Raw genomic sequence first — 57,671 nt, 5'->3', positions numbered from 1 at the left:
GTCGCCAGGGGGTTGGCCCGTATCGGCATTCAAATCGCCACCGGCAAATCGCAAAGCCGGGCCGGCATAGGGTCCGCCGGCGCGCAAAACCCGAACCCTGGGGCGAATATCGAAGCGCAATTCAGACCATTCCAGGCCCTGGTGAACGGCCCCGCCGGACGCCGCCCAATGGACGCATTGACCCAGAATTTCCGCGACATCTACCAGAGCCTGCAACTGGCGGCCGACGTCCCGTCGCAAACGGAACGCGTCAACATGAATCTGCAGCTGCAGATATCCACCCTTCGCGCCAATGTCTCGCGTCTGCCCAAGCAGCTCGCCCGAATGGTCACCGCGACCGCCGACGAGTTTGAGGGCAACGTCGCAGAAACCTCTCTAGCGAATTTGAACCAGATGCTCGACCAGACGGTCACGCGCGCCTGCCAGGAGGTGGTTGACGGCCGTTATCCTTTCGCCAGCGATGGCGCCGAGGATATTGCGATGGCGGATTTCGCGAAACTGTTCGCTCCAGGCGGACTGATGGATCGGTTCTTTGCACAAAATCTCGCATCGATGATCGACATGACCGGCCAGGACTGGAGCTGGAAGCAGGATGTCCGCTTCGGGCGCGACCTGTCGAAGTCGACCCTGAAAAACTTCCAGACGGCTGCGGAAATCCGCAACGCCTTCTTTCCATCGGGTGGTTCGGTGCCGTCGGTCAGTGTCACCTTCACACCGTTTTCACTGCATGGCGATGCCGATGCGGCGATACTCGACGTCGATGGTCAGATTGTCCAAAGCAACCAGGCGGGCAACGCGCCAAGTACGCTGACCTGGCCGAGCGGCATGGCTTCCGCGTCCGCGAGCCTGAGCCTCATGCCGGAAATGCCGGGCCGTGAGTCCGCGATCAAGTTCGACGGTCCGTGGGCGCTGAAACGTCTGCTGGACAAGGCCGCCATCAGCAGCACCGGCGGCAACACGGAAGCCCGCTTCGTGATCGGCGGGCGCGATGTCGCCTACACGATCCAGGTCAGTTCGGACCCCAACCCTCTCTTTCTTCCTGCGCTTTCGGGGTTCAGCTGTCCAAAGGCGTTTTGAGATGATCTTTTTGCTTTCCAGCATGGCCAGGCTGTCCATTGGCAGCAGGCGCACGCACGTTGATTTCGATACTCTAATGTTCGAGCCTGTGGCAAACTGGCGCGAGCGAGCGCTGACAGTGCGCCGCAGAGGACGCTTGAGAAGCGCTTGGTGGCAAATTGAATAGTGTCGCCCTTTCCTTTGAGAGCTTCGGCGTCAGCCACAGAGGCTGTGTCCGTGAGCTCAATGAAGACAGCTATCTGGTCGAGCCGGAAACTGGCCTGTGGGTGGTGGCCGACGGGATGGGTGGACATGATGCTGGAGAAATCGCTTCGGCCAGCATCATCGATCATCTCGCAACAATCGGCATTGCAAGCTCTGCACCGGATCTTCGCGCGCGCTTCGAGGACCGGCTCAGCCGGGCCAATGCCGAAATCCGCAGGATATCGGAATCCCGCGGCGTAACCATCGGCTCCACTGTCGCCGCCCTTCTGGCGATGGATGGGCGGTTTGCCTGCCTGTGGGCGGGCGACAGCCGCGTCTATCTGATCCGCAACGCCTCGATCTCGCAGATTTCGAAGGACCACACCGAAGTTCAGGAACTCCTCGACCGAGGCATGATCAGCGCAGCCGAAGCGCTTACCTGGCCGCGCCGCAATGTCATTACGCATGCGGTCGGTGTCAGCGACGACATCGTCGTCGACTTCCAGCAAGGCGAAATCCTGCCCGGAGACATTTTCGTGTTAAGCACCGATGGGCTGACAGCGCATGTCACCGACGCCGAGATCGAGGCGGCGGTGGTGTCCGCGACACCGCAGGCGGCATGCGAAGACCTGCTGCAAACGGTGCTGGCGCGCGGTGGAACAGACAATGTCACGATTGTGCTCGTCAAGATTGGGGACGGGCTCAAGGGGCAATCGCTCCGTCCGGATTTGTCGAGAGCGGAGGGTTGAGGCCGATGAGCGCCGACGACAAGACCCGAATATCGCCGAACTTCGCCAACACGGCCGTGGGCACGCAGCTTAGCGGCATCTATGAACTCGACGAGCGGATCGCTTTCGGCGGCATGGGCGAGGTCTACCGTGGCCACAACATCCAGACCGGCGACCACGTTGCGATCAAGATCGTCCTGCCCGAGTTCGCCCGCGATCAGACGATCCTGTCCTTGTTCCGCAAGGAAGCGTCGATCCTCAATCACCTGTCGCACGACGCTGTCGTGCGATATCACGTCTTCACGATAGATCCCGGGATCGGCCGTCCCTACCTCGCCATGGAATTCGTCGACGGCCAATCGCTGTTTGATGTCATGCGACGTGGCCCGATGCCGACGGAAGACGTGCGTAAGCTCTGCCATCGCCTCGCTTCCGGCTTGAGCGCCGTGCATCAGGCGGGCGCGATTCACCGCGATCTCTCCCCGGACAACATCATCCTGCCAGGAGGCCGGGTCGAACGCGCAAAGATCATCGATTTCGGCATCGCGCGGTCGGCGACCGTCGGCGGAGAGACCCTCATCGGCGGCAAGTTCGCCGGAAAGTACAACTACGTTTCTCCCGAACAACTCGGGCTGTACGGTGGCGATGTCAGCGAGCAGTCCGACATGTACAGCCTGGGGTTGGTGCTGGCCGCTGCTCTGCGCGGGAAGCCGATCGACATGGGCGGCTCCCAGTTCGAGATTGTGGAAAAACGCCGAACCGTCCCGGACCTGTCCGACATCGACGCCGATTTTCGCGGAATTGTCGAAGCCATGCTGCAGCCGGATCCACAAGACCGGCCGATCAGCATGGCGGACATCGCCAGGATGACACGTGACGACACGGATAGCGAGGGGACAGCGCCGCCAATGTCGACCATCCCCGCGAGCGGACGGGTTTACCGCGGGCGGGGGGACCCTGGCACCTGGCCCCAAGCTCCAAAGCCAGCCTCCGGCGGCTCCCGGTGATCGGGTCTTCGTCCCGCATGTCCGCCCGGCGCACCTGTCCGAACCGAGGCCTTCGGCAGTTGCCGGTCCTCCTCGGGCGGTTTTGCCAAACGTCCCCGGAAAGTCCGCCAAGACCCGATCCATCGCGATCGCGGCCTTGGCGACATTAGCTGTCACGGCCGGTGCAGGCATTTATCTGAGCGGCGTGATGACGCCTTCCACGCCGACCGCCGGCGAGACAAAGCTCTCGCCATCAAAGCCGGCCCCGACGGACAGTGTTGTAAATTCGCCAGGCGATGAGACGGCAAAGGCGGTTCCACCGCAGCAGCCACAACGAGAGGCCACTGCGCCGCCAGCTGAAGATCAGGCAGGTGCCGCGGCCGATCAAATGTCGGAGCCGACACAGCCCGCCGAAGGCGCCTCACCAACCGAGAAAATCCTGGAGCAGTCGGTAACCGAGACGCAGTCGCCAGCTGAAAATCAGGCAGATGCCAAGGCGAAGGCTGAAGCCGAGGCAAGAGCTCAAGCCGAAGCGATAGCGGAGGCGCGGGCGCGGGCTGAAGCCGAGGCCAGAACCGAGGCGGCGAAGAGCGAAGACGAGGAACGCCAGAAGGAAGCGGCCATGCGGACCGCTTCGGAAGAAAAGGCAAGGCTCAACGCCGAACGCAGGGCCGCCGCGGCGCAGGCGCAGAAAGTGGAGCCCACGCCTCAGCAGTCGGCCGGAAAAGCCTCGCCGCCGCCAGCGGTCCAGCCCGACGTCATGGAAAGCCAGAAGCCCGAGCAATTGGCGAGCCAGCCGGCAGCACCCAAGGCGGCAGTGCAGATGCCCGAACCGGCTGCAAGCCAGACGGATGACGCGAACCCAAAAGGGCAACAGGGCGAACCGGAGGCGGGCAAACAGCCGGACGAAGCCGCCGTCGCCTTGAACGTGCCGAAACCGGAAATACCGTCGGAAATTGCTGTCGACGACGCTGCACAACGGGTCTCGTGGGTGCGCGACTTCAACGGCGGCGACTGTTTCTATGCGGCGTTGACGTCGGCAACCGGCAAGGCTGCCGCGATCGAGGGATTTGGAACGGAGGTCCCGCCGTTCGAACGAATGATGTACGATTTCCAGGCAAGATTCCAAGTCGAACCAGACATCAGCCTCCGCCTCATTGAACCAGCCCAATGCGAAGTCACCAAGTTTCTGCGCTTTCTGGACCAGACAGCGGCCGACAAGCCGCAGCTTGTTCTCGATCAAACGACGGTGCCGAGCGGTTCGCCGATCGGCGGCACGCTGCTGACGCATGGCGGCCTGATTTCCAGCTTGCTGCTGATCGACCACAGGGGCATGGCATTCAACCTCGACGATCGTATCTCGGTGCAATCGGACAAGGCCACTTTCAACATTCCGATCGATCTCGGCGCGGCCGACAAGGCGGCCGGCAAGGTCTTGCCGCAGATCATAATGGTTATTACGGGTCCACGGGATATTCAGGCTGCGGCATTCCCCGCGCCGACACCAGCCGCGCAACTGTTGCCCAAGATTCTCGAAGAGATCGAGGCCAACGGATCTGAGTTCTCCGCGACTGCAAAGTACTTCCGGCTCGGCGGGTAGCATGGACGCCGATGGACCTCCGCCGCTCGCGTTTTTCCTTCGTGACCGCTGTCCCGCCCAAAAATCAGCATGACGGGCTTCGCGCGCCGCCTGCCCTGAGAGGCGGTATCAAACTTGCAGCTATGTTGGGCGCGACATTGCTGGCTCTCCTGTCGTCCCACGAAGCGCGCGCCGAATTCACCGTCTGCAATCAGACGCTCGACGTCGTCAATCTCGCCGTCGGCCAAAAGGTCGACAATGCGGACCAGACCGATGGCTGGTGGACCATCGGCGCAAATCAATGCGTGAACGTCATCCGCGAGGAACTCACGAACCGCTACATCTACATCTATGCGACGGACGTTTTTGGACATGCGACCCTAAGCGGCTCGACCGAAATGTGCATCGACCGGCGGCGCTTCTCGATACGCGGCATCGACGAATGCTGGCAGCGCGGCCATATCGCCGCACGGTTTCTGGAAGTCGATACGCTTGAACAGGTGCGGTGGACCTTTTTCCTGACCGGAAGCAACCCGTGACGCACAGTATCGACACAAGCTTCAGGTTGAAAAAGCAGGCGCGCGCCGCCCTGCGCAGACGCAGGCTCTGGCGCGGACTCCTTGCCGGTCTTGCCGTGGTTGTCCTGTCGTCGATCGCTGTCGGCTTCTATCTCACCGCGGATTATTGGTCATTTGGCGATGAAGACGAGGAGTTGCAGGCGGTCGAGGGAACCGACGACGTGCCGGCCGATGCCTCGGTCTATGTGCCGGCCATCATCGACCTCGCAGGGGACCCGATGTGGATCACCCTTTCGCCCGACGCCGGCGCCGCAATAAAAAGCCAAGTGATCGCGCGCCCGGCAGAACTCGATCAGGCCGGAGTTTCGCCCCAGATCGAGGTTCTTTCCGATGTGATGCTTAGCGCCAGCGAAAAGTTCATGACAACGATACCGTCCACGCAAGAAGATTTCGCATTCTTCCAGGCGCAGCGACAGACCGCGGCGGCGCCATCCAGCGATCTGCAAAACGATCTTCAGCCACCAGACGTTGCAAACGAGGCTCCGGTTGCTTCGGACCCGCAGGCGGATGCCGATGATTCCGAAGCAGGTTGGGGCGAAACAATCGATGCAGGCGAGGCAGCCCTTCCCGCGTTCCGGAAGACCCAGATCGAAAACAACACGAGCGTTGCAATTGTCACGAGCGAATATCAAAGATTCGAGGCTACCGAAGACACGTTCGTAAAGATTCTCAACGATCGCAGCCTGGACAGCGTTGCCCTGGATGCGCATTTCTCCGCCGAGGATGCCAAGCTGGCAGGCGAAGCCCTGAAGGCGCTTTTCAGTCGGGAAAGCCTTGCGCCAGGTTATGTCGTCGCCATGCGTGGTTTCAGGCCGGCGCGCGAGACGACAACCATGTCCCTCATGCAGGTTTCGATCTACGCCAAGAACGTATTTGTCGGTACGCTGACGCGCAATGCCGCTGGTGCGTTTGTGTCTGGTGTCGACCCCTGGGTCCGTGAAGATCTGTTCAACTACTCGGGCGCGCAGGCGGAGGGCACGCACAAAAGGCAATACCGGCTACTCGACGCAATCTACTCGACAGCGGCCCGCAACAAAGTTCCGACGGGCGTGATTGGAGAAGCGATCATGTATCTCTCGCGAGGACAGGATCTGGATGCGTTCGCCAGCGAAGACCAGCGTCTGGTCCTGATCTATTCGCAAAGGCCGCGCGGCAAGGAGGAGACGGCCGGACGAGTGCTATATGTAGGCGTCCAGGGTGCCGAAAAAAGCCTCGACTGTTTCGTCTTCCAGCAGACCGGCGGCCAGTTCGCATGCGTTGGCGGCGACGATCAGGTTCGATCGCTGATCGTCACCAACGGCATGGTCACTCCGGTCAACGGGGTCATGACGTCCACCTTCGGCCCACGCAAGCACCCAATCCTCGGAACTGTTCGCATCCACAAGGGCGTGGATTGGGCAGCACCTCTGGGTACGCCGATAGCGGCCGCCTTCGACGGCGAAATCGTCTTTCAGGGCGATGGAGCCGGTTACGGCAATCTGGTGAAGATTTCGCACGGAGACGGGCGCGAGACGCGCTATGCGCATATGCAGAAATTCGCAATCAAGGGCGGTGTCGGCGCGCAGGTGAAGGCAGGCGATATCATCGGTTACATCGGCACCACCGGCCTCTCGACTGGGCCGCACCTGCATTTCGAACTCTATCGCAATGGCGAGGCGATCAATCCCTTGGGCACGGTTACCGTAATTGCAACGGACGCTTCCGCTGTCGCGACGCTGACCGACCGTATCGTTCATGTCGAAAGTGGCGGCAGCGCCCGCGCCAAGAACCCGAATTCTTCGGCAACCGGCGCCGGTCAGTTCATAACGAAGACATGGATCAGGATGATGAACACCTACCGTCCCGAACTTGCGCGGACACTGTCGACCGCCGACCTGCTCGCTCTACGTTACGACGCCACCATATCGCGCGAGATGGTCAGCAATCTGGCGCGCGAAGGCGAAGCCTATCTTCGGGCGCGTGGCCACCAGATCACAGCCGGCCGACTCTATCTCTGTCACTTCCTGGGAATGGAAGGCGCCCATCAAGTACTGTCGTCGCCGGGTTCGGCGCAATTGAGCGCCGTGCTCGGGTCGGCTGTCATTCAAGCCAATCCGTTTCTCACCGGCAAGACCGCCAGCTACGTCGTGGGCTGGGCCGAAAGGAAAATGGGCCGGAAGCTGAGTTCTGCAACGACCGAGGCGAGCCAGCAGACAACGACGACGACACAAGTCCGCCAGACATCGCCGGAGTTCGAAAAGTACAAGCAGGCAATCACGGCTCTCATGAGCTCGATGCAGAATACGTAAGCCGTGCCTTGGTCGCAGCGGCCCTACTCAGTCCTTATTCGCATCTCCACCCGGCGGTTTACCGGATCGTATGGATTGGGGTTACGCGGGTTGGCTTCGCCCATGCCTGTCGCTTTGATGCGGGCAGGGTCGATGCCGTTAGAGGTCAGGAAGGTTGTTACCGATCGGGCTCTTCGTTCCGACAGTCCCTCGTTGTAGTGAGCCGGGCCGGATGCATCGGTGTAACCTTCAACGACGAAGTCGAGAGCGCTCAGTCGGCTGTCCTTCAGCGCCTTGGCGAACTCGTCGAGTTCAGCGCGCGCAGTCGCGTCGAGTTCCGCGGAATCGAGGCCGAAATTGATCAGCATATCGAGGCTGGTTTTTTCGGCCGGCGCTTCTTTCTTCTTGCTCTTGCACTCGTCTTCGGTTCCGACGCAAATTCCCCGCGACGCGCCGAATTCGTTCACCCCGGCAAAAAACTTCACGATGTCTTCTGATTTCTGAGTTGGGTCGGCGAAAGCGTGAGTTGGAAAAAGCGCGACCGTCAACACGAAGGCTAAACTGCCCAACTTCATAGCGGTACTCCTGTCTTGAGCATCCGATTTCGGCGGCTGCGGACTATACCAAATCCCGAAGCGATTGTCTGTCAATAAACGTCGAGCATATGAAGAGTATACGGCAGTTTCATCTTGCTATGGCCTGAGACTTGACCGGTGCCCCGTCCAGGGCTTCAGTGTCGATTGTTCCCTAAGTGAAAGCGTGGCGGCCATGGCCAATGAGCTTCGATTCAAAACGGCACGGGATCTTTTCATGGCCTGCCCCGCTGTCTCCAGGCACATGGTGGCACTTCCGACCGAACAGCCCTCAATCGAATTTTGCCGTGCCCTCCTTGCCGGGCGGGTGCCCGAGGAGGCGATCACGTTCTGTGCCTATCTGCTTCCCGAGCGGGCCTCGGTGTGGTGGGCCCATGAGTGCCTGCACCACTTGACCGATCTGCTCGACAGCAGGGATCAGGAGTTGCTCGCGCTTGTTCGTGATTGGGTCAGCGAACCAGACAGTCCTCATCATAGCGCGGCAGTGAGCAAGACCGCTGCAATGCCGCCGGCAACGCCGGCTGCCTGGATTGCCCTGGCTGCGGGATTGCGCGGCAACGGTTCGGCTATGGATGCATCAGCGGTGTCGGCCTCGCAGCCACTCCCCGCCGCCCACGCTGTGAGTGCGGGAGTTCTAGCCGGACTGGCACGTGTTGCACTGGCGGACCGCTTTTCGGTCCTTTGCGCGTTTGTCGAAATGGGCATCCAGATGGCAGAGATCGAGGCGCTGCACCAGTCAGCGGACGCATACTAGAGCGTGATCCGGATCCTAATCTCTTGCCGGGTCAACCTCCCCACCCGCCTCCTGAGTTTCCACCTCCCAAAGGACGAACGATCACGGGAGGCGCGGCGACAGGCTCTTCCTCAACCGGTTGAACCACCACTTTCTTGACGGCTGCCGGTTTGGCAGCGGGCTTGACGACCTTTCGCGGCGCAGGGGCTCTGCGAACGACCTTCGGCGCGGGCGTCGCCGCCAGCGGCGTCGGTCGCAATTCGGGTGGCCAGGAGGACGTACAGCCTACGAGCCCCGGCAGGGCGACGGACAGAGTTATTCCGATGATTGCCTGCTTCCAGTTCCTGCTCACCATCACCTCCCGCTTGATCAAAACACGTCCCGACGTGGATTAGCCTCTTCCCAGACTCGTCTGGCCGCATTGACCAGCTGATTGTCCAGCGAACCGGACGCAGGAACCTTCGATTTGAGTTCCTGGCGCAGTTGCTTCAACGCCGTCGTTTTCACCTTCGCGCCGAAATTCGCGAGGTTCTTCTGGGCTTCCGGCAGCTGATTGCGGGTGTCCAGTGCGGCCGCGAATGCCAAAAAACGGACGGCCGTGGCCTGGTCGGCCTTTTCGCCCTTTTCCATTTCGAGAACCGCGCGTTCGAATGCGCCATACTCATCGCCGCGCATGGCTGCCATCTCGAACAGTCTTTGCGCCTCCGCCGGGTTGCGCTCCACGCCCACGCCGTCGCGATACATGCGCGCCAGATTGCTTGGAGCGTAGGGCTGGCCGAGCTCGGTGGCCTTCTGAAACAGGTCCAATGCCGTTTTCGGATTTTTCTCGACGCCCGCACCGCTGAGATAGTTCCGGCCAAGTAGGTTCATCGAATACATGTCCTGTCGCTGGACGCCAGCCTTCAGGAAGGCAACGGCACGGGCCTGATCCGCGGTCACGCCGTTGCGGCCTTCCGTGAAAATTGCGCCGAGATCGTTCATGGCATATGTGTGCCCCATCGATGCCGCCTTGAGCAGCAGGTCCAGCCCCTTGGCCGTATCGCGCTGGACGCCGGTGCCATGGAACAAGGCGCGGCCCCACGACGTCATCCCGTAGGGATCGCCCTTGTCGGCCGCAGCCGCGTAGAAGGTGTTGGCCTGCTTGCGGTCGACCGCCACGCCCGTTCCCGTCGCGTAGAGGTAGCCGAGTTCGAACACGGCGCGCACGTGTCCCCTATCGGCAGCCTGCTGTATGGCTTTCCTGGCCTGGTCGACCTTGCCGGCTGCGAGCAGCGCGCGCCCCAGTTCGTAGCGGAAGCGGGCGACATCGGGATACGCCTTCACCGCAGCCTCGCAGAGCTTCACCGCGTCGGCGCCGATTTCATTTGGCAGCAGGCCGGGGACGACACCTTGAAGATCGAGAGGTTCGCCGGCAGCCGAGTCGCACGGATCGACGGTTGGCGACAGTTTCATCGTGGCGGGTTTGGATACTCCGCTGTCCGCCCGAATTTCGAAGGCGACCTCGACCGGTGCGCTGGCTCCGATCTGGGGTTCATAGCGCAGCACCTCGACTTCACCGACTATCAAGGTCGATTCTGGCGACAGGGCTCGATCCGGCAGAGAAAGAGTTCCCTTTCCGGGATAGTTCGAAACTTTCAAGCTGATCGCCGAATCATCGGTCGGGAGATCCAGGTTCAGCGCAACCGGGCCAACGCCGACCGGAACGTCGATCTCGCGGCTCTCGATCGCCTCGGCGGCACCGGTGACATGAATGCCGCGCTGCAGCACCTGCTGTTTCTGCTCGGCTTCGAGCGAGGCCATGATCTGTTCGCCCTGGGTTCCTTCGGCACTCTTGACCCGGAACACCAACATGCCCTTGGCTTCGCCGCCCCAGTTGTCGCGTGCGGCGTAGGCCAGCATATCCATCTCTTCCGGCTCGCCGATTCCCTTGAGGACATCCATTTGCAAACGCGGCAGATCCTTGCCCTGGATCAGTCCTCCCGCCTCGATGACCTTGCCGTCCAGCATCAGGCGTCCGAGCGTGGGCGGTCTATCGATGCTGACGGTGATTGTCCCGCCGTCGACGTCGACGGGCTCCGGGAGATCCAGACCGACGGGGCCGGCCCCCGACAACACGACCTTCTCCAGCACCGGCGGCAGCGATAGGCGGCTGCTGCGACGCATCAGAACGACTTCGTCGATCAGCGAAGAATTCTCCCAGGGAACCTGCAAACCCTTGGTCGCCTCAACGACATCCCGGCGCACGGCCGACATGACCGTGCGGATCTCCTGGTTCGGGGCGAGCGCGCGACGGGAAAACGCTAACGAAAAAGGACTGAGGTCGCCGGCGCCGTCATAGGCAACCGCGCCGGGTTCGGTGGCGAAGGCGATCAGCGTGTTCAGCGAGCTTCTTACTTGCGCAAGGCCGGTGCCGGTGGCGGTCAAAAGCTGGTCCCTGAGCCAATAGTCCTTGCGAGGGAACGGATTGTTGCGGCAGGCATCGAGGATGATCACCTGGATCTTCGATTTCGAACGCATCTGCTGCAGCACGTCATTCAGCTTGATTGCCTGGACTTCGACGTCCGCCGCATCTTTCAGCGAGGCATCGACAGGGATCAGGAAATTTTCTCCGCCAATCTGAAAGCCGTGACCGGAATAGTAGACGACAGCCACATCCGCGCCGTCCACGGCGGCAAGATAGTTGCGGAACTGGTCTTCAAACTGCAGCTTTGTAAGATCTCTCGCGACGAAAACGTCAAAACCAGCCGCTCGAAACGTGTTGGATACGTCCACCACATCTTTGGCCGGGTTCTTGAGGGCTGAGATTTCTTTGTAATCGGAGTTGCCGATTACAAAGGCGACCCGTCGTTCGACAGCAGAAACTTCGAAGGTCGTGAAGCTTGCGAGCATGAAGGCTGCAACGAATCCGCAACGTCGGAGCATGGCAAATCCCTTAACCGCCGATACCTGGCGACCACAAGAACACAGCTTGCAGTGCAAGGTCCGTTAGAGAGCATGCTATCTGCCGAGACAGAAAAGAGAGAAAAGCCGTCGCGACAGCGGGCATATTCCTCATGTAACCAAGTTCTAAATTACATCAGAGGCAGGGCGTCCGCAATGATCGTCAAACGGTTTCTCATCTGGCTATTCGGATCGACTGAGTCGGACGAAAAGCGCAGCGATCGCAACCCAGTCGCGGTGTTGGCCGGGGCCCACCCCGCCCCGATATCGAGGGACGGCGCATTCGCCAATGGCAGCTTTTGACCCCGGACGCGATCTTCCGGAGCCGAATTCTCGTCTTTAAGCCGACATTCGTCGTAATCAGCACTCCTCTCTCGAATATCGCCGCTCGGATTTCCTTCCATGCGGCGGATGCCAAGCCATACAGGATACCAAGCTTCAAAAGGAAAGAGTTGCGTGGCGACATCTTGAGCGGCGGGGCACCGATTTTGACGCTTCCGCCGCAACAAGCCTCACTTCTTTTGTCCGCGGCTGGGCCGATCCGGAGTGCTTGCGTAACGATGAATCTTCGCAATGTGGGCAAGCACTTCGGCCTTGCTCGGTCCGCGAACTATGACAGCCCAATCGGTCGAGGACGGACGGGTATCCATTCCAAATGAACGAGACATGATCTGATCTCCTGTGTTGGTTGCCGCCTCATTGGCGCGCTGCCTGAGATCGCAGCGCTGCGGGGAAGCAGGCGTTTAAACACCCGTCGTTTTTGTCATCCCGGCGTGCCGAGATCCGGTCACGACCGTCCCGGCGTAAAAAACCTCTCGATTTCCCACTGTCATTCCAACTGCGCGTCAAACGCTGCCCACCGAGAAATTCAGCGGTCCGGGACAAGCCCGGTCGTCGACACCCAAACTCAGGAGTGAATGACATGCACAACGACCCCATGGTTATGGAAAAACCTGCCGCGAAGAAGGAGCCGCGGGTGCCGAGGAACGGCGTCGACACGCCCACCCTGCTGGCCACCATTAATGCCGTTGCGGGGCAGCCCGATCTCGCCAAGTTCCAGTTTCGCGCCAAGAGCCGCTGGATCTCCGGCACGCACAGCCGCAGCACAATGGCCGACTTTTTCGGTGCTGGCACCGAACAGTCGCACGGGATGGCCTATCAGGCCGACAGCGACCACCCGGCTGTCCTGTGCGGCAGCGACAACGGCCCAACGCCGGTGGAATACCTCCTTCATGCGCTTGCTTCCTGCCTCACTGCGGGCATAGCCAATATCGCTGCCGTGCGGGGCGTGACGCTGCACGAGGTGGAATCGACCGTCGAAGGCGACATCGACCTTCGCGGCATCCTCGGCATCTCCGACACGGTCCGCAACGGCTACCAAGGCATACGTATTTCCTTCAGGATCAAGGGCGATGCCCCAGCCGAAAAGCTCGAGGAAATCGTGATGCAGTCGCGCGATCGCTCTGCGGTTTTCGACGTGCTGACCAAAGGCGTACCCGTCTCGGTCGCCGTCGGCGCCTAATCTCAGCCCGCAAGAGCAACATCGCCGGCTCTGTCCAGGAAGGATGGCGCCGGCGATCTGGTGCTCCCGCTCACAAAGCGGAGACCCCATGCAACGTACAGATGTAGCTGTTATCGGCGCCGGTCAGGCCGGCCTCGCCGTCAGCCGATGCCTAAGCGAGCGCGGTATCGGCCATGTCGTCCTGGAGCGCGGCCGGGTGGCCGAGCGCTGGCGCAGCGAACGATGGGATTCGCTCCGCCTGCTGACGCCCAATTGGATGACCCGTCTGCCGGGCGGCGGCTATCGCGGGCCTGATCCGGATGGCTTCATGACGATGCCCGAGACCGTCCGGTTTTTCGAGGAGTATGGGCGCTCGATCGGCGCGCCTGTCGAGAGCGGGGCGGAGGTGCGTTCCGCTGAAGCCATCGACGGAGGCTTTCGCCTCTTTACAAATCGCGCCCGCTGGACCGCACGGGCGATTGTTGTGGCGACCGGCTACAGCGACAGGCCATGCGTTCCACCAATCGCCAGGCATATTTCCCCATCCATCCGGCAGATCACGCCGTGGGACTATCGCAATCCCGGGCAACTGCCGCCGGGCGGCGTTCTTGTGGTTGGCGCCTCTGCGACAGGCATGCAACTCGCCGAGGAGATTCATCGCTCCGGGCGCCCGGTCACCTTGTCGGTCGGCGGTCATACCCGCCTGCCAAGGCTCTACCGGGGGCAAGATATATTATGGTGGCTTGATCGGCTTGGCACGCTCGACAGGCCTATTGGCGAACTGCCCGACCCTGCTGCGGCACGGAGACAATCCTCGCTGCAGCTCATCGGCACTCCCGAGCGCCGGTCGCTGGACCTCGCCCACCTTTGCGATCAGGACGTCCGCCTTGTCGGTCGAGCCGTTGCCGCTTACGATAGACGCGTCCGGTTCGACGGCAACCTGGGCGCCGCGACGGCCGCAGCAGAGTACAGGCTGAGGCGAGTGCTGGCTAACATAGACCGCGCGGCGGCTCTTCACGGAGACGGTCGCTCGGATGAACCCCAGTCCGTTCAAGCGCTGATCCTGAATGTCGATCCAGTCGAGATCGACCTGATCGACCAAGGCATCAGGACCGTCATATGGGCCACCGGCTATCACCGGGAGTATCCCTGGCTGAAAATGCCCGTCTTCGATGCGCAGGGAGAGATCCTGAACGACGGCGGCATCTGTCCTCTGCCAGGCCTCTACGTGCTCGGCCTCAACTTCATGCGGCGCCGCAACTCCAGCTTCATAGACGGCGTCGGCCGCGACGCGGAAGCGCTGGCAGATCATATCGCCGGTTTCGTCGGCGCACTGCCCAGGATTGCCGCCTAAGCTGAAGAATTTCAACGCTCGTGCGGCGAAAAAACGACGCTGCCTTCAACGTTGGCGCTCACGGCCGGCCGCGACAACGCCTCCATCGGACGCGGCATCAGCGTCCACAAACCGATGGAGAACGTAAATGAGCGAAATATTCTTGTCTGCCGCACTTCGGCGCTTCATCCGCGTGCGGCGAGACCGCCAACATCTTTATGAGCTGCCGGACTACATCCTGCGCGACATCGGCATCGACCGCTCGGAGATCAACTCGATCACCTTGTTTGCCGGTGCTGACAGCAGCCGCCGTTCGCGGTTTTGAGGCATGGATGGAGCTCGTCCAATGACGGTCGCATCGATTCTTTGCGTCTCGCGTCAGGCACGGCGTGCACCCCTCGTTGTTGCCTTGCACTGCTCGGGGGGCAGCGCTCGCCAATGGCGTAAATTCGCAGAACGGCTCGACGAAGGTTGCCGCTTCGTCGCACCCGATCTGATCGGGGCGCCGGGTGGCAGTTCGTGGGCCGGCAGCGGCACCTTCAGTCTGGCAGACGAAGCGGCCGGCACCATCGAAATGATCGATAACCATGAGGGGCCTGTGCATCTTGTCGGGCATTCCTATGGCGGTGGTTTGGCCCTTCACATAGCGGCGATGCGTCCGCATCGGCTGGCCAGCCTCGGTCTCTATGAGCCGTCGGCTTTTCATTTGCTGAATGGAATGGGATCCGAGGGGCGCGTCGCCTTCGAGGAAATCTCTGCGGTCGCCGGCGCCATAGCTGAAGGCCTAAACAACGGCAGCTATCGGGCCGCGGCAGCTTGTTTCGTCGACTACTGGAACGGCCCAGGCACCTTCGCCGCAATGAAGCCGGATCTCCAGGCAGAGCTGGTGCGGTTTCTTTCGAAGGCCAGCCTCGACTTCCACGCCCTTATCCATGAACCGACACACGTGGGCGAATATTCCCGGTTTGGTTTTCCCGTAGTGATACTGCGCGGCGAACACGCACCGGTTCCGACGCGCCTCATAGCCCAGGAACTCGTTTCCCGCATTCCGGCCGCGATTGGGGTGATCATTCCCGGCGCTGGACACATGGGCCCGATGACCCACGCGGACGTCGTAGCAGATCGCTTGGTTCGCGACATCCTGTTCCACGCCGTCAAGGGATCGCGAGCCGCGTGACCGCGGTACGCACCATCTCGGCATCGACATGTTCTGTGGAGATCTTGCGGCTCATGGCCCCCGCCGCGTTCGAGCTTGAGGAGGCCAACCGGGAGCAGGTCCTAGATGCGATCGCGGCTCTGCCGGACTACATCGCCATCGCCGTCGGAACGCGATCGGGCGGGATGCTTTCGGCTGGTTCCACGTTCCCGGAAAATTCCTCCCGCAACTGCATTTCGGCGTAAAGCTTACCCGCTTCGGCGAGAGTGGCCTCTGCGCCGGCGATTTTGCCGCGCCGCTGCGCCAACCCGAGGGCCCGCAAGGAGCGGGCCAGTTCGGGTCGCAATTCGGTGCGCCGGGCGAGACTGCAGGCCTGTTCAAGCCAGGCGATGGCCGACTTGGACGGCTTCAGTTCCGCAAGAGCGCGCAACACGATGATCTCGCTCCACGGATCGCCGCGTCCTCGCGCAAGCTCCAGCGCATGGCTTATATTGGCTGCCGCTTCCGGCTCGCCGCGGCGTGTGTGGATGCATGCCAGGACGGCCCGGGCATGACATTCGAACTGCGGCAGATCAAGCCGCTTTGCCTCGGTCACCGCTTTTTCCAGAGTAACGCCCGCTACACCAACGCGGCCGAGCAGGAATTCGGCATGCCCGAGCATCGTCAACAGCCATGGCCGGAGCAGGTTGGACCCGCTGGTCTGAGCTTCGGAAGAACACGCCTGCAGTGCAGCGACAAGCGCCGGCGTGGGCCCACGCAGGACACCCACCACGCCGGTGAAATATGCGGCCGCGCAGCTATCGATCGGACGCGCCACTTCGGCGGCAACCTTCTGCAGCTCGGCAAGAGAGCGCTCTGCACGCTCGAACCGACCCAGGCGAGCTTCCGCCTGCGCGCGATGCCCAAAAAACCAGACCGCGCGCGTGCCGAGCTGTCCGAAACGCTCGGAGCGCCAGGCTCCGGTGAAATTCTCTTCATGCGGAAGGAGGCGCTCCAGCGCCTGCCGCGCCTCACTGCGCAGCAGAAGCGCTTGCGAAGCGGCCAGATCCGACTCGCTGATGCAGCGCTGCACGCCATTGGCAAGCGCGTTGCGGTTGAGCGTCTGGGCCGGTTCCAGTGCCTCGTCGTAGCGGCCATGGGAGCTGTTGAGATAGCTCAGGTGAAGCAACACGTCAGAGATGAGTTGCGGATCGCCCAGCTCCATGGCCAAGTCGCGCGCTTCAAGCAGTCGCGGCAGCGCCTTCCGGTAAGCACCCAGGGCGCCATAGGCAGGTCGCATCCGCACCCGCAGGTCTATTGCCTGGGCGAGCGTCTCCACGCTACGGGGCAATGCGGCGACCGCCTTGAGCGCGTTTTCGAGAAATTGGACGGCAGCGGCATAGGCGGAGCGTTCCTCGGCCCGGCCAACCGCCTGCAGCAGGTAGCGCGCTGCCGGCTCCCATGCCTCGGCGCGAAGCGCATGCTCGGCCAGTTCCTCGACATGGTGGTTCAGCGATCCGGCATAAAGTCTCTCCATTGCAACCAATGCGGCCCGATGCAGCCTTTTCCGGTCCTCCGCTAACAGCGATTCGTAGGTCACCGTGAGCGTCAATGCGTGTTTGAAGGTATATTCCACGTGAGGATAGCTCTGCACCTCGAACAGGAATTCCAGAGCCTGCAGCCTGGCCAGGCACGCCTCAAGCTCCGTCTCCGTCAGCGGGGAAAGGGCCCACAGTAAAGGATAGGGAACATTCTTGCCGATCACCGATGCGAGCTGGAGGATTTGCTTTTCCGCCTCGCCGAGTTGCTGGATGCGCGCGGCGATAAGCGATTGAACCGTGGACGGGATGGTCACGGAATCTGCCGGCTTTTTGAGCTCGTAGCGGCCCGGTTGACCGGCGAGAACACCGTTGGCGACCAGGGCGCGAACCATCTCCTCCAGGAAAAGCGGCGTTCCTTCGGCCCGTTCGACAAGCGAGTTGCGCAGTTCTTCCAGGCCGGACTCGGAGCCCAGCAGTTCGGTAAGGAACTCCTCCACATCATCTCGCACGAACCGTTCCAGCCTGATCTGCTGGAAATAGCCGCGTTGAGCCCAGTCGTGCCGATATGATGACCTGTGCGTGGCAACCAGCATGATGCGATTGGCGCCGATAAAGTCGACAAGCCGGTTCAGGACGGCTTCGCTCTCGACATCGATCCAATGCAAATCCTCCACGAGGAGGGCCATGGGCGAGGCGCGGCTCATCGCGACGAGAAAAGCGTTCATCGCCTCCGACACCCGCGCGGTCCGCTCCCTTGCATCGAGATTCCGCCAATAATCATCCACGGGCAGATCCGCCAGGAAGGAAAGCGGCGCCGTGTGGCGGGGGTCCAGGCGCAGCTCGGCGTGCCTGCGGGCAAACCGGCGCTGGGCTTCGCCCAACGTGTTCTCGCTGCGAATGCCGCAAGCGGAAAGCAACAGCTTTTTCACCACCCCGAGCGCCACGGTCGAATCGAACTCTGATCCCCCGCTTTCAAGGACGGTGAAACCTGCAACCTCGTCGAGCGACAGGAATTCGTGCGCAAGCCTGGACTTACCCAATCCGGGATCGGCGACGATGCCGACGACTTGTCCATGTCCCTCCCTGACGCGCCGCCAGGTCGCAAGAAGTGTCTTAAGCTCAAGCCCGCGAGCCACGAGGCCGGTAAGGCCGCGGTTGGCTCTCAGGTGCCAGCGAGACAGAGCGTGGTTTTCGCCCAACAGCTCATAGGCGCGTTCGTCGCCGCCAAGTTGCGGGTGCTCCGACTGCGCGAGGCGGTGCATCTGCACGTATCCTCCCGCGGCCGCGCACGCCCGGGCTGTTGCAGCGATCGTCGGACGGCGCAAAGCACGCATCACCCAGTTGGCGGCGCGTGGCGCGGCTCCGGCTAGTTCCACCTTGCTGCTTTCGTTCGTCCATTGCTGTCGTACGATCACCTCGCCGGTATCTATCCCGGCCCTCAACCTGGCACCGCCCTGGGAAAGCTCCTCCACCGCGAGCTTGGCCGCGAGCGCGGCGCGGCAGGCAAGATAAGCGTGATCCTCGGTGGCGCGGGCGAGACCAAATGCTGCGGTGATCGTACCGTTGGCAGCAGAGGTGATGACGCCGCCGTGGGACTCTATGACCTGGATCACCTCATCCTCGACAGGCTGGAGCTCGCGGATCGCCGCTTCCGGATCGGCCGCTTCGAAGACGTGCATGGGACTGACCACTTCCGCCGCCAACACGGTTATGTTCTGCCGAGAGCGGTTGATGCCCAATGACGCCTGTGGGCCAGCCAATTGCTGCGTTTGCTCCGGGTCCGCGAGGAAACGACGCGTTTCGTCGAGAAAGGTCGCGAATGCCGGTTCGTGAGCGAGCAGCACGTGGTTGGCACTTTCCAAGGCTACGAAGCGCGCACCGGGGATTTTACCCGCTATCGCCTGCCCATGATCGAACGGAATGACCGCGTCCTCGGTGGCATGCATCACCAACGTTGGAACCCGGATCCGGGGCAACAGCTCTTCGACGTCGATGACGGCGCCCTCCTCGAAGATGCGATGAGCGATCTCGGGTGCAGCAGTGTTGCGCTGCAGCTCGTTGTACCAGTTCCTTTGCTCCGGCGTTCCTTCCGGGATGAAGAGGGAAGTGAACATCTGGCGGAAGACCGGGTCGTCCTGCCCCCAGCCTTCCCGCATCAGCGCTCCCATCGCCTCACGGCGCGCAATTTCCCGCTGATTGCCCCGTTTGCGCCAGCCCTTGGCAAATCCGCCATAGAGCACCATTCCCGCCACGCGTTCGGGATGCCGGACGGCGTAGGCGATCGAAACAGCGCATCCTTGGGAAATTCCGAGCAGGAAGACGCGTCGCAGACCGGCCGCGTCTATGATGCTCTCCAGGTCGGCAAGCATTGCGTCGAAAGAAAGATCGGCGGGGTACCGGTCCGACAGACCATTGCCGCGCTGGTCATAGCGCATCACCTGGTAATTTGTGGAAAGGCCCTCAATCCAGTGCTTCCAGACCGGACTGTCCCAGTCGAGCTCAAGATGGGACATCCAATGGGCAGCTCTGACCAAAGGCAGCCCCTGGCCACTCAAGGCATAGGCCAGCCCCACGCCGTCTGGAGTCGTGCACCTGCGAATCTCTTGCGAAAGAGCCCGCTTCGGCGAAGCGGCGAGCGGTGTTTCTGCCGCAAGCTCGCTCGGACTCATCGAATCTGGGCCGGGAGCGGCGACCGTTTCGTTTCTCGAAGTGCGGCTCTGGATCATGGCCGATTGCCGCGCTGCTTCGCCCAGCCGACGAATATCAGCACGAAGAGCTTCGTCCTCGGGCTCCAACCCGTGCAAGACATGAGCATACGGAAGCGCACGCGCAGGCTCATCCGCCAACCGATCGACGAGTACCCGCAGGATGCGCAGATGCGTCACGTGCAGCTCGTCGGCGATCGCAACCCGCCAAGCCTCGAATTCCGGACAGCGCGGCAGCGATAGGTCGCCAAGGACGCGTCCTCTGAAAGCCCCGGCGAGGCCCTCCAGTCTTGCCGTTTCGAAAGCTGCTATGTCGCGAATGTCGAGGCCCCGGAGCGGTGCGATGTCCAGCACGATTTTGTTGCTGTTCAGGCGCACAGCATTCCGGTCGGCTTCCAGGACGCCGCCGTCTTCGGCATCGACGATCTGCCTTATCTTCGAGAGGCTCCAGCGCAGCGCGCCGCGAGGATCGTCGGGTACCTCCCAGAACATCTCGCAAAGGCGCTCGCGCCGCTGCGGCCGTTCGACAAGCGCAAGATAGGCTAGAAGCGCGCGCGTCTTTTTCGAAGGCGGCAAGGCGACAACCTCGCCATGGCGAAGGACGGTCAGGTCTCCGAGAACGTGAATTTCGAGCGACACGCTGCTATCCCAATCTCGCACCAGATTGGCATTGGAATGTATCGATAGCGTGCCGCCACCCGAGCGTTTTCGTTTCTTCTAATGCATGTCGCCCAAAAGTGCGCAGCGGTTTTGGGACAACGACATGCATAAAAACAAAGACTTAAAGCGCGTCGGCTGAATCCGTTTCGACGCGACGCGCTTTAGGCCCAGCGCGGCCTGCCGTGCGGTCGCATCAGCACCCGGAAATTACCGCAAACGCGCGCCGGAGACTCCAGAGCAAGGTCAAGATACCGCCCGCTTTATGCCTTGGCCTGCACCCATTGGGGCAGCAGGCTTTCCGGATTTGCGCATGCGCCGGGTGTGTAGCTTGCGCCGACGAACGCCAGACGGGCGGCCAGCGAACCGTCCCGCCATGCCGCAAGCGTATCTGTGCAGCCGCCGACATGCTCTCCGCCGACGAAGACCTGCGGGATGGTGGGTGAACCGATCCGGGCTCTCAGGGCCTTGCGGACTTCACCATCCATGCCATTCTTCTGAAATTCCGGAGTATCGATATCGATGGATCGATAGGCTATGCCGGCAGCCTCGAAGAGCTTTCTCACCGTCCAGCAGAACTCGCACCAGGTTAGAGCAAACATGACGACCCGATGCTCCGGATCGTGGATCGCTTCGTCGACGAAGAATTGAGCCGACTGGCTGATACGGATTTCACCAGCCGGCGATGACGAAAGAGCGAACGAGGGCGGCCGGTCGAAGCGATAGCCGGGCGTCGAGCGAGAAATCGCTTCCTCGGCCGGCGACATCTCCTCGCGGATGTGGTCGAAGAGGATCGTGCTCAGATAGCGCTCCCCGGTATCAGGCAGCATGCACAGGACATTCTGGCCCTGGCCGGCGCGCCGAGCGATTTCCAGTGCGCCCGCCAGGGTTGCCCCGCCGGAGATGCCGCTCAGTATGCCCTCTTCCGTCGCAAGTCTGCGCGCGGCCTCTAGCGCACTGTCGCCGGAAACGGGCAGGATCTCGTCCACGAGATCGTCGGTCAATGCATTGCCGACGATCTGCGGGATGAAATCCGGGCTCCACCCCTGGATCGGGTGCGGCCGGAAGCGTGTATGCGTACGTGTCGGCAGTCCGCGTTCATCGAAGCTCTGGGAAATGCCGCTAGACAGCAACGCCGAATTGTCGGGTTCACAGACGATGATCCGCGTTTCCGGCCGCTCGCGTTTGAGCACCCTGGCCACACCGGCGAGCGTCCCGCCGGTCCCGGTGCCGGTGACCCAGTAGTCGAGCGGGCGATCGCGGAACGCGGTGAGGATTTCTCGTGCGGTCGTGCGGGCGTGGATATCGGCGTTGACGGGCGTCTCGAATTGCCGGCAGAGAAACCAGCCATGCGTTTCGGCAATCTCGATCGCCTTGGCGAGCATGCCGCTGCCGCGCTCGACGGCAGGCGTCAGCACGACTTTGGCACCGAAGAAACGCATCAGCTTGCGGCGCTCGAGGCTGGCATTTTCCGGCATGACGATGACGAGTGGATAGCCTTTCCTGGCGCAAACCATGGCGAGCCCTATGCCGGTATTGCCGCTGGTCGCCTCGATCACCGTCTGACCGGGCTGGAGTGCGCCGGAACGCTCCGCTTCCTCGATGACCGCGGCTGCAAGCCGGTCCTTGACCGAGCCGCCGGGATTGAACGCCTCGATCTTGGCGTAGAGCGAAGCGGCGCCATCGTTAATGCGGGAAAGGCGAACGACCGGGGTGTTGCCAATCGTATCGAGGATGCTGTCGTAGATGCCGCTCATCTTGGCTGGTGTCCTTAAAGAGTTCAATTGAGGACCTCGTCCGTTCGATCTCTTAACATGACAGGTGAGCGTGGTTCGCAGCGTTCGAACCAACGTGGAATTGAGCGGGTTCGACGTTTGAATCAGCGGCCAACGCCGGATCTTGAGGGCGGCGGCACGCTGAGGCCTGCACACTTGCTCCGGATGACGCCACCAATAGGGCTAGAACCGCGAGGTTGGCCCGCCCGCGACAAACGCCAGCGACCGGCATGCCAGCGTAGCCGGGTGGCATATCGCGCAATCGATGCCGAGCAGATCCCAGCGAGGCCGGCGACTTGAAGGAAAGGAGGAATTTGCAACTGATCGTCCGTAGGCCTTGTTGACGTCAGCGATCAGCCTCTCCCCGACTGCGAGCAATGAGAAGCCATGCCCAGCACAGACTGGCCTATGCTGACGTAGGCCCGGCGACCCGATCGTCTTCATGCATCGCGGGCTCATGGACCACCAGGCAATCAACGTCCCTCGCCGACCGGTCTGCGGCTAATTATGCCGGACACGCGCGGACACGGCGGCAGTGGCGGCGCGGATTTAGCCCGAACCTATGCCGCATTCGCCGAGGACGTCATCGTTCGCCGCAAATCTGCTGCCGCAGGTCTCTCTCCACTAAAATCTGCTCAAGCAGTGCTAGGCCGCAGCGCCGCGCGGCCGCGCCGAATCGTTCGTTCCCTCCGCATCCGGCGCTTGGCCATAGCTCATCTTCCGCATCTGCTCGATCACCCGCGCCATCTCCTCGTCGGAAAGGACCGGCGGCTCGCCAAGGGTGAGCGCCTGGACATACATGCGAGACAGGGTTTCGACCTCGGTCGCCAGCCACAACGCCGCTTCCAGCGTCTTGCCGAGCGAAATCTGCCCGTGCTGGCCGAGCAGGCAGGCGAGGCGGTCCTTGAGTGCAACCAAGGCATTGTCGGACAAGGCCTGTGTGCCAAAGGTTGCGTAGCCCGCGCAGCGGATGGTCGTACCGCCCGCAACGCCTGTCATATAGTGGAAGCTCGGGATTGTCTTATGATGGCAGGCCAGCGTCGTGGCGTAGAGCGAGTGGCAATGCAGAACAACGTTGATCTCCTGCCGCTCTCTCAAAATGTCACGGTGGAAGCGCCATTCCGAGGAGGGCCGTCGGCCGACATAGGTGCCGTCAAAGCCCATCTCGACAATGTCTTCGGGCGTCATCGTTTCATAGGATAGCGACGAGGGCGTGATCAGAAAGCCGTCGCCAAAGCGCACCGACAGGTTGCCGGCATTGCCCCGGTTTATGCCGCTGGAGTTCATCCGGCGGCAAACATCCACGATCTCGCGGCGCAGCGCGCTGTCATCGGTCATCGGTAGGTCCTTTTGCTGGTCTTGTCTTCGGAAGAATGTGTCTGTTTGCCAGTTCGCGCCATCGCCGTGCATAGGCCGCGAGCGCCTCACGATCGCCGGCAAAGGCGGCCGGCAGGCTGAGCGCGATCGGAGCCGGCGTGCCGCGAGCGTCATGTTCGCCAAGTAAGGCCGCGCCCGAAGCAGTGCCATAGGAGTCGAGGTTGTAGACCGTTTGGCAGTTTGGCCGCAGCGCGGCAATCAACGTGGCGTAGAGCGGGTCCCGCAGGAAGGTGCCATCCAATGCAACCAGCCCATTTTCGTTCAGCGCGTCGATACATTCCGTCGTCAACAGCGCGGCATACAGCACCGCGAGCGCCTTGCGCTCTGCGGGGGTCTCCGCAGGCGGCCCTTCAAACCGGCCACGCCCAGCGCTGCCGGGAAACAGGCCGTCATCGTCGCCGAACGACGGCAAAGCGAAGGTGCCCCGCTCAATCAACAAACTGACCAGCGCAGCGTCGGCCGCATTTCCTTCTTGCCCCTCCCCTGCCACATGACTGAACTCTCGTCCGCCCATGGTCAAAACGCCGCCGACCGGGCGTCCTGTCACGTCGCTGTTCAGCACCATTCCGCGATTTTCATCGAGTTGGTCGAGAGGTGTCGCCGCGCACATTCCGACAATCCAGGTTCCGGTAGAGATCACGCAGGCGTCGCGCATGCCTGCCGCCTGGTAGCGGTAAAGGTTCAGGCTGCTGTCGTGGCCGCCGGTCAGGACAGACAGCTTTTCCGGAATGCCGTGCCGGCGCGCCAGATCCTGCCGGATTGGCCCCAACGTCTCCCAGGCCGGATGGAATGGTGGCATGAGGCGCGTCCACCCCTGCCTCGCCACAATGGGCGACCACGCCTTGCGCACGTTGTTCCATAGATGTGATTGCGCCGAGAGGATCGTCGTTTCGGCCGATGGCACGCCTGATAGCCGCCAGGCCCAATATTGAGGCAAGCCCAGATACCAACGAGCCTGAGCGACGCGCTTCGGATCAACCTGCTGCATCCAGTACAGCTGGCGCGCCTGGTGGGCGGCCTTCAGCATGATCGAGCTGCCGCGATCGAAGAAATCGCCCGAAAGCGGCGCGTAGCCATCGCGAATTGCAGGCGGCAAGTCCTGCTCATAGTCAATCATCGGCAGAGCGGAAGTGTCGGCGGGATCTGCGTTCACCAGAACCCCCGCGGAGCCATGTCCGGTGCCGACCACCTTTTCCAGCGAATGGTGTCGGCACAAAGTGGCGAGCGAGCCGAACAGCCAGTCGCTAATGCCCTCGAGATCGTGCTGCCGCCAAGGTGGACCGGGCCGCACTTCGTTGCGGACAGAGAGGTTCTCCACGAGCATGCCGTCGAACGTCATCGCGGAGAGCTTTATGTTCGTCTTGCCGACATCGAGGACGGCGATCTTCGCGCCGCCCGCCTTCTGTCCGTCACACATTGTGTCAGATCAGACCGTATTGGCGAGCCTTGTTGCGCAGGAACGGCAAGCCATTGCCCATCACTTCGGCCTCGTCCTTCGCGACCGGCCGCCAGACCGAGAGACCGTAGGAGACTTCCGGCGGCATGTTGATGAAGCTTTCCATGGCAAGTCCGCCCTTGAAGCCGATCGCCGCCAGCGTCGCATAGATCTCGTCCCAGGGGCAGTTGCCGGTGCCTGGCGTGCCGCGATCGCTCTCAGACAGGTGGATATATTTCAGGTGGTCGCGGGCGGCCAGAATGCCATTGGCGGCCCCCTTCTCCTCGATATTCATATGGTAAGTGTCGAGATGAACAAAGACGTTGTCGGCCCCGACCTTCTCGACCATCCAGACGGCCTGCGCGCCGGTATTGATCAAATGGTTCTCGTAGCGGTTCACCGCCTCGATTCCGAGCTCTATGCCGCGCTTCTTGGCGTGCTTGGCGGCGACGGTCAGGACATGCGCGATGTTGTCGTATTCCTTTTCGGTCGGTGGCAGGCCGGTACGTTCGCCGATACCGCCGAAAATCACGCCGGAAAGCGCCAGCGCACCCATTTCCGCAGTCTTGTCGATGGCCACTTCGAGATGTTCAATGGCGGCATCCGGCCGCACCGAGGCCCAGGCGCGCTCCGGCAGGCCAAGCGAGCAAACGGCAGGAAGATTGTGCTTTTCGAGCAAGGCGCGTGTGTGCGCGGCATCGACCGCCGGCGCGTTCAGAAGCGCGATCTCGATAAAGTCCATCCCGTATTTGACCGAAGCCGCGATCGCCTTCTCCGCGCCGGCCCGGTCCCAGTTCATCGTCCACATCGAAGTGTGGACCCCAAAACCATGCATCTAACTCACCTTCTGTTTGTGTTTAGGAATTTGAGGCGTCCGGCAAGCCAGCGCAGGATCATCACAGTGATCATCAAAATGCCCCAGACCGCCGTCGCAAGATGCTGGTTTGCGCCCATCAGATTGAGTCCCGAGGACAGAAGTTGGAGCACGACCAGCGCAACAAAGACCGGGATCACCCGACCGAAGCCGCCGAACGGATTGACCCCGCCAAGAAAGCAGGCAAGCACGGTGATCAGCAGGTAGGACTCGCCGTGGCCAACACGCACCGAATTGAAGCGCGCCAGCATGATGATGCCGGCGACCGCGCACATCGCGCCGGACAATGTGTAGACGAGAACCTGAACCTTGCGCGTATTGATACCGGAATAGCGCGTGGCCTCGATGTTGGAGCCAATCATGTAGGTGTTGAAGCCTAGTTTCATGCGCGTCAGCAGGACATGCCAGATCAACACGCAAGCCATGAAAATGAGCAACGGCACCGGAATGCCAAAAATCGAACCGTAGCCGATGGGCGCCAGGAACCCGGGAATGCCGGACACGTCACCACCGCGGGTCAGGAATTCACCGAGACCGCGCAGGAAGATCATCATCGACAGCGATACCAGGATCGGGTGAGCCTTGGTGTAAGCGATGACGAGCCCCATGATCAGCCCGCTCAGTGCCCCGACCGCAATGGCAAGGACCGAGCCAAGGACAAAGGCGCCGATGCCCGCGTCGACGCCCCCCTGGCTTTGCAGTACCCAAGCCAGCGTCAGGCCGGCCATGTTGGCCGTGAAGGTGATGGCCAGATTCAGGCCGCCGGTCAGGATCGGCAGCAGCATGGCAAGTGTAAGGAGGCCGAGCTCCGGCAGCTGGAAGGCGACCGATCCGAAGGTGGCACGAGAAAAAAAGTTCGGCGCGGCAAAACCGAACACGACCATAACCGCCACAAACGCGGCAAGCGGACCTGCCAGTTCGGGGCCGAAGGCATTGCGGGCGCGTTCAATCAAAACCGTCATGAAGGCACCCGTCGGCTTTTCAGGAACGGCAGCAGGCGTTCGATGCTGGTGTTCGACAGGGTGATGGCGGCAAGAATGATGGCGCCGACGATCATCTTGAACGCGAAAGGCGACACACCCATCAAATTAAGTCCGTTCTGGGTGATCGAGACCAACAGAACGCCCAGAATGCAGCCGAGCACGCTGCCTTTGCCGCCACCGAGCCGCGCGCCGCCAAGGACTACGGCTGCCAGGACGTCGAGTTCGCGCCCATAAAGGGCGTTCGGCACCACTTCCTGCGCATAATGCGCTTGGACGAGACCGGCTATGCCCGCCATCAGGCCGAGCCAGCCGAAGGCGATAAATTGCATGGCACCGATATTGATGCCGAAACGGCGCGCGCCTTCCGGATTGTCGCCAAATGCGTAGAGCTGGCGACCAGTGGTGGTGCGCGTGATCAACGCCCAGGTAGCGAACACGCATATGGCCATAATAAGCACAGGCAGAGTGATCTCCGCCCAGGTGCCGTCAGCCATCTCGCGCTCGAACAGCACGACGCGGGTGGTGAGCCAGTCCGGCAGATTGTAAATCGACACGCCGCCTGTGAAGAACATCAGCAAGCCGAAGAAAATGTTGAAGGTCGAAATCGTCGCGACGATCGAGATGATCCTGAACCTGTGGATCAGGAAGGCGTTGATACAGCCCAACGCGACGCCCAATACGCCAGCGATGATGAGACCGACAATCCAATTCCCGCCGCCGATCCAGCCGAGCACGGTCGCCGTCAGATATTGCACAACGGAGGCAGCAACGGCGAAGGAGATGTCAATACCGCCGGCAATCAGCACGACGAGCAGGCCGACGGCGAAGATGATGTTGACCGAGCTGGTGTTCAGTAGGTCAAACGCGTTGCCAAGCGTGAAGAACCGATCCGTCGCAATCGAGAGGAAGACGCAGATGACGGCGATAACGGCGAGCAAGGCCAGTTCCGTTGCGTGGGAGCGGACAAACCTACGCATAGACCGCCTCCTCGATCGCCTGGAGGGTCGTAGCGCCAGGCGCATATTCGCCGACAATTCGCCCCTGAGCCATGTGCAGCACACGGTCGGCGTTGAAATAGACTTCAGGCACCTCGTCCGAGATCAGGATGATAGCCAGGCCGCTGTCCGCCAGCTTGGAAACGATGTCGAAAATGCCGGCGCGCGCGCCGACATCGACGCCGACCGTCGGTGCGTCGAGGATAAGCAGCTTCGGATCCGTCGCCAGCCATTTTGCAATCGCGACTCGTTGCTGATTTCCCCCCGACAGGGTCGAGACCGCGTCGTCCTGCTTTCCGATCCTGACGCCGAGATCCCTAATCCAGCGATTGACCAGAGATCGCCTGCGATCGCTCGAAATGAATCCGCCCGAAAGGATCTTGTCTAGCGAGGCGATGACCATGTTGTCGGCGATTGCCTGGGGCTGAATAAGACCGAGCGACAGCCGGTCTTCCGAAAGATAGGCGACGCCGGCGGCGATCGCGTCACGGTTGGAGCCGAAGCGAACGGGTTTGCCATCCAGGACGACAGAGCCCGATCTCGGCTTGCGCATGCCAAACAAGGTCAGCGCCAGCTCGGTGCGCCCTGCCCCAAGCAACCCGGTGATGCCGAGCGTCTCGCCGCGCCGGACCGTCAAGGACACATCCTCGAATTCGCCGGGCCGCGACAGCCCCTCAACCTCAAGCATGACAGGGCTCCTGCTCAAATCGCGGTTCTGGACGGAATAGTCGAAGGTCTTGCCAGTCATCAGCTCGGTGATGCGCGATTGGGTCAGACCTTTGGTTGGATAGACGCCGACCAGGGCGCCGTCGCGCAGCACGGTTACGCGGCTGGAGATTTCGAGAACCTCCGCCAGTCGATGACTAACGAACACAACGGCGACGCCCGACGCCGACAGATTGCGCACAATGTCCAGCAGATAGTCGGTTTCGGATTGGGTGAGCGACGCCGTCGGCTCGTCCATGAAGACGAGCTTCGCCTCGCCGACGAGGGCGCGCGCGATTGCTACGATCTGCCGCTGTGCGATGGGGAAATGGTGGAGTGCGCGATCGACATCGAGGGTAACACCAAGACGTTTCAAGGCGTTGGTCGCGACACGGCGCATTTCGGCATAGTTCACCAGCCGCGGCCAGCGGCCGATGACGGTCTGGAACGCGATGTTCTCGGCGACAGTCATCTCCGGAAACAGGGCGAGGTCCTGCCAGATGACCTGAATTCCGCCGGCCTGCGCCGTGACCGGCGACATATGGGAGTAGCTCTGGCCGTCGTAGTCGATCACGGCGCCCGCCTCGGGTTTGTACACGCCTGTAATGACCTTGATCAGCGTGCTCTTGCCGGAGCCGTTCTCGCCGGCGAGGCAATGCACTTCGCCCGGCAGCACCTCAAAGCTGACATTCTTAAGCGCCTTCACGCCGCCAAACGTCATGTTGATGTTGCGGAGCGACAGCAGCGGCCGTGAAGCGTCGCCATCGAGTGCCTGATCAGCCATCGAGTTGAAACCCTGGATCCAGTCGCGTTGACACATCCTCAGCCGGGCTGGATCGACGCCAGCCCGGCTGCCATTGCCTTGGGAGGCCTTACAGGCCCATCGCTGCGAGATCGTCGACAGTATCCTTGTTGATCGGGACCAGCTGATCGACGATGATGTTATGGTTTTCGACGTCGGGCTTGACTGTCCCTAGCCCTTCGATCGTATCGCCATCCTTGATCTCGTTGCCCTTCATCAGATGATCGGCCAGGGTGACGAAAACCTCGCCCGCCTGTTTCGGATTCCACATGAATCCGCCCGAAATCGCGTCGCTTTTGATAAGTTTCTGGCCCTGGCCTGGCGAGAATGGCCCGAGCACGAATATTTCGCCCACCTTCCGGCGCTCTTCGATTGCGCGGCCCGCGCCGATCGGGCCTTGGCTTCCGAAGGCGAGGAAGCCCTTCAAGCCGGGATTGGCGGAGATCAGGTCAAGCGCAGTGCTGCGGCTTTTGTCCACATCCTCGGCGACGCCATAGCGTTCGCCGACCTGCTTCATGTCCGGATGGTTCTTCTTCAGATATTCGATTGCCGCATCGGCCCAGGCATTGTGCAGCGGCACCGTCAGCGAGCCGACGAAGACTGCATACTCACCCTTGCCGCCCATCTTTTCCGCCAAGAGCTTGGCGTGAGCCTCGCCGAAGCCGGTCGCGGACGCGAGTTCGAAATCCCAGTCGGCGCCCTTCTGGCCAGGCGATTCATGCGTGATGACGATGACGCCGGCGTCCTTGGCCTTCCGCAGGACTGGTTCAAGGACTTTCGCATCATTCGGCACGACGCCGATGACCTTGACTCCCTGCGCGATCAGATCCTCGATGGCGCGAACTTGCAGTGCCGGATCGGCGCTGGTCGGGCCGACCATGAATGCGTCGACCCCGAGCTTCTGGCCGCGCTCCTTGATGCCCGCCTCCATTGCGTTGAACCATGGAATGCCGCCGATCTTGACGACGACGCCGACCTTGCCGGCCTGCTGTGCCATCGCAGCGAATGATCCGCCAAGCATAAGGGTTGCGGCAAGCGCCGCGATCATGAGCTTTTTCATCTGCACTCCTCCCATAACGTTCCTAGTGGGAACACACTCGAGCCGTAGAACGAAGGCGGCCCTTAGAAACCTCCCCGAAAAAGACGGGCACTTCCCCATCGATCGCCTGATTTCCGCTTGCACAATCGATGGTGCAAAAAGTATTATGCATCGAGAAGCTCTCGTCAAGCGAGATATTGCTCTATCGCATCGTGCTTCCGAAAATCGGAATCGACATTCGGAAGCACGATGCGCAGATTCAAAGTGTTAGAGCGTACTTTGTGCGTCCAAGTGGACGCACGTCGCTCTAATAGACGCCCCGGAGGGCCAGATGGATCAGCGGGTCAAGAAGAAGGCGACGATCTATGACCTGTCCGTGCTATCGGGCAGTTCTCCGTCGACCGTGAGCGCCGTGCTGAACGGCACTTGGCGCAAGCGCCGCATCAAGGAAAGTACGGCGCAAACAATTCTCGGGCTCGCCGAAGTTCACCAGTACACCACCAATCTGCAGGCGCGGGGCTTGCGACGCTCGCGATCGGGCCTGGTCGGGCTGATGCTGCCCGTCCACGACAATCGCTACTTCTCCTCCATGGCGCAGACGTTTGAGGGGCATGTGCGCAGCCGCGGCCAATGCCCGGTCGTGGTTAGCGCCAGCCGCGACCCGGAAGAAGAACGGCGAACCGCGGAGACGCTGATCTCCTATTCCATCGACCAGCTCTTCATCGTCGGCGCCACTGATCCGGACGGCGTGCACGAGGTCTGCGAGTCGGCGGGGCTGCGGCACATCAACATCGACCTGCCGGGAGCGAAGGCACATTCGGTCATCAGCGACAATTATGAGGGCGCGCGGATGCTGACGGAGGCAATCATCCGCCATTTCGACAATGATGATCCTCTGCGGCCGGACGAGCTGTTTCTGTTTGGCGGCCGCAACGACCACGCCAGCCGCGAACGCATCGCCGCCTTCCATGCGACCAAGAAGGCACTGCTGGGCGCCGACCCTGAGGACGGTGTGCAGTCCTCCGGGTATTCGCCTGACATAACTTTGCGTGCCTTCGAGGCGTTTTACCAACGCCATGGCAAGCTGCCGCGCGCGCTGTTCGTCAATTCGTCAATCAATATGGAAGGTCTGCTGCGTTTCATGGCGGGTCGGCCGGCGGAAATGTTTCGCGAACTCGTCGTCGGTTGCTACGACTATGACCCATTCGGCTCCTTCCTGCCTTTCCCCGTAATCATGGTGCGGCAGAATGTTGAGGCGATGATCACCAAGGCATTCGAGCTGATCGATGAACCGCCGACGGTACCGCAGGCCTTCCTGATTGCGCCAGAGTTGATCCAGCCCAGGTCTGCACTGAAAGGGCCGCTGGATACTCTGAAGGATATAGCTTGAGTGTGAACCGGCGCTATAGGGCGACCCGGCTCGGCCTAAGAGTTCACGGCTTATCGTGCCGATCGGCATTGCGAGTCCCATGCGCCCGACGCATTGCAGAACCATTTCTTCGAAAGTGCCCTCGCCCTCTTCTCTTGGCAGCTTGGTTCACAATGATCCCATTTTGGAGCCACGGTGCGCCGACCCTTACGAGAGTGTCGCCGCCCTGAAACGACCGTTCGGCCCGAAACACCTCAAATACTATTGGTTGCGGCCGAAAGCTGCTCATTCGGGCGGCATTCGATTTCCCTACGCGGCACTTCTGGCAATCCGTCCGCGCTGGCCATCAGGTCCAAATACCGCTGGGCCGACGCGGCCCACTGAAATCGGGTCGCCCTTGCGTGACCACGTGCGATCAATTTGGTTCTGAGGCCTTCTTCGTGGACCAGGCGCATGAAGCAATCGAACCACGCATTCTCATCGCAAGGCGATGCGTACAAAACCGCATCCCCGCCGATTTCGGGCAGACTGGCACGATCCGACATGACCACCGGACATCCTAGTGCCATGGCTTCGAGCGGCGGCAGTCCGAACCCCTCAACCAAGGAGGGGAACGCGAGACATAGAGAATCGCGCAGAAGTGCGCCGAGTTCCGCGTCCGACCTTCTTCCCAGCCAGATGACGTCCGGCGACGTCCTGTCGCCGATGCTGCCGAAGACACGGGGCGTTGATGCGCCGACGACAACAACCTGTAGCCCCGCCGCGGCGAGTCGGTCGTGCATGCCGATGATCAAACCGACATTTTTGTGCGGGATAGAACTGCCAAGCACGACGATCGTGCCAGGACCGGCGACTGCCAGGGTTTGTTGCGAGTGACACGGGGTCCATCGCAGCGCATGTTCGTGGCCGTTGCCTACTACCTCGACCTTTTCCGCCGGGCACACGCCATAACGCGTCAGTTCGCCTGCGGAGTATTGCGACACCGTTGCAATCCTAAGCGCGGTCCTGCCCAGGGCCGGGACCAAGGTACGGTAAAGAAGCCGAAACGGAAGTGAATAGCTCTGCGGGCACGTTCGCGTATTGACATCGTGAATGCACAGGACCTGCCGGCGTACGGTCAGGGGGCCCGTATTGCAGAGGCTGAGCAGGCCGCCGCGCAGATAGGCCGGAAGCACAGCTTGTTCCCACGCATGCCCACCGAAGCTGCCGACAGTCCGGACACAGATTGCGGCCAAGGGCAATTTGTCAAGCGTCCCCGGCGGAACCAGCAGCTCGACGGCCAAATCCCGAGCCAAGGGAGCCTGGCCCACGATCAGGGCATCCAGCGCCGAAACGATCTCGCGTGCGTAGCGCTGAACTCCGGTGGTCGGCTGCGCGAGAAAACGGCCGTTAATCGTCCAATGTCGTGTCATCACGAACCACGTCCGGGCGACAGGTTTCGGTCGCCAGCGCCATGCATCAGTTCCGCGACTTTGGATGACCAAGACGGCCGGGTCATCTTGGTCTTTGGGACATAACCGGACGTTTGCCCAAAAGGCTTTCCGGCAACTCTCATCCGAATGGCGTGGCAAATCCTGAGCGCTTACGCCGAATGTTTGAGGTTCCGCTTGGCGCGGCAATGGTAGACTCATTGGGCAGTGCGGCAGATCCTCAATCGTCGTGCTTGGATGGATGTCAGGCAGAGTTCAGCGAATGGAGTGAAGCCGCATGATATCTGGCGCAAGACAAGCAAGTTCGAGCTAATGCAGTGGCAGGCCAATCGATCGCGACCAAGTCCAGTTGGACGGGTGGTCGCCGCGACCAGGCGTCTGTGGACAACCCTGGCATGTTTGCTAGGCATGGCAGCCTCGGCCCCAGCAGACCTCCTCTGGGGGGTAAATGGCCACCCCTTCAACGCTTACCCCGGAATATCGATCGAACAGCAGCTCGACTACGTCCGCGACCTCGGCATGAAGTCGTATCGCGTCAACATTTCCAGCGCCGACAGCGCCACCAAACTTGCCGAACTGGTCAAGGCGGGCAAGGAGCGCGGAGTCCAGATCCTACCGGTCATCACGCCCGAACTGGACCTCGACAATGGAAGCGTCGATGACCTCTATGCGCAGGCCCATGATCTCGCAACGACACTCGTTTCCCGCTTCAAGAACGACATCCGCGTCTGGGAGCTTAGCAACGAGATGGAGAACTATGCGATCTTGATGCCCTGCGAGATGCAAGACAGCGGCATACAGTACAACTGCTCCTGGGGACCTGCCGGCGGCACCCTGACATCCGATTATTTCAGTCCGCGCTGGGCGAAGGTGAGCGCGGTGCTGCGCGGTCTATCGGATGCAACCATCGCGGTGGATCCGACCATCAGAAAAGCGATGGGGACGGCTGGCTGGGGTCACCGTGCAGCGTTCACCCGCATGCTCCATGACGGTATCCGATGGGATATTTCGGTCTGGCATCTTTACGAGGGTGACCCGGAGGAAGCGTTCAAATTCCTGGCGACATTAGGCCAACCCATCTGGCTGACAGAGTTCAACTACAATGGCGGCAGCCAACGAGGGGAAAAGCAGCAGGCCGAAGGTCTGGTCCAGACCATGACGCTCCTACGCAGATATCAGTCTCTATATGGATTGGAAGCTGCTCATATCTATGAACTGCTCGACGAGCCGTACTGGGCGCCAAGCTACGAGGCCTTCATGGGCCTCGTCCGCCTGAAAAAGCGCGACCATGGGCTGTGGACGCCGAGCGGGCGAAAGCCGGCGTATGATGCCGTAAGGAAGGTCATTGCGGACGGCAGCGCAGAACCCAGTTCGCCGCCGGTCCCGACAAAGGGCTCGCCGCCTCCGGATCAGACGTCGGTGCCCCCCGTTGCCGATGCCGGCACATTTCACCCCTGTTCGCTCGATGCGTTCGACAAGTCTGCCTTCAATCACGCCAATCAGGTTGCATATGCTTACTGTCTGGTCTTGCGTCGCATGCCGTCGCCGACCGAGCAGTGGCGCGAGGTCATCGCTATGAAGAAGGATCCATCCACATTTTCATTACTGACGAAGCTGTTGCTTTCGGTTGAATTCAGGACTGAGAATCAGCCGGTTGGGCTTGGAAATAGGCGGTACGTGACCCTTCTCTATCGGACGCTGCTGGGACGGGAGCCAGACAACACCGGGCTTTCCGCTTACGTGTCGAAACTGGACATGGACGAGGCGAATGGCCAACAGATCGTAGCGGAATTGATCCACTCGTATGAGTTTCGCTCCAGACATGCGGTTCTGTTTCCCAGCGAGCCTCAGAAGGCGGTTCAATGAACGTTTTCGGCCGACAGGTCGTCAGCGGAACTGGTTGGTCAGCTGTCGAGACGTGGGGCCGACAGATCGCTATGTTCAGCGTGTTTGTGGTGCTGGCTCGCCACCTTGGCGCGGCAGTTTATGCGACAGCTTCCTTCGTACTGGTGCGCCCCGACCTGCTCAACGCACGCAATTTTGTATTGAGGCTGAGGGCTCGATGAAGATCGTAATCCTGAGCCAGCCTTTTGATACGGTCACGCCCCCAATCCAGAACTCGATCGGTATTTGGACGTATGAAGTCGCGAGGCGGCTGGGTGCAGATTGCGACACGACCATAGTCGCCCGGCGCCTGCGCGGGATGCCGGCCCAGATGGAAATCGAAGGCATCCGTTTCGAGCTGCTCACATGCGCGCCGGCTCGCGTCTGGAGCATGGCATCCCGCCTCTGGAGCCGTGTCTGGCCGCGATCGCCGCTGGTCGCACAAAGTCTCTATGCCTTCGACTATCTCGCCCAGGCCATTCGGACGATACGCCGTCTCTCGCCCGACGTGGTCCACATCCAGAATTTTCCGCAATACGTGCCGGCCATTCGACGGGCGGCGCCGCAAGCAGCAATCGTGTTGCACATGCATTGTGACTGGCTTGCGGAACTTGACCGCAATGCGATGAAACAAGCGCTCGCCGCCACCGATCTCGCCGTCGGGTGCTCTGAGCATGTCGTGGCCGCGGCGCGCACGCGCTTTGCTGAAATGGACACAAACTTCGCAGTCCTGCCGAACGGAGTGCCCGCGAGCCAGGACGTCACTGCCGTCGCACGAATACCGGGAAAGGTTTTGTTCGTCGGCCGTGTGTCATCCGAAAAAGGCATCCACACGCTGATCGAAGCCTGGCAGAGCGTTGTTGCAGCCTGTCCTGAAGCCCGCCTCGAGATCGTCGGCCCGTCGGCAACTCTTCCTCGTGAGTTCCTGATTGACCTGAGCACGGACCGTGACGTCCGGGATCTCGCTCGCTTCTACCACGGCGGTAGCGCATACCTTGGTTCCTACGACGCCGCGCTACGTGCGATGATAGCGCCGGCGATCGCTCCCACCGTCTGTTTCGCCGGCACGCAGCCCTACAAGAAATTGGCCGAGCGATATGCCGAAGCATCGCTTGTCGTAAATCCCTCTCTCAGCGAGTCCTTCGGAATGAGCCTGATCGAGGCGCTGTCCAATGGCACTCCTGTCGTAGCCACGCGTGTAGGCGGCATGACGGAGATCATGGAAGCGACTGGCGGCGGCGTACTGGTTGAGAAGAACGACCCGAATGCACTGGCAACCCAGATCATCGGCCTTCTTGGAGATCCAGCGCGAGCGGCGAAACTCGGACGCCGGGGGGCCGAGCGGGTCGCCGACCTCTATGCGTGGGAAAAAATAGCCCAGTCGACCCGGAACCTTTATGACAAGGCCATCGCCACTCACCGTTCACGGCTCGGAAAGCGAAACCGCTCTTTCGCTCAGCGCCTGGCCTTGAACGAGGTGAACACCGAGCCCGTATCATCTCCCCATTCCCAGTTGACGGCGAGCCCGACCCGCAAAATTTGAAGGGCAGCATCGTCGGGATAGATGTCGGTGAGGCTTCGCTGCATCACCAGTTCGTCGTCGATCAGGATTGCAAACCGATTTCCGTCGAATGCAGCGCGCATGCGAAAGCATTTTCCCCAAACCACCTTGTCCGCCACATTGGTCCAAACCGCGTCATAAAGTTCCTCAAAGCCGAGCCGCTTGATGAATACCGAAATCGAAGCCCCCTGGTAGACATCGTCGAGCCAAGTCGTGACACAGACGTAGTTGTCGCTGTCTTGCCAGAAGAGCAGTCCTGCACGGCTGCGCTGATCTTGGCCTCGGCGCTCCCCAGGAGGCTCGATTGTAACCTCGAGATCGCTGAACCCCGGTAGATCCCAAGGCAGCGAATAGAATGTCCGACCCGGGTTCGGTCTGTCTACGCTCGCGCGCACACGGGCGCTGCCCAGCCCGTCGACGTCGATGACCCCGGTCCCCAGTGTTCTTGCCCATTGTCCACGGCCGAGCTCCGTCGTGCGGCGATCCAATTCACCGGCGGTGCCGGTAAAATCGTCGGCGTAGGACAGGCTTGCTCCGAGTTGGTTCCAAGATGCCTCCAGAGGCGCCATCAATGGGATGGGAACTTCGCAAGGATGAGCCTCGAAATTATGCCAACGCGGCTCACTGTCGGCGCTTGTCCATGCACCTACCCCGGTAGCATCCTCGGCTGAACCAGCCTCGGCAGGCAGGTCGAAAAGACGAGCCCCATCCAGAAAGCAGCTCACCTGACCGTCCCAGTCGAGAATCTGGACCGAATGGGTGGAACACTCGCGCAAGGCGTGTCCCGTATTGGTCGCGATCGTCGTCTCTTTGCCCGATTGCCTGCTGACCAAAGTGCATCCGAGCGTCGAGAGTTTCAGCAGCCAGAAATTGTCCTTGTCCCGAAACCGCCAGACGAGACCACACACATCCGAGACCGCGCTGATTTCCAGCAGCCCATGGATCAATCCTGAAGGGCAACCAGGATCGACGACGGATAGGTCGTCGCCAGCGTCCTGCAAAAATCGCCACCGGCCCCCGATTGCGGCGGTTTGCGCCGGCAAGCCTTCCGCCAGGGCATCGGCAGCGTGGGCGGTGCTAAACCTCGTGGAAAATTCAGGCAGCCGCCCGACATGAACCGCTTGGACGCGTGTGTCGACGCGAAACCCGATCTGGCCTAGCGCCGATTGGTGAACGCCCGCAAACAGCTTTTCGTCCTTGTTGAAAGGATCGATCGCAATCGGACGCATCATCGGAAAAGCAGCGAGCCCATGAGCTCTTTGGTCGGCAGCCGCATAATAGACAGCGCCCTGCTCCCGCAACGCCACGACATAGTAGACATGAAGGTTCTTCAGACGCCGAAACGCACTCAGGCATTGCTTTCCTACACGAGCCCACAGCTCGCCATTTTCGCCTTCGGCGGCGTGCACGACAAAGCCGCAACCCTCTTCCACGGGATTGGCCGGCGCCTCGCTGGGGAACCACCCGACAGCGAGGTTCTCGTTGATATTCGGACCCCGGTAGGTCAAGGGCGTGCTAAGCAACCACCACCAAAAACGGCGAAGTGTGGATCTCTTTCGCGGCGCACGCATCAACGAAACCAGACGGCCGGGCCATGGGTCGATGCCGGGCCCCCGCAGCCAACGGTAGACTCGCCTGGCGATGTCCTCAGGCAGTGGCGATCCCTGCGATGTGTTGTGGCCGTTGGTGATAGAGACCAACAACACCAGACCAGCCTCTCGTTGAAAGGGACCGTAGGAAATCCCTTGCCGGCCCCAGCCTGGCCTGACGAGTGGCTGGAAACGAAGTGCACCGTGATCGATCGCGATCTGGCGTTCGATGTCGCGTCCTCGCCTGACCCCTCCCTTTGTCGCCAAGGTCCCTATCACCGTGCCGCGGGTGCGATCGTCTTGAAAACTATCTGCGATGAGAATCTCCGGTCCGACAACGCCGGACTCGGCCTGTTCAGCAGGTGCTGCCCAGTCATGACGGTGCAACAATTAAGACCTCCTCACGTCGTCATTGGCTGCGCGAGAATCGTGCGAGACTTTCCAAGGCATCGATGACGTATCGCCGGGCTCGGCAGAAGTCGCGCACCGCCTCTCTTGTCCGTCTTGATCGCGCTTGCCGTGCCTTGCATGGGATCCCTGTGATGGCTCCACGAAGATAACTCTCAAGTGTCCATCGGTTGCGCGAAGACGTGTTCGACCTGCCATGCCCGATTGTCATAGGAGGCTGGCAACGATTTCAATGCGTAGCCTGCGGCAGTCAGGAATTCCGCGATCTTTCGGGCCTTGCGATCGAGCCCCTCGCGCGTTGCATCGTCGACCTCGTAAATCACCTTCGGACGGTGCCTACGCAGCGTTTGCGTCATGCCGCCCAGGACGTCGATTTCGGCGCCTTCCACGTCGATCTTGACCAGCGAGGGCGGCCTGAGACCTCGGCGGGCGATAGCATCGTCGATAGTGACTATGCCGACTTCCAGGCGGCCACTCATGTCCGGCGGCGCTCCCGCCGAGGCAAGCGCCGCGCCGCCGATGTGATCGGCAAGCAGAAGCTGGCCACGGCCGGTTGTCGCGCCCGCGGCTTCGGCGAACACCCGTATCGTGTCGAACCCGCTGAGCCGCGCACTTTCTGCGACAGCTTCGGCGTTGCGGGGGACTGGCTCGAACGCATAGACTTGACCGCGCGGCCCGACGCGACGCGCGGCGATGAGACAGAAGAACCCGATATTTGCGCCAATGTCGAAAAAAGCATCCCCCGGCGCGAGGTTGGCCACGATCGCCTGCTGGATGGGCGGCTCGTACGTGCCGCGAACAAAGTTCGGGTCGGCGCTCCGCGCAACCAGCTTGAGGCCGGCGGCCTCTCCTCTGGCTATGACGCGCGCATCGCAGAACATGCCGAGGAACTTGGCCGTCGATCTCACACGCTCTTCCCCACTCTGTGACGCCTCGGGACGCGGGCCAGCCGCTCCCAGCAAGGGTGGCAGATTGTGCGCCCGGGATCGAGCCCGACAACGGTGGCCGCCTGCTACTTCCTCAGGCTAATCGCTACTCCGATTGTCTCATTGCGGGGGTACCTGCCGGGCCTTTCGGTCAGATGGAACGGTGGCATCGTTGCGCCAGACATGGATCGCGTCGAGACGGCTCAGGCCGGACGCTTACGCGCAAGTGGCACCCCAAGAAGACGGCGTTCACGCGTTAAGCTCTTAGCGCGTGAACATCTCATGATCGCTCATCAACCGATTCAGAAAATCGCCCCCACCTATGTCCGCCAGGACAGGCCAGTCGTCTTGTCCCGCCGGCCGCTCCATCTGGGACCGGTGCGCCGCCAGCGCGTGACGTTTTACATCGATAACGTCGCCGACATAGGCATTGGAGTTGAACATCCTGACGCCGCGCAAGCCGGCAAGAGTCCGGACCGTTTGCCGCAATGCGGTGCGATTGAGCCCATGCGCGGCGTCGTGCAGACGAACCCACGGCCACTAACACCAATACCAGACGGGATATTCGAACACGGTCACGCGCCGGCCATACAGTTGAAGCGCGCCTCGCACGCCAAGATTTGTGGCGACGTGATCCGCAGGCGGCTCTTTTATGTGGGTGACGAACACGCTCTGTGGTTGCCAAGCCAAGAGCAACTGAGCCACCGCGTCTGCGATCTTGCCAACATGATGCTTTACCATGCCGTCGGGAACACGCAGAAACCTCACCCGATCGGCCGACCCGCCCAAACGGCAAACCGCCTCGATCGCTTCGCCCCTCACGGGTGATCCGCAGTGCCTCCATATCAACCCGATTTGAATGGGATGCCGAACCGTCGGTAATGAAAATAAACCGGATGTCGGCGCCCGAGTTCAACTTCTTGCTGGCGCCCCCCCACACCCCAATGTCTCATCGTCGGGATGGGGTGCAATGATGACCGCCGACGCCTGCCAGTCGGCTACGTCGAATGGATGAGACCCCTTACGCATCGCTCTATCGAGCATAGCGCCAATCGTATGCCTGACGTCACGCATCGATGGTTCCGATCATCCCTTCTTCGGTGTGGTCCAGCCCCACCACGCATGGTAGCAAAAACGGTAAGTGGTTGGGGTGAGAAAACAATGAAGGTAGGAATTCTTGCTGGCGGATTGGGAACGCGGCTAGCTGAAGAAACCGAGATCCGGCCGAAACCAATGGTCGAGATCGGAGCAAAGCCGATCCTTTGGCATATCATGATGCATTACTATGCCTACGGCCACCGCGATTTCGCCATCGCGTTGGGATACAAGGGCGAATACATCAAACGCTGGTTCAGCGACTATGTCGCGTTCGATGGCAGCCTGACTGTCGAAGCCGCATCGGGAAACGTCAAGCGCCACTCAAACTCGCTCCCCGATTGGTCCGTCGACCTTGTGGAGACAGGATTGAATACGCTGACGGGCGGCCGCATAAAACGCCTGATCGACTGGATGGGCGACGAGACGTTCATGCTCACGTGGGGCGACGGCGTTTCGGACGTCAACCTTGATGATCTGATCGCCTTTCACAAATCGCATGGCAAGCTCGCAACGATGACGGCAGTGCGTCCGCCAGCACGCTATGGGCACATCGAATTCGATGGCAATCGCGTTGTCGACTTCACGGAAAAGCCACAGGCCTCAGAGGGTTGGATCAACGGCGCCTTCTTCGTGCTCGAGCCGGGCGTCAAGGACTATATCGACGGCGACGATGTCATGTTCGAGCATGCGCCAATGCAGCGGCTCGCGACTGACGGCCAACTGATGGCATATCGCCACGAATCCTTCTGGCAATGCATGGACACCATCCGGGAGAAGCATCTCCTTCAGAAATTGTGGGACAGCGGGCAAGCGCCCTGGAAAACATGGGAATTGATTGATGAAAGTTCTGGTTACAGGCCACCTCGGCTACATCGGTTCCGTCCTAACTCCGATGCTGCTTGAACGCGGCCATGACGTCACAGGTCTAGACAGCGACATCTTCCGATCATGCACCTTTGTGGGAAAGTTGGCCGAAGTGCCGACGATCGAGAAAGACATCCGTGACATCGAGGTCGACGACGTCGCCGGCTTCGACGCGATCATCCATCTCGCCGGACTTTCAAACGATCCCTTGGGCGACTATCGGCCCCTGCTTACTGAAGAAATCAACTGTGGCGCTTCGGTAAGGCTAGCGCAGCTCGCCAAGGCCGCCGGTGTCCAGCGGTTCCTATACGCCTCCTCTTGCAGCAATTACGGCGCAGCAGGCGACAGCTTTCTGACTGAGGATGCTCCCTTCAACCCGGTTACGCCTTACGGCGTCTCAAAGGCGAATGTGGAGCGAGCGGTCGCGCCGATGGCGGATCAATCGTTCAGTCCGACATTCCTGCGTGCTTCCACTGCCTACGGCCTCTCGCCTCGCATCCGTTTCGATCTCGTGGTCAACAACCTGACCGCCTGGGCTTACACAACCGGTCTGGTCTACCTCAAAAGCGACGGGTCGCCGTGGCGTCCGATCGTCCACGTGGAGGACATTGCGCTGGCCTATGCCGCCGTCCTCGAAGCCGAGCGCGATTTGATCCACAACGAGGCATTCAATGTCGGCTTGACCACGGAAAACTATCAGATCCGGGAGATCGCGGCCTTGGTCCAGGCGATCGTTCCCGGCAGCCGCGTGGAGTTCGCGCCCGACGCCGGGCCAGACAAGCGGTGCTATCGCGTCGACTGCGCCTATATCGGCCGCCGCCTGCACGGGTTTAAGCCGCAATGGACGGCGCGGCGCGGCATCGAACAGCTCTATTCCACATTTCGCGCTGCAGGTCTCGCAGTCGAGGATTTCGAGGGTGAGCGGTTCAAGCGCATCGCCCATGTGCAGAAGCTGATCCGGAACGGCGAACTGGATGCCGATCTGCGCCGCACGCCGCAATTGGCGATGGCGATTTGAGCAAACACAGCCGGGAGCCATGGCCATGATGATCGCTGGTGCAGCGTCGATAACCGAGCAGGTCTGCCGATCTTGCGGCGGAAGTCACATCGATACGTTCCTGAAGCTCGGTACGACGCCCCTCGCCGATCGGCTTCCATCGCGCATCGACGATGGCGAGGAGGAGCCGGTCTTTCCGCTCAATGTCGCCTTCTGCAGCGATTGCAGCTTGGTGCAGATCACGGAAACGGTGAACCCCAGGATCCTGTTTGCCGATGCCTATCCCTACTACTCCTCGTTCTCGCAAGCGCTGCTGCGGCATTCTCGAGACAACGTGCTCGATCTGATCGAACGCCGCGGCTTGAACTCTGGCAGTTTCGTGATCGAGCTGGCAAGCAACGACGGTTATCTGCTGAAGAACTATGTCGAGGCGGGCATACAAGTGCTTGGCATCGACCCCGCCGATGGGCCTGCCGCCGCCGCCGGGAAGGTTGGCGTGCCGACACGTCTGACGTTCTTCACTCGCGAACTGGCCGAATCCCTTTGCAAAGAGGGCATACGAGCCGACGTGATCCACGCAAACAATGTGCTCGCCCATGTGGCCGACACCAACGGTTTTGTTTCAGGCATTGCACGGTTGCTCAAGGACGACGGCGTTGCGGTGATCGAGGCGCCGTATGTCGAGCCGATGATCGACCATTGCGAATTCGATACGATCTACCACGAACATCTGTGCTATTTTTCAGTGACGGCATTGGACAAGCTGTTTCGGAGACATGGCCTTTATCTCAACGAGATAAAACACTTGTCGATTCATGGCGGTTCTATTCGCCTGTATGTCGAAAGGCAGGAACGTGTCGGCGAGAGCGTCACGAGCCAGATCGCTCATGAAAGAGCCCGAGGGATCGATTCCATCGACTACTACCTCGATTTTTCCGTGACGGTCGACAAGTTGAAAGTCGAGCTCTCCGCATTGCTGCACCGGCTGAAAGCGACCGGCGCCTCGATCGCTGCCTATGGGGCGGCGGCCAAAGGCGCCACCTTGATCAACACGGTCGGCATCGGACGCGATCTCATTGACTTCGTCGTAGACCGCAACACTCACAAGCAGGGCAAGTACATGCCCGGTCAGAAGATTCCTATCCGCTCTACGGAGGCTCTGTTGGAGGCGCAGCCGGACTACGTGCTGGTGCTTGCCTGGAATTTCCTCGATGAGATCATGGCGCAGCAAACAGAATATCGGGCCAGGGGCGGAAAATTCATCGTTCCCGTGCCGACTCCGCGGATCGTGTGACCGTGCAAATCCGAAGCGCTGCCTGCGCCGAAGCGCGTGACCCGCTGACGAATTCGATGCGGCTTCGCGTCGATTGTCCAGTCTGCCGGCAGCAGGATTTGCTGCACTCGGTATCATTCGACGCCATTCCATTTTCGTGCAATTCCCTGCACCCTGACGCAAACTCGGCCGTTGCTGCACCGACTGGCCAATTCGTTCTCGCGTTTTGCCGCAGTTGTGAACATTTCTTCAACGCGGCGTTTGAAGACGGTCGGATCGGCTATACGCAAAACTACGAGAATTCCCTGCATTTCTCGCCGCGCTTCGTGGCCTTCGTCGAGGATCTCGCTGATCGCCTGTCCGCAGCTTACGCACTCGATGGAAAACTGGCCTTGGACATCGGCTGCGGCAAGGGTGATTTCCTCAAGCGACTTTGCTCAACCAGCGGCGCCAGAGGCATTGGCTTCGACAGGAGCTTCGAAGACAATCGGGGCGAGAACGTCGCCGGCGTGGAATTCATCAACGACTGGTTCGGCGATGCCTATCCGGACGTCAGGCCCGACTTCGTTTCCTGCCGTCACGTCCTGGAGCACATAGCTAACCCGATCGCCTTCCTGCAGGGGCTTCGTTCCCATCCAGGCGTTGGGCCCAGTACCGTATTCTACATCGAGGTGCCCAACGCGCTCTATACATTGCGAGACATGGGGATCTGGGATCTGATTTACGAGCACGTATCCTACTTCACGCCGCACTCACTGCGGGTAGCGATGGAGACAGCAGGATTCGAGGTGCTTGACCAAGGTGCGTCATACGGTGACCAGTACCTCTTCATTGAAGCAAAGCCTAGCGAACCCCGGATGATGGCCCCGTATTCAAAATCTGAAAAGATCGATGCGCTCGTCCACCGATTCGACCGAACGTATTGCGAAAAGGTCGCCTGGTGGCGCGATTACTTGTCAAACAGGGATCCGGAGCGGACCGTTGTCTGGGGTGCGGGATCAAAGGGCATTACATTCGTCAACATCGTTCCTGAAGGGGCGCGGATTGGAGCGCTGGTCGACGTCAACCCGTACAAGCAGGGGCGCTTTGCTCCTCGCACCGGGACACCGGTGGTTGGTCCCGAGAGCCTGCGCGGCAAGCCCCTGCAGTCTATCGTCGTGATGAATCCGCTCTATCGAGACGAAGTTGCCCAGGCCGCATGCAAGCTCGGTCTCTCAGCAGAGATCATTGTGGCATAATTCGGCGATCTGCGGCTTGCGCTTTGCGCCTGTGGTCCCGCCGATGTCGATCCGGTCTAGGTTGACTGGAGCGCCCGCCTTGTAGGCGGCGACGAGAGGAAAATGGAACGCCCAAGCCCACGTTGAAGTCGGGACTCCTTCCGGTATGGTTTTCAATGTTCAGGTCATGCGGGCGATCGCCGCGACGTTGGTGGTCTGGGTTCATACCCAGGAACTGATCGTGACCGACGTCCTTCCGCATTGGCTCAGGAGTTTTGGATACGGAGGGGTGGACCTATTTTTCGTCATCAGTGGATTCATCATGGTCCGCACGACACAAAATAAAAACATACGGCCCATTCAATTCTACAGAAAGCGTATCCTTAGGGTGGTCCCTCTGTACGCGTTTTTCACAATGCTTGTAGTGATTTTGAGTGCGATCATGCCTGATGTTTTGAAGAGCACTCAAATAGAATTTTCTCAAATCGCAAAATCTCTAATTTTTATTCCATTTGAGAAAACGCCAGATAGCCTTTACCCAATTTACTATCTTGGTTGGACTTTGAACTACGAAATGTTCTTTTACAGCATTTTTGCAGTCGCGTTGTTGCTGCCCAAACGCGCCAGGCTCATGGCGATCACCGCTGTTATCGTCTCTCTTGCCGGTATCGGAAACAGCATTGGAGGTCTTTCCGATTATGGGGTCGCGGCTTTTTTCTATACGCGGCCAATCCTGATGGATTTCGTATTGGGAGTGCTGGCGGCGAGCTACTTCCACGATTCGGCGCGCATCGCCAGAAATCCCATGAGGTGGTGGGTCTGCCTCGCTGCCGGGGTCTCTTGGCTCGCTTTTGGAGGGGAAGTCATCGGTTTCGGCGACCTCCCCGTCTCGCCATCGACCGATACCTTCCTGAGGTTCGGCATCGCATCCGGCTTGATCGTGGCGGGAGTAATCGGGCTGGAGCAATCTGGGACAAGGATCGGCTCTCCACTGATGCAACGTGCGGGTGACGCAAGTTATTCGATATATCTGTCACACTATTTCTTTATCGCGGCGGTCATCGCCCTTGCCAATCGGTTGGAGTTGAACGACGCTGCTCGCGCCCTGCTCGCGCCCGCCACCATGGCGGCGGCGGTAGCCGTGGGTTTCGTAACCTATCATCTGCTTGAGCGTCCTTTCGCTGGTGACCTCGGCATCTACCATCGCCTCGCCAGGCTGTTTGCGGCACCGCCTCCCATGCAGCCGCGCGCCATTACCGAGGAAACTGTTATTGGGCTTACCCGGAAAGTCCAAAGGCCAAATGCCTTAGAGTCTGACTCACAATCTAATACGACGTGAAACCAGTACCTTGCGATTTTCCGGATGAGCGGGTGGACGGACACTCGGTAGATCCAGGCGGCGGCATTCGGCGACCCACCCTTTGCGGCTGACGGCCTGACTTACCACTCCATCGACGTCGATCCGTTGCAGGTTGACCGGCCTCAGCCAGCAGTGTCGCGTATAGTCGGTTGAGCGGCGCATAAACTGCGCCCATTTAAGCGGCGTCTGGAACAGCGCCCGCCAAAGGAACAGGGAGTTGAGCCCGATCAGAAAGCGAGACTGGACGAGCCGCCCGCGCCGATCGACCGCTGCATAGGTTACGAACCCGCGAAACGCAGCGCCGAACCTCTTCAGCACAGCATCAACCTGCACGTCGTAACGCTCGTTGGCAGCGAAACCTTGAAGCGACTTTGTTGTCCCGACCGGCCGCGTGTGTCTTACAACGACATCGTCAACTATGGCATAACGCAACCAAGGCATGTCGGTCAGGCGGGTCCAAAGAAGATCTATTCCCGTCTCGTAGCCGAGCCCGAATAATTTCAACGCCGTTTGCAGGCACCTGGCGCTGAACACCGGACACATCATTTCGACCGTATTGGTATATCGCAACAGGTATCGCCTGCCGCTGACAAGCGTCGCGGCATAGGAGAAATAGCTATCCAATGAAAGTGCTGGCTGAAACAGATCGAGTTTATATTGTCGACCGATTGCGAACAGGCGATTTAAATCCAGTTTCGTCGTCTCAATGTCATCGTCGATCAATGCAATGAGATCATATCGCGTCACAATGTCAGGGTAACTTTGAAACAGGGCATGATACCCTGCGATCTTGCGCCCGGGTAGAAATACGCTCAAATCGTTCTGCCCATGGGAAACACCAGCCTCGTAGGCGGCGACGAGAAGATCGAAGTCGGCTTCGCCCGCCCCCTCAGTCCAGCCGGCATGCAAAGAGCTGCGCCCTGCCCGGACGATCACCAGATTTCTCTTGCCCGAGCCCTCCGGCAACTGCTGGGAGGCTGATGCTCCTACGGCCGCGGGCGCGACTTGGCGGTTCATTCAAAGGCCTCCGGCGGATCCTCGCACCAGATCATTCGTAACTAGCCAGGAGAGCGGCCTGAGACGGCATGAATGCGTCTTAGGGCTCCCAAGCCGGCGCCGCGCAGCTTGCTACGAAGCTGCGGAGAAACAACGCCTACAGCTTCCAGGCAAAATCTCGCAACGAGCAGTGGATCCAGAATCCATGCAAGCAGATGAAACAGTGTGCTACCCAGCGGTGCTGTCCGCCTGTGCCGATAGGCGATCGCGACGAGGTGTTTTACCCGCGTCGACAATTCGAAAGCGTTCGCGGTGGAGCCATCTGGATTTTGCCAAGCCAACCGTTCGGAGCTTGGCAATCGCACCGAACGCGTCGGATGGTCACGGCTGTAGAGTATCGCGTTGGGCGCGTGGACAAACGGCCCGAGAATAGCCATCTCGGCCAGAAGCGCACAATCGGACCCATAGTAAGGCTCATGCAATGTCGTTTTGAGCAGTGAATCTCGGCGCCAAAGGCCAAACATCGCCGCATCCCATCCGTGCGCGGCAACCATCAGCCGAAAGCGGGACGCGGGCGAAGATCCTCCAACATCCGGCAGCACCCGTTCGACATAGGAAGTCTGCTGTCCGGTCTCGTCGATTCCCAGCAAGCGCGGATAGGCAATGACGTGGCCGGCGTTATCGTCGAGCGCACGCACGCAATCCGTCAGGAAACCACGGTCCAAGACGTCATCGTGCGCGCACCACTTGAAATATGCGCCCGAGCTCAATTCGAACGCGCGATTGAAATTGGCCGCGGCACCCAGGTTGCGTGCGTTTCGAACATAGCGGACGCGCTTGTCCCGCAGCGCGAATTCCAGACATATATCGGCTGTCCTATCTGTCGAAGCATTGTCGGTGATGACGAGTTCGAAATCATCGAAGTCCTGTTCGAGGATCGACTGGATTGCCTCGGAGACGAAATTCTCGCCATTGTAAACGGGCAGACCAAGAGATACTCGGGGCGACTTGGAATGTTCCATTTTCCGGCTTCTTCTTGACGAGAGTGCGATCAGACCGCGATGACTTCCGGTCGCAGGCCCAGCGCATTCAAGGATTGCGCCACTTCATTCAGGTATATCGGATTCATGACGATGACGAGGTCAGGCGGAGTGTCCAAGAGGTCGCTTGGCGCGATGACCGGGTGACCGGTTCCGGGCGTAAACTTGCCTTGCTTGTAAGGGTTGATGTCGACCGCTGCCCACACTTCGTCTCCAAGCTGCAACGTCGTCAGGAACGACACCGCCTTGCTCCCGCCGCCCCACAGGACGACCCGCCGGCCAGCGGCGTATGCGGCGCGAATGCGCTCCTGCCAGAAATCCTGAACCGCACGGACGCGAGCGGGAAAGGTTTCCGCCAAACGGTGCATCTCTTCCAGATCGTGCTCGAGCGGTAGGCTCGGTGCCGTCGGGCCTGCCGATGGCCGGGCGTACTGAACAATGTACTGGTCGTCATAGACGAGTTCCAGATCGATAACGTCGAACCCTTCCTGGCGAAACAGCCGTGCGTGCGTGCCAGGGCTGAAATAGGAACAATGTTCGTAGTAAATATCCCAGAATGCACTCTCCACGAGCACACGTTTTGCATCCGGCGTTTCGAAGACGACCCAATCTTCGGTCCTTTCACCGATCATCTTTCGGATCAGCCGCACGAAAGTCGACACGGAACCTATGTGTTCGAGCGTATGGCGACAAAGGACTGTGTCCGCTTGGAGATGCTGGTAGTCTGGTCCGAAAAAATCGACGATCATCTGAATGTCGCCGTAGTCTTCGTTGCGTCCTTTATCGGCTCGATAACCTGGATCGATGCCGAGCCCGGTGGCGCCGCCCGCTAGGCAAAGTTCGCGCAGAAATTCGCCCTTGCCGCAGCCGATCTCCAACACGTGCTTGCCGGCTATCGCACATTTCTGTGCAATCTCATGTGCAAGTCCCTTCGCGAAATTGTTGAAAGTGCTCGAGAAATGCTGGGATTCCTCAAAATTGGTCGAGTAGCCCATGACCGTTTCGTCAAAGGCCCTGTTGAATATGAACCCACATGCTTCGCAGAATGCGAGGTCAAGGTCGCGACGAGGAAAAGCATGGGCTTCCTGGGCCGAGCTAAGCAGGACGCAGCTATGCACCGGGATGGATTCGACCCTGTAGATCGACCGGCTAACGGGCGCCGAGCAGCACGGACACGAGGTCGGTTGAAGCGCTTTGGCGTTGCTGGCCATGTGAAGGTCAATCGAATTCATGGGAGAGCTGGCTCGGCAAGAGAATCGGTTATCTTGCGCCTTTCGGTTCCAAAGAATTCTCTGTGCCCGGTCTCGCGAGCAAGCTGGGCAGATTGGGCCAAGCCAAGGGCGTCGAGGATCGCAAGGTCGAACCTTTCCTCGGAGAACCTAGACGCGTTCATACGACAGGCGTGCGGCGCAATGGACACCGCATTTTCCTCGAACAGGTCAATTGCCTCGGCTATGGAATCGACGGACTGACGGTCGAAGAGCACACCTGTCGGATGGCTGCTCTCGCCAAGCGGCCGGACAATGTCGCGGGCACCTCCACGGCCAAAGGCGATCAATGGAGTGCCGCAAGCCTGGGCCTCGGCAAGCGCTATCCCGAAATCCTCGCATCCGGCGAACACCATCGCACGGGCGTTCGCAATTTTTTCGATGTATTCATGCCGCGGCAGATAGCCTGTGAAGATGATGTTGGGACCAGCAAGCGATCGCAGATGCTTGGACTGCACTTCGTCACCCACGACAATCAGGCGACGCGACGGAGTTTTGCTGAACGCCTCGATAATGAGGTCCGTACGTTTATACGGGGCGTGGAATGCGGCCGTTACGTAGTAGTCATCCTTGCTGGCGACGAGTTCAAGTTCGCCGGTGGCCACAGGCGGATGGACTACCCGCGCATCGCGGCCGTAAATCCGTTCAATTCGGGAGCGGACATAGTTCGAATTTGCCAACATCAAATCAGGGCCATGCGCCGTACGGGTGTCCCAGGTCCGCAGCCTGTGAAGCATATAACGAAAGGCAAGACCCTTCGGCCCAAATCCCAATTGGGCTTGCTGCAAATAGGAGAATTGTTCGTCCCACGCATATCGCACCGGACTGTGCACGTAGCAAAGGTGTGGTTGGTCTGGGCGCGTGAGAACGCCTCGAGAGAATGCTGCCGAGGAAGAAATGACTGCGTCATATCCAGTGACATCAAATTGCTCGATCATAAAAGGGCAAAGGAAAAATAACGACCTGTAGTATTTTTTCACCAACGGGAGTCGATTCATCGCAGAAACGTGAAAAACCACGCCTGGAAAGTGCTCGTCTTTGACCTCTTTCGGGAGAAAATCAAAAAGAGTGAACACCTCGGCTCTTGGAAAGAGCTTACAGATCCGGGCAAGGACCTGCTCCCCTCCCCGAAAATTCGGGCACCAGTCATGCACGACGGCGATGCGCGCGTTGCGGTCGATGGCCGAAAATGGCGCCTTGCCGATGGGTCGCAGATGCTTGGTATCGGGACCAACCATGGTGGTTACTTTTGGCTGTCGCACATGGCGCATGCATTGCCCTCCCGGGACGTTGGCACCTTTCGGGAATTCTGTTTTTGCCCGGATGCACTACGACTGTGTGTCGTCCGTCCCGTCCAAACAAGCTGTCTATCGGGTTAAGCTCCGCCCCCGCTCGAAGCCGGTTGCACTCCAACGAGGTACGGCTTCTACTCCGATGGGCCTAAGCACGCCGCAACGCTAAACTTATGCGCAGGCTGCATCGGCGCGACCGGTGGATTAGGATGATAGTGCACTCACTTCATTGGCCGTGCGGAGAGTTGATTGTCGATAAAAGTGGTCGTGATCGTCGCAACGTTTGGTCGCACGGAACAGGTGGCGCGGCTTCTCGCACAGCTTGAGCGACAGACCCGGCTCCCGGATGCGGTCATAATTTCGGCTCCCGACACAAACCATGTTCCCAACAACATAGCCTGCCGGTTTCCGGTATCGTGCGTATTCGGAAAAACGGGCCTGCCGGCACAACGTAACATTGCCCTCGATGTCGCAGTAGACCGTTTCGATATAATCACCTTTTTCGACGACGACTTCATTCCTGCAGACGACTATCTCGATGGCGTATCACGGGCGTTCATGCAGCAGCCGGACTGGGCCGTGGTGACTGGAAACGTGCTGAAAGACGGTGCAACGACTGCAGGGCTCACGTGGGAAGAGGGTATCCAGGCGCTTCGCGAGGCCGGCACAGCGACTGAAGCGCGTGGGGTGGATCAACTCAGCGCCTATGGGTGCAACATGTCGATTAGGGCGGCATTCATCGGCGGCTTGCGCTTCGACGAACGGCTTGTGCTCTACGGGTGGCAGGAAGACGTTGATTTCACCAGCCGGCTGAGAGCCAGGGGGCGGGTCGTCGCCGTGCAGTCGATCCGCGGAGTTCATCTCGGCGTCAAGAGCGGTCGCGTAAGCGGCGTTCGTTTCGGCTATTCGCAGGTGGCGAACCCGATCTATCTCATCCGCAAAGGGTCTGTTCCATTGCCTATCGGACTAAAGTTGATGAGCAAAAATCTGCTTGCCAATCTCGCACGCAGTCTCTGGCCGGAATCCTACATCGACCGGAGAGGACGTCTGCGCGGCAATCTTCTGGCGCTTTCACACGTCGCAAGAGGCCGGGTGGAGCCGGAATATATTCTGGAGATCTAGTGCAGGGATAAAAGATGCTTGATGACCCGTTCTTTTCGATCGACAGAGACACTCGCTCAAATCGCCGAGCCCGGGGCCTCGACAGGCTGTCCAATCGGCGCGCGGCTCGGCGCCTGCTCCACGTCGTGGTGTCGGCGGGTGTGTCCTTGGCCTGCATGTTGGGTGTTTCGGCTGCAAGCGCCAAGGAGTATGTGCTCGGCCCGCAGGATAAGCTGCGCATCAAGGTCTACGAATGGCGTGCGTCGCGCGACACGATTTTTGCCTGGGGTGCTCTTAACGACGTATACACGGTCAGTCCCAACGGCTCCATTTCGCTGCCGCTGGTTGGCGAAATCAAGGCTGCCGGCCTGACGACCGGCGAGATTGCGAACTCCATCGGCAACGGCCTGATGAAAAGTGTTGGCCTTGTGCGAGTACCGCGCACCGCGGTGGAAATCGTCCAGTTCCGACCGTTCTACGTCGTCGGCAAGGTGACGCAATCGGGCGAATTCGCATATCGGCCCGGGCTGACCGTCTTGCAGGCATTGAGCATCGCGGGCGGGCTGCGGACGCGGGAGGACAGGGACGCCAGGTTCGAGCGCGAAGTGATCCAGGGTCGAGGAGATGTCAGGCTGCTTAGGCTGAGCGAGGCCAATCTCCTCGCTCGTAGGGCAAGGCTCGAGGCGGAACTCTCGCATGCCAGCGACATTCAGTTTCCGCCCCAGTTGACGCCACGCACTCAGGACGACGTCATCGCCATGCTCATGAAGCAGGAGCATTTGATCTTCCAGGCGCGCAGGGAAGGGTTGGACACCCAGGTCAAGGCGCTGCAAAGCCTGCGTGAGTTCCTCCAGAAGGAGCTCACCTCGCTGGAAGCGCAACTCGTCTTCCTCGACAAGCAGATTGCCTCTATCCAGAAAGAGTTGACGTCCGTCTCGGCGCTTGTGGCAAAAGGTCTGGCGGCGGCGCCGCGGGAATTTGCTTTGGAACGAACCCTCGCCCAGGCGCAGAGCGAGAGGCTGTCGGCGGAAACCAGTCTGCTGCGAGGCCGTCAGGAAATCAGCAGAACCGATATATCCATTCTCGAACTCCAGGACGGACGGAGAAATGAGGTAACGATCGATCTGCGTCAAACCCAAGCCGAGATCGATGCTCTCGACAGCAAGACAGAAACAGCGAGGCGGCTATTGTACGATTCCGAGATATCTGCCCCGAGCCTTCTTGCCCGCCGAGCCGAGTTGGATCTGGCTGCGCCAATCTACACGATCTTCCGACCGTCGGCGGATGGCACGACGGTGCAAATACAAGCCAACGAAACGAGCGTCGTCGAGCCCGGAGACACCATCAAGATTGAAATACCACTGGCTCCAGATGAAATGGGCGCGCTGGACTCGACATCGACCGAGCAGCGCAAGGCGCCGGGAATAGAACTCAAAGCAGAAACCGTCGGCGATACCGTAGGCATTCCGTAGCCTGCCGGCGGATTCTGCTGGCAGGTGGAAGCGCGCGACTGATCGATGGAAGTCAGTTAATTTCCTTGACCAATGCACGCACTGTACGGCCCTATCGCCATCGCGCTTGCCAACAAGGTTCTCCGAAAACTTGGAATGAACCTCGTCCTCGCACCACCTGTTCGCACGGGCTTTGAATCTTCGGCAGCCTATTCTTCACCAGGGATGGTTCGAAGATACGCTTCCCACACAGTTGCCGGACTGAATTGCATTTGCGCATTTGGATGGTGATCTATACGACTCGGTCAAGGTCAGCTTGGAGTATGTGTATCCTCGCCTATCAAAGGGTGCTGCATGTCTGATAGACGACTACACTGATCCTGGATTGTTCGACTCGGTCGATCTCTATCCGGGGTGAAGAAGGCCTGCGGCGAGTTCCTTAGCGATAAACCCGAAAAGGTTGCGCTTTTGGATGGTGGATTCGATAGCACTATGGGCTTCGGATCTCGTGGATACTTCCGAAAGCTCTGAGCCTATGTCGCTTTAAAGCGCGTCGCGTTTGAACGGATCCATGCGACGCGCTTTAAGTTTCTTGTTTTTATGCATGTCGTTATCGCATAACCGCTGCATACTTTTACGCGACATGCATTAGACGCGGCCGGGAACAGTGCCGATCTGCGATTGAATCACGTGTTCGCTGGAATCGCGCGAATGCTGGAGCGTCCTTACAGCAGCCCCTGCAACATTGTCGTCTTCAACAGGCAAGAGCCGGCTGACAAGAACGACAGCGAGAGGAATCAAGAACACGATACCGGGGTCGGCGCTGCCACTTGCCAAGGTTGCAGCCACGAGCCCCGATAAGGCGCAAGCGCGGACACTGGACGCGATCGCGTCGACCTCGGGATCGATGCGACTGCGGACACCCCGCAGCCCCCGCACCAGCATTGCCAACAGAACAGTCATCATCGCGGTGCCGAACAGCCCCAACTGGGAAAGCAGCGCGATCGGCCAGCTCGAGGCCCGCGAGCTTCCCAGCCCGACCCCCAGTCCACCAGTATCGAAGAAAGACTGCAGGCTTTTGTAGTTCCAGTAGCTGCGCTCCTGGCCGGAGGCTGACGTGACTTTGTTGATCACCGTGGAGTCGACGAGCTGCAAAACCGGATCGAAGACATGAGGATAGAGCAGACTGGCGGCCATCGCGGAGAGGAGCAAGGGCGGCAGCAACCCGATAAGCAGTGCCTCCCCCGACCTCAGCCGACTTGAAGCGAGCGACTTCACGATGGAAAAGACAACGGGCACGCTTACGATTGCAAGGCCGACATAGGCAGTCGACGATGTCGACAGCAGCAGGAGAACAAACAGAACCGCTCCCAGCCCCAATGCGAATTTGGATCCAGTCTTGCGCCAGTAGGTGTAGGTGAACGCCAGCCCTGCCAGCGATGCCCCGCCGAACGCCGATGCTTCTGAAAACGCCCCCGCAATCCGCCAAAACCCAGCTTCAACAACTTGCGTCAGCATGGCGTAGTTGGCGCTACGAATCGGGGCGAGGATGTCGCCGGCACCGCTCACCTTGCCCAACAAGTCCAGAATGCCCATCGACACGTGCAAGGTGAACCACAGGAAGAAGCCTCGCCTGATATCGGCCAACGTGCCGCTGCGCTGAAGCAGCAGACAGACCGCCAGGAACGTCAGCCCTCCCAGAACAAAGTACCCCGCCTGAGAGATATTGGCCGACACCGGCGCCAAGGCCGCTTCGTAGACCCCCTTGCCGGTGCGGGAAGAGACGAAGGCGCTCGTCTGCCCGGCAAAGAGCCTCGGAAATAGCAGCGCTCCGATGCTCACATAGATCATGAGCGCGCACACGATCCATGCCGCGCCTATACGAGCAAAGACCGATCCTATTTCTCTCCAGATTCCCCGTCGAGCTAGTGCCGCCACTATCAGGAGCATATCAAAGACAGTGAAGATAAGTGGCGATGAGCCGCCAAGCGAGGTTATCGTCCCGATTGCCGTCGCGCCAAAAGCCAGAGAAGCAATCAGCGCAGCAATGATCGACCAGCGCATATAAACGACGAGGGCCAGGATTCCCGCGCAGATCAGCACCCCAACGACGGAAATCTGCATTTCACTCCTCCGACGATGGCTGATCCTGACTGTGCATAATTAAGCGAATGGCTTCACAGAAAGGAGCGACTCTGATTTGCTTGGGAGGGCGTTGATCTCGCGCCAAGAAAAACGACCCTTGGGAGGTCGCCGTGTTGCTTGCCATTGTCGGCGTTGCGGGTCTTGCCCTGGTGACAGGGTTTACCCTGCGCGCGCCGGCGCTGATAGCGGCGACTTTGGTGGTGATCGCCGGCAGCATCGCTGCGGGCAGTTTTCTCCACCTGTCTGTTGAAACCACCATCCGCTCGACACTCTATCTGGTTGTCGTCACCCAAATTGCCTACTTGGCCGGCCTAGCGCTTGCCGTACTGTGGCACAGCCCGAGTCGGGGGGCGATAATCCCCGAGACCGTTTCTGCTCCCCTGGACGTTTCCAATTCAGGAGGTCTGATCAAATTTCATCATGGCCGGTATTGTCCGCATCAGGATCGAGAAGTCGCGTAATAGAGACCATGTTTGAACGTATTGCGTATCCAGCAGCACGCGATGCGAATATTCGGTCATGTTTCTCCCGCTTATCTGCCAGAGGCCGGTCAGCCCTGGCCGCGTCTTCAAATATTCGTGCGCTGCGGCGCCATAGCGTTGCAATTCGTCGGCAACGACAGGTCGTGGACCGACGCAACTCATGTCGCCACGCAAGACGTTGAACAGCTGCGGCAGCTCATCCAGGCTCGATTTGCGAAGCATCTTTCCGAAAAACAGGATACGCGGATCGCACTTCAGCTTCTGGTTGGCTGCCCACTCCTGGGCGGCTTGTAGATCGCAGCTCAGATGCCGTTGGAGCACCTCCTCGGCATTCGGTACCATGGTGCGGAACTTGTAGCAGTCGAAGACCTTTCCGTTGAATCCGATACGGCGGTGGACAAACAGCACCGGACCGCCTGTGGTGGCCTTGATCAGCAGCGGGATAAGAACCAGGATCGGACTGGCCAGAATGAGCGCCGTCGAGGCTACCAACAGATCCAGCAGCCTCTTGGCCCAACCGCCGAGAGGCTGTTGGTGGTCGCCCCACAAATTTTCTTGAACGCTTGCCATTTGGATGTCCGGCTCAAGCGCAGCGGTGCCGCGGTCAGGGCTTGCGTCGAGTTGAGGCGACGAGAGGTCTGGCGTATTCGATGTGGCGGCCGCGTCACTTTCATGCCGAAGAAGCAAGGTCGCCGCAGGCCTGGCCCCGACCACAATGCCCAAGTCACTGTACGGCCGCACGTGGCTTTCGATCACGCTGGACATTTCTGCTCACGCTCGATTTCAGCTGTTTTCGTTTGCATTTTGTCAACGACGAGCGACCCCCGGCAAGCAGAGAAAAGGTGGTAGTTGGGGGATGATTGGTAGCGGCGGGTTACCCCTAAGATGCTAGATCAGGTACGGACGAATGGCTGCTCCAACCAACGGCAGGCACGATATCGGAATCAAAATGTTCGACGCGCTATTCTCTGCGCCGCCCTGCTTAATTAGCGGCACAGAAATATTTGCAGGCAGGTGCCGAATTGACGGGCAGTGCCGAGACTGCCGCCGAGCTTGCGCTCGACTGACCGCCGCCGTGAGGAAGACAGCATCGATGTCAGCGCGGAGCTTGGGTTGTGCGCTTCCGGTAACGATGAGCCGAAACAGAACGAACACGGGTCATCAACACCCCAAGGACGGACGAGTTGATATTTTTGAGGGTCTGCGTCAGATCCTCAAGTTGATCAAGCGACGTCACACCCCACTGCGCCACCACAATCACGCCATCGAGAAGCGGGCTGACAGCCAGCCCTTCAGCACCTGAACTAAACGGTGGAAGCTCAACAATGACGACACCGTAAGCGCCAACCTCGCGCAGTAATCTCTCCATATTATTGGGAGCGAGCAAATTCGCGGAATT

Annotated in this window: 45 protein-coding genes (2 of these 45 cut by a window edge); 23 read left to right on the top strand and 22 right to left on the bottom strand. The window is 60.2% G+C overall.

Going from position 1 to position 57,671, the window contains the following annotated elements:
* The 6 genes from tssM to EJ066_RS17605 all read left to right on the top strand — a co-directional run.
* Positions 1-1,077: the 3' end of a type VI secretion system membrane subunit TssM gene (gene tssM / locus EJ066_RS17625; RefSeq protein WP_126040093.1), read on the top strand. The gene continues 2,487 nt to the left of window position 1, outside the view; only the last 1,077 of its 3,564 coding nucleotides appear in the window; its start codon lies off the left edge, out of view; the stop codon is at positions 1,075-1,077.
* A 158-nt stretch (positions 1,078-1,235) separates the two neighbouring features.
* A complete protein-coding gene (locus EJ066_RS17620) occupies positions 1,236-2,009 on the top strand; it encodes a protein phosphatase 2C domain-containing protein (RefSeq protein WP_126040091.1) in 774 nt (257 codons plus the stop codon).
* A 5-nt stretch (positions 2,010-2,014) separates the two neighbouring features.
* Positions 2,015-2,995 (top strand): serine/threonine-protein kinase, encoded by a 981-nt coding sequence (locus EJ066_RS32115; RefSeq protein ID WP_245454930.1) that lies wholly within the window; start codon positions 2,015-2,017, stop codon positions 2,993-2,995.
* A 739-nt stretch (positions 2,996-3,734) separates the two neighbouring features.
* On the top strand, positions 3,735-4,574 hold the full coding sequence (locus EJ066_RS32110; protein WP_245454929.1) for a hypothetical protein: 840 nt from the start codon (positions 3,735-3,737) through the stop codon (positions 4,572-4,574).
* Between the two features lie 137 nt (positions 4,575-4,711).
* Positions 4,712-5,092 carry a DUF1036 domain-containing protein gene (locus tag EJ066_RS17610; RefSeq protein ID WP_240547320.1) on the top strand — a complete coding sequence of 127 codons (381 nt, stop codon included), beginning with the start codon at positions 4,712-4,714 and terminating at the stop codon, positions 5,090-5,092.
* Positions 5,089-7,419 carry a M23 family metallopeptidase gene (locus EJ066_RS17605; protein ID WP_126040089.1) on the top strand — a complete coding sequence of 777 codons (2,331 nt, stop codon included), beginning with the start codon at positions 5,089-5,091 and terminating at the stop codon, positions 7,417-7,419. Before EJ066_RS17610 ends, EJ066_RS17605 begins: the two co-directional genes overlap by 4 nt.
* A gap of 23 nt (positions 7,420-7,442) precedes the next feature.
* On the opposite strand, the gene EJ066_RS17600 is transcribed toward EJ066_RS17605, so the two are convergent.
* Positions 7,443-7,973, bottom strand: coding sequence for an OmpA family protein (locus EJ066_RS17600; protein WP_126040087.1), 531 nt, complete (start codon positions 7,971-7,973; stop codon positions 7,443-7,445).
* Positions 7,974-8,166: 193 nt separating this feature from the next.
* Here EJ066_RS17600 and EJ066_RS17595 point away from each other — a divergent pair, with 193 nt between their 5' ends.
* A complete protein-coding gene (locus tag EJ066_RS17595; protein ID WP_126040085.1) occupies positions 8,167-8,745 on the top strand; it encodes a hypothetical protein in 579 nt (192 codons plus the stop codon).
* Positions 8,746-9,093: 348 nt separating this feature from the next.
* Here EJ066_RS17595 and EJ066_RS17585 read toward each other — a convergent pair whose 3' ends face one another.
* Positions 9,094-11,613 carry a caspase family protein gene (locus tag EJ066_RS17585; RefSeq protein WP_245454928.1) on the bottom strand — a complete coding sequence of 840 codons (2,520 nt, stop codon included), beginning with the start codon at positions 11,611-11,613 and terminating at the stop codon, positions 9,094-9,096.
* 973 nt (positions 11,614-12,586) lie between these two features.
* On the opposite strand from EJ066_RS17585, the gene EJ066_RS17580 reads away from it, so the two are divergent.
* The 4 genes from EJ066_RS17580 to EJ066_RS17565 all read left to right on the top strand — a co-directional run bounded on the left by EJ066_RS17580 (position 12,587) and on the right by EJ066_RS17565 (position 15,675).
* Complete coding sequence (locus EJ066_RS17580; protein ID WP_126043935.1) at positions 12,587-13,186, top strand: OsmC family protein; 600 nt, start codon at positions 12,587-12,589, stop codon at positions 13,184-13,186.
* Between the two features lie 88 nt (positions 13,187-13,274).
* Entirely contained in the window at positions 13,275-14,519 is a 1,245-nt protein-coding gene (locus tag EJ066_RS17575) for an NAD(P)-binding domain-containing protein (RefSeq protein WP_126040081.1), read from the top strand.
* Between the two features lie 127 nt (positions 14,520-14,646).
* On the top strand, positions 14,647-14,823 hold the full coding sequence (locus EJ066_RS17570) for a DUF1127 domain-containing protein (protein WP_126040078.1): 177 nt from the start codon (positions 14,647-14,649) through the stop codon (positions 14,821-14,823).
* 21 nt (positions 14,824-14,844) lie between these two features.
* Positions 14,845-15,675, top strand: coding sequence for an alpha/beta hydrolase (locus tag EJ066_RS17565; RefSeq protein ID WP_210211029.1), 831 nt, complete (start codon positions 14,845-14,847; stop codon positions 15,673-15,675).
* 127 nt (positions 15,676-15,802) lie between these two features.
* Here EJ066_RS17565 and EJ066_RS17560 read toward each other — a convergent pair whose 3' ends face one another.
* From EJ066_RS17560 to EJ066_RS17520, 9 genes are all read right to left on the bottom strand, one after another.
* Complete coding sequence (locus tag EJ066_RS17560; RefSeq protein WP_126040074.1) at positions 15,803-20,518, bottom strand: alpha/beta fold hydrolase; 4,716 nt, start codon at positions 20,516-20,518, stop codon at positions 15,803-15,805.
* A 281-nt stretch (positions 20,519-20,799) separates the two neighbouring features.
* Positions 20,800-22,293 carry a cysteine synthase A gene (gene cysK, locus EJ066_RS17555; RefSeq protein ID WP_126040072.1) on the bottom strand — a complete coding sequence of 498 codons (1,494 nt, stop codon included), beginning with the start codon at positions 22,291-22,293 and terminating at the stop codon, positions 20,800-20,802.
* 663 nt (positions 22,294-22,956) lie between these two features.
* Positions 22,957-23,649, bottom strand: coding sequence for a class II aldolase/adducin family protein (locus EJ066_RS17550; RefSeq protein ID WP_126040070.1), 693 nt, complete (start codon positions 23,647-23,649; stop codon positions 22,957-22,959).
* Positions 23,639-25,105 (bottom strand): FGGY family carbohydrate kinase, encoded by a 1,467-nt coding sequence (locus EJ066_RS17545; protein WP_126040068.1) that lies wholly within the window; start codon positions 25,103-25,105, stop codon positions 23,639-23,641. Before EJ066_RS17545 ends, EJ066_RS17550 begins: the two co-directional genes overlap by 11 nt.
* A gap of 4 nt (positions 25,106-25,109) precedes the next feature.
* Positions 25,110-25,958 carry a sugar phosphate isomerase/epimerase family protein gene (locus tag EJ066_RS17540; RefSeq protein ID WP_126040066.1) on the bottom strand — a complete coding sequence of 283 codons (849 nt, stop codon included), beginning with the start codon at positions 25,956-25,958 and terminating at the stop codon, positions 25,110-25,112.
* A gap of 5 nt (positions 25,959-25,963) precedes the next feature.
* Positions 25,964-26,959, bottom strand: coding sequence for an ABC transporter permease (locus tag EJ066_RS17535; protein ID WP_126040064.1), 996 nt, complete (start codon positions 26,957-26,959; stop codon positions 25,964-25,966).
* Entirely contained in the window at positions 26,956-27,957 is a 1,002-nt protein-coding gene (locus EJ066_RS17530) for an ABC transporter permease (protein WP_126040062.1), read from the bottom strand. Before EJ066_RS17530 ends, EJ066_RS17535 begins: the two co-directional genes overlap by 4 nt.
* Positions 27,950-29,464 (bottom strand): sugar ABC transporter ATP-binding protein, encoded by a 1,515-nt coding sequence (locus EJ066_RS17525; protein ID WP_126040060.1) that lies wholly within the window; start codon positions 29,462-29,464, stop codon positions 27,950-27,952. The genes EJ066_RS17530 and EJ066_RS17525 overlap by 8 nt, the downstream gene beginning before the upstream one ends.
* 88 nt (positions 29,465-29,552) lie before the next feature.
* On the bottom strand, positions 29,553-30,542 hold the full coding sequence (locus tag EJ066_RS17520) for an autoinducer 2 ABC transporter substrate-binding protein (RefSeq protein ID WP_126040058.1): 990 nt from the start codon (positions 30,540-30,542) through the stop codon (positions 29,553-29,555).
* A gap of 310 nt (positions 30,543-30,852) precedes the next feature.
* On the opposite strand from EJ066_RS17520, the gene EJ066_RS17515 reads away from it, so the two are divergent.
* Positions 30,853-31,911 carry a LacI family DNA-binding transcriptional regulator gene (locus EJ066_RS17515; protein ID WP_126040055.1) on the top strand — a complete coding sequence of 353 codons (1,059 nt, stop codon included), beginning with the start codon at positions 30,853-30,855 and terminating at the stop codon, positions 31,909-31,911.
* Positions 31,912-32,144: 233 nt separating this feature from the next.
* Here the strand turns inward: EJ066_RS17515 and EJ066_RS17510 are convergent, their stop codons facing one another.
* On the bottom strand, positions 32,145-33,302 hold the full coding sequence (locus EJ066_RS17510; protein ID WP_126043934.1) for a glycosyltransferase family 1 protein: 1,158 nt from the start codon (positions 33,300-33,302) through the stop codon (positions 32,145-32,147).
* A 426-nt stretch (positions 33,303-33,728) separates the two neighbouring features.
* Between EJ066_RS17510 and EJ066_RS17505 the strand changes: the two genes are divergently transcribed.
* Both EJ066_RS17505 and EJ066_RS17495 read left to right on the top strand, forming a co-directional pair.
* Complete coding sequence (locus EJ066_RS17505; protein ID WP_245454927.1) at positions 33,729-35,186, top strand: DUF4214 domain-containing protein; 1,458 nt, start codon at positions 33,729-33,731, stop codon at positions 35,184-35,186.
* Positions 35,187-35,382: 196 nt separating this feature from the next.
* Positions 35,383-36,747, top strand: a complete 1,365-nt coding sequence (locus tag EJ066_RS17495) for a glycosyltransferase family 4 protein (protein ID WP_126040050.1) — start codon at positions 35,383-35,385, stop codon at positions 36,745-36,747.
* Here the strand turns inward: EJ066_RS17495 and EJ066_RS17490 are convergent.
* From EJ066_RS17490 to EJ066_RS32100, 3 genes are all read right to left on the bottom strand, one after another.
* Positions 36,660-38,744, bottom strand: a complete 2,085-nt coding sequence (locus EJ066_RS17490) for an oxidoreductase (protein WP_245454926.1) — start codon at positions 38,742-38,744, stop codon at positions 36,660-36,662. The two genes, EJ066_RS17495 and EJ066_RS17490, sit on opposite strands and share 88 nt — an antisense overlap.
* Positions 38,745-38,917: 173 nt before the next feature.
* Entirely contained in the window at positions 38,918-39,670 is a 753-nt protein-coding gene (locus EJ066_RS17485) for an FkbM family methyltransferase (RefSeq protein WP_126040048.1), read from the bottom strand.
* A gap of 558 nt (positions 39,671-40,228) precedes the next feature.
* Positions 40,229-40,456, bottom strand: a complete 228-nt coding sequence (locus tag EJ066_RS32100; protein WP_348629327.1) for a hypothetical protein — start codon at positions 40,454-40,456, stop codon at positions 40,229-40,231.
* A 393-nt stretch (positions 40,457-40,849) separates the two neighbouring features.
* On the opposite strand from EJ066_RS32100, the gene rfbF reads away from it, so the two are divergent.
* The 5 genes from rfbF (at position 40,850) to EJ066_RS17455 (ending at position 46,476) form a co-directional block, all read left to right on the top strand.
* Positions 40,850-41,689 carry a glucose-1-phosphate cytidylyltransferase gene (rfbF, locus tag EJ066_RS17475; RefSeq protein WP_126040046.1) on the top strand — a complete coding sequence of 280 codons (840 nt, stop codon included), beginning with the start codon at positions 40,850-40,852 and terminating at the stop codon, positions 41,687-41,689.
* Positions 41,625-42,668, top strand: coding sequence for an SDR family oxidoreductase (locus EJ066_RS17470; protein ID WP_126040044.1), 1,044 nt, complete (start codon positions 41,625-41,627; stop codon positions 42,666-42,668). The genes rfbF and EJ066_RS17470 overlap by 65 nt, the downstream gene beginning before the upstream one ends.
* Positions 42,669-42,687: 19 nt before the next feature.
* Positions 42,688-43,941 carry a class I SAM-dependent methyltransferase gene (locus EJ066_RS17465; RefSeq protein WP_245454924.1) on the top strand — a complete coding sequence of 418 codons (1,254 nt, stop codon included), beginning with the start codon at positions 42,688-42,690 and terminating at the stop codon, positions 43,939-43,941.
* Positions 43,938-45,158, top strand: a complete 1,221-nt coding sequence (locus EJ066_RS17460) for a class I SAM-dependent methyltransferase (RefSeq protein WP_245454923.1) — start codon at positions 43,938-43,940, stop codon at positions 45,156-45,158. Before EJ066_RS17465 ends, EJ066_RS17460 begins: the two co-directional genes overlap by 4 nt.
* Before the next feature lie 145 nt (positions 45,159-45,303).
* Entirely contained in the window at positions 45,304-46,476 is a 1,173-nt protein-coding gene (locus EJ066_RS17455) for an acyltransferase (RefSeq protein WP_126040042.1), read from the top strand.
* On the opposite strand, the gene EJ066_RS17450 is transcribed toward EJ066_RS17455, so the two are convergent.
* The 4 genes from EJ066_RS17450 to EJ066_RS17435 all read right to left on the bottom strand — a co-directional run bounded on the left by EJ066_RS17450 (position 46,456) and on the right by EJ066_RS17435 (position 51,072).
* The gene (locus EJ066_RS17450; RefSeq protein WP_126040040.1) at positions 46,456-47,514 is read right to left on the bottom strand and encodes a DUF707 domain-containing protein; all 1,059 of its coding nucleotides are present in this window, start codon (positions 47,512-47,514) and stop codon (positions 46,456-46,458) included. The two genes, EJ066_RS17455 and EJ066_RS17450, sit on opposite strands and share 21 nt — an antisense overlap.
* 41 nt (positions 47,515-47,555) lie before the next feature.
* On the bottom strand, positions 47,556-48,515 hold the full coding sequence (locus EJ066_RS17445; RefSeq protein WP_126040038.1) for a glycosyltransferase family 2 protein: 960 nt from the start codon (positions 48,513-48,515) through the stop codon (positions 47,556-47,558).
* 29 nt (positions 48,516-48,544) lie between these two features.
* A complete protein-coding gene (locus EJ066_RS17440) occupies positions 48,545-49,528 on the bottom strand; it encodes a class I SAM-dependent methyltransferase (RefSeq protein ID WP_189644296.1) in 984 nt (327 codons plus the stop codon).
* A gap of 233 nt (positions 49,529-49,761) precedes the next feature.
* The gene (locus EJ066_RS17435; RefSeq protein WP_126040034.1) at positions 49,762-51,072 is read right to left on the bottom strand and encodes a glycosyltransferase; all 1,311 of its coding nucleotides are present in this window, start codon (positions 51,070-51,072) and stop codon (positions 49,762-49,764) included.
* Positions 51,073-51,348: 276 nt separating this feature from the next.
* On the opposite strand from EJ066_RS17435, the gene EJ066_RS17430 reads away from it, so the two are divergent.
* From EJ066_RS17430 to EJ066_RS32095, 3 genes are all read left to right on the top strand, one after another.
* On the top strand, positions 51,349-52,215 hold the full coding sequence (locus EJ066_RS17430; RefSeq protein WP_126043929.1) for a glycosyltransferase: 867 nt from the start codon (positions 51,349-51,351) through the stop codon (positions 52,213-52,215).
* A 155-nt stretch (positions 52,216-52,370) separates the two neighbouring features.
* Positions 52,371-53,666 carry a polysaccharide biosynthesis/export family protein gene (locus EJ066_RS17425; RefSeq protein ID WP_245455215.1) on the top strand — a complete coding sequence of 432 codons (1,296 nt, stop codon included), beginning with the start codon at positions 52,371-52,373 and terminating at the stop codon, positions 53,664-53,666.
* Positions 53,667-53,925: 259 nt separating this feature from the next.
* Positions 53,926-54,063 (top strand): TylF/MycF/NovP-related O-methyltransferase, encoded by a 138-nt coding sequence (locus EJ066_RS32095; RefSeq protein WP_348629258.1) that lies wholly within the window; start codon positions 53,926-53,928, stop codon positions 54,061-54,063.
* Between the two features lie 230 nt (positions 54,064-54,293).
* On the opposite strand, the gene EJ066_RS17415 is transcribed toward EJ066_RS32095, so the two are convergent.
* A complete protein-coding gene (locus tag EJ066_RS17415) occupies positions 54,294-55,769 on the bottom strand; it encodes a hypothetical protein (RefSeq protein WP_189644295.1) in 1,476 nt (491 codons plus the stop codon).
* A gap of 131 nt (positions 55,770-55,900) precedes the next feature.
* Between EJ066_RS17415 and EJ066_RS17410 the strand changes: the two genes are divergently transcribed.
* Entirely contained in the window at positions 55,901-56,251 is a 351-nt protein-coding gene (locus EJ066_RS17410) for a hypothetical protein (protein ID WP_126040030.1), read from the top strand.
* Here EJ066_RS17410 and EJ066_RS17405 read toward each other — a convergent pair.
* Both EJ066_RS17405 and EJ066_RS17400 read right to left on the bottom strand, forming a co-directional pair.
* Positions 56,186-57,037: a sugar transferase gene (locus EJ066_RS17405; protein ID WP_126040028.1), complete on the bottom strand. Its 852-nt coding sequence runs from the start codon at positions 57,035-57,037 to the stop codon at positions 56,186-56,188. The two genes, EJ066_RS17410 and EJ066_RS17405, sit on opposite strands and share 66 nt — an antisense overlap.
* Positions 57,038-57,368: 331 nt before the next feature.
* Positions 57,369-57,671: the final stretch of a GNVR domain-containing protein gene (locus EJ066_RS17400; RefSeq protein WP_245454922.1), read on the bottom strand. Its footprint extends 1,587 nt past the window's final position; the window shows 303 of its 1,890 coding nt (coding positions 1,588-1,890); its start codon lies off the right edge, out of view; the stop codon is at positions 57,369-57,371.

It is taken from the genome of Mesorhizobium sp. M9A.F.Ca.ET.002.03.1.2 (assembly GCF_003952365.1).
In the GTDB taxonomy this organism is placed as follows: Bacteria; Pseudomonadota; Alphaproteobacteria; order Rhizobiales; family Rhizobiaceae; genus Mesorhizobium.
The sequence above is the reverse complement of the archived record's forward strand: the minus strand, read 5'-3'. Positions and strand labels throughout refer to the sequence as shown.

Excerpts from the sequence above, each read along its gene's own strand:
- EJ066_RS32115 (WP_245454930.1), top strand. The coding sequence starts at position 2,015 with ATGAGCGCCGACGACAAGACCCGAATATCGCCGAACTTCGCCAACACG.
- EJ066_RS32110 (WP_245454929.1), top strand. The coding sequence starts at position 3,735 with ATGGAAAGCCAGAAGCCCGAGCAATTGGCGAGCCAGCCGGCAGCACCC.
- EJ066_RS17600 (WP_126040087.1), bottom strand. The coding sequence starts at position 7,973 with ATGAAGTTGGGCAGTTTAGCCTTCGTGTTGACGGTCGCGCTTTTTCCA.
- EJ066_RS17595 (WP_126040085.1), top strand. The coding sequence starts at position 8,167 with ATGGCCAATGAGCTTCGATTCAAAACGGCACGGGATCTTTTCATGGCC.
- EJ066_RS17585 (WP_245454928.1), bottom strand. The coding sequence starts at position 11,613 with ATGCTCGCAAGCTTCACGACCTTCGAAGTTTCTGCTGTCGAACGACGG.
- EJ066_RS17580 (WP_126043935.1), top strand. The coding sequence starts at position 12,587 with ATGCACAACGACCCCATGGTTATGGAAAAACCTGCCGCGAAGAAGGAG.
- EJ066_RS17575 (WP_126040081.1), top strand. The coding sequence starts at position 13,275 with ATGCAACGTACAGATGTAGCTGTTATCGGCGCCGGTCAGGCCGGCCTC.
- EJ066_RS17570 (WP_126040078.1), top strand. The coding sequence starts at position 14,647 with ATGAGCGAAATATTCTTGTCTGCCGCACTTCGGCGCTTCATCCGCGTG.
- EJ066_RS17565 (WP_210211029.1), top strand. The coding sequence starts at position 14,845 with ATGACGGTCGCATCGATTCTTTGCGTCTCGCGTCAGGCACGGCGTGCA.
- cysK (WP_126040072.1), bottom strand. The coding sequence starts at position 22,293 with ATGAGCGGCATCTACGACAGCATCCTCGATACGATTGGCAACACCCCG.
- EJ066_RS17550 (WP_126040070.1), bottom strand. The coding sequence starts at position 23,649 with ATGACCGATGACAGCGCGCTGCGCCGCGAGATCGTGGATGTTTGCCGC.
- EJ066_RS17545 (WP_126040068.1), bottom strand. The coding sequence starts at position 25,105 with ATGTGTGACGGACAGAAGGCGGGCGGCGCGAAGATCGCCGTCCTCGAT.
- EJ066_RS17540 (WP_126040066.1), bottom strand. The coding sequence starts at position 25,958 with ATGCATGGTTTTGGGGTCCACACTTCGATGTGGACGATGAACTGGGAC.
- EJ066_RS17535 (WP_126040064.1), bottom strand. The coding sequence starts at position 26,959 with ATGACGGTTTTGATTGAACGCGCCCGCAATGCCTTCGGCCCCGAACTG.
- EJ066_RS17530 (WP_126040062.1), bottom strand. The coding sequence starts at position 27,957 with ATGCGTAGGTTTGTCCGCTCCCACGCAACGGAACTGGCCTTGCTCGCC.
- EJ066_RS17525 (WP_126040060.1), bottom strand. The coding sequence starts at position 29,464 with ATGGCTGATCAGGCACTCGATGGCGACGCTTCACGGCCGCTGCTGTCG.
- EJ066_RS17520 (WP_126040058.1), bottom strand. The coding sequence starts at position 30,542 with ATGAAAAAGCTCATGATCGCGGCGCTTGCCGCAACCCTTATGCTTGGC.
- EJ066_RS17515 (WP_126040055.1), top strand. The coding sequence starts at position 30,853 with ATGGATCAGCGGGTCAAGAAGAAGGCGACGATCTATGACCTGTCCGTG.
- EJ066_RS17510 (WP_126043934.1), bottom strand. The coding sequence starts at position 33,302 with ATGACACGACATTGGACGATTAACGGCCGTTTTCTCGCGCAGCCGACC.
- EJ066_RS17505 (WP_245454927.1), top strand. The coding sequence starts at position 33,729 with ATGGCAGCCTCGGCCCCAGCAGACCTCCTCTGGGGGGTAAATGGCCAC.
- EJ066_RS17495 (WP_126040050.1), top strand. The coding sequence starts at position 35,383 with ATGAAGATCGTAATCCTGAGCCAGCCTTTTGATACGGTCACGCCCCCA.
- rfbF (WP_126040046.1), top strand. The coding sequence starts at position 40,850 with ATGAAGGTAGGAATTCTTGCTGGCGGATTGGGAACGCGGCTAGCTGAA.
- EJ066_RS17470 (WP_126040044.1), top strand. The coding sequence starts at position 41,625 with ATGAAAGTTCTGGTTACAGGCCACCTCGGCTACATCGGTTCCGTCCTA.
- EJ066_RS17465 (WP_245454924.1), top strand. The coding sequence starts at position 42,688 with ATGGCCATGATGATCGCTGGTGCAGCGTCGATAACCGAGCAGGTCTGC.
- EJ066_RS17455 (WP_126040042.1), top strand. The coding sequence starts at position 45,304 with ATGGTTTTCAATGTTCAGGTCATGCGGGCGATCGCCGCGACGTTGGTG.
- EJ066_RS17450 (WP_126040040.1), bottom strand. The coding sequence starts at position 47,514 with ATGAACCGCCAAGTCGCGCCCGCGGCCGTAGGAGCATCAGCCTCCCAG.
- EJ066_RS17445 (WP_126040038.1), bottom strand. The coding sequence starts at position 48,515 with ATGGAACATTCCAAGTCGCCCCGAGTATCTCTTGGTCTGCCCGTTTAC.
- EJ066_RS17440 (WP_189644296.1), bottom strand. The coding sequence starts at position 49,528 with ATGGGCTACTCGACCAATTTTGAGGAATCCCAGCATTTCTCGAGCACT.
- EJ066_RS17435 (WP_126040034.1), bottom strand. The coding sequence starts at position 51,072 with ATGCGCCATGTGCGACAGCCAAAAGTAACCACCATGGTTGGTCCCGAT.
- EJ066_RS17425 (WP_245455215.1), top strand. The coding sequence starts at position 52,371 with ATGTTGGGTGTTTCGGCTGCAAGCGCCAAGGAGTATGTGCTCGGCCCG.
- EJ066_RS17415 (WP_189644295.1), bottom strand. The coding sequence starts at position 55,769 with ATGCAGATTTCCGTCGTTGGGGTGCTGATCTGCGCGGGAATCCTGGCC.
- EJ066_RS17405 (WP_126040028.1), bottom strand. The coding sequence starts at position 57,037 with ATGTCCAGCGTGATCGAAAGCCACGTGCGGCCGTACAGTGACTTGGGC.